We start from the raw sequence: 57,347 nt of genomic DNA, 5'->3' as shown, positions 1-57,347 counted from the left end.
GTCGACAGCGAGATGCCGGTGATTTCGGTAGCGCCCAACGACGAGCTGCTCGACAAGCTCAAGTCCAACCTCCAGGAGGTCAAGGCGCGGGGGGGAGTGCTCTATGTCTTCGCCGACGAGAATGTCGGTCTGAGCGAGGCAGACGGCATTACCGTACTGCACCTGCCGCACATCCACGAGGCGCTGGCACCGATCCTCTATACCCTGCCGTTGCAACTGCTCTCCTATCACGTCGCCGTGCTCAAGGGCACCGACGTCGATCAGCCACGTAACCTCGCCAAATCGGTGACCGTGGAATAGGCTGCCGCTCGCTTTCTTCCGTAACGGACTGCCTTGTGGTGCGTTGCGGGAGAAGCTTCTGCTCTCTGTTGTCTTTCTAGTTCCCTTCCTGTGGCTGATTTCTACGCTATTTCCCGCTGTACCTGGTCCTTTCTCTTGCATCACTGAGTGGATCTGACCACCTGGTAATGGGTAGATCATTTGCGCCAGTCTAATCGGTAGTATTGTTTTTTCTATCATCGATGCTGGTTTTTATGATCCGGGTTGATTTAATTCCTGGTGGTTTATTCTTTATTGCTCGAATGGGCATAGCCCATATATTGCTGCCGATATATCTCGAAAGGGGATGGTGGTGATGCCTGAGATCGTCTATTTTCATCCGGCTGGGTTTATGGTCGATAAATGCATGTTTGGTTGTCGTTATTTTATCAATGGTTTGCATTGGTTTAATGAGTTTGAATGTATTGTGTAACTGCCGTCCATTTGTTGTTTGTCAATATCTTTGATGAGGTTGTTTCGTTAGTTGCCAAATGGTTTGTCACGGGTAATATGTCGCTCCAGGCAACATCGCTTCCACTTTACTTGTGTCGGAAGTTGGATGCTTCCTGTCCCGATAAACTTCCTTTAATAGGTAGATCAAGGCAATGAAAAAAGCACTGACAGTGACGGCTTTTATTGCGGCAAGCCTGGCCACATCCATGGGGGCGCTTGCCTCCGATGGCACTATCATCATCACCGGTCAGGTAACGGATTCTGCGTGTCAGATTGCCGTCAATGGCGGCGATGCCGATGCTTCCGTGGTCCTGCCCACTGTTTCCACCAGTTCACTGGCTGCCGATGGTGATGTCGCTGGCACCACGCCGATAGTGATGTCGCTGAGCGGTTGCCCTTCGACAGGCCATGTGCGCGCATATTTCGAGCCCCAGAATGTCGATGTGGCCACGGGATATCTGATCAACAACGCCAAGACCGGTGCTGCAGCCAATGTCCAGGTTCAGGTCCTCAATGCCATTGACGGTTCAGCGATCGACCTGCGTAACAATGAGGGTAACAACTCCGTTGACTTCGTCGACGACGGTGACGGCACCACTGGATCCGCCACCCTGAACTATGCGGCGCAATATATCGCCGTCAATGGTGCGGCATCTGCAGGCGATGTCGAAACCGCGCTGGTCTATACCCTGGATTACCTGTAAGGCATCTGGCCCGTTGCAGAGGGGCTTGTCCCCTCTGTGCGATGTCGGCAGGAGAGACAAGACGATGACGCTGATCAACAAGTTGGTTGCTGGGGTGCTGCTGGCGGCACTGGCCGTACCGCAAGGGGCGGTGGCGGGGATCCAGTTACAGGGCACACGCTTTATCTATCTGAGTGATGCTCGAGAGATCACGGTGGATCTACAGAATGACGCGGATCGTGCCGCCCTGGTCCAGTCCTGGTTGGATAGCGGCGATGCCTCGGCGGAGCCGGGTGTTGAGCAGTTACCCTTTGTGGTTCTGCCGCCGCTGGTTCGCGTCGAGCCGCGTACCGGGCAGACCCTGCGGATTGCCTATACCGGCCAGGGGCTGCCCGAGGATCAGGAGTCGGTGTTCTGGCTCAATGTGCTGGATGTGCCGCCCCGGGTCGAGAACAGCGAGGATCGCAACGTCATGCGTCTCGCCTATCGCACCCGTGTGAAGTTGTTCTTCCGCCCTGATGGCCTTCCGGGAACGCTGCAGGATGCCGCAGAAAACATCTCCTGGACGCTTGAGTCCGTGGGGGAGGGTTATGCCCTGCGCGCCCACAATGATGGCGCTTTTCATGTCAGCTTCCGGGATATCACCCTGAGGGCGGATGGCCATGATTACCACAGTACCGACAGCGGCATGGTCGGGCCTCATGACACGGCCGACTTCGTGATGGAAGGGCTGAGCATACCGGTCGCATCCGGTGAGGTCACGGGCTATTGGCTCAATGATTATGGCGCCAGCATGGAGCAGCACTACCCGCTGTGAGCCGCGGCCAGCGCCAGCGCCATCGGCAGAAGGATGTCGCGGCCTGAAATGCCCGCCGAGCGGGTGTTGTTGGAACCAATCCAGTCCTCCGTTGTGGCGGAGGTAGAGGGTTCGGGGTTGGTTCTCGTTGAAGCCGTAACCCCCGAACAATACTCAGGTTTCCACTATGCGTCCTGTAGATTCCATCCGCCCTGCGGAAGGGTGGCTTATGGGTGACCGAAAGCGACCCTTCGATTTCACCCTCAAGGCGCTGTGTCTGGCCATTGGTCTGGCCTCCAGTGGCTTGAGCGGTGCGGCAACCAGCGACAGCGAGTTCGACAGCCAGTTCCTGCGTGGGCTGGGCCAGAATGTCGATCTGTCACGTTATGCCCAACCCGGCACTGTGATTGCTGGAGACTATGAGCTGGATGTGCTGGTAAACCGTCGGGATATGCTGCGCCAGACGGTACATGTGATGGATGGTGACGGTCCCGGCGAGCAGCACCTCTGTTTCTCCGCTGCCGATGTGCAACGCTGGGGAGTGCGAGTCGATCAACTTCCCGATCAACCGCAGGCCCAGCGTGTCCTCGCCAGCGACTGCATCGAGGCTGAGACGCTGATTCCCGGCGCTTCGTTCCATCTGGACATGGCCAGTCTACGCGGTGATCTGAGTATCCCTCAGGCCTATGCCGGCACGGTCAAGCGGGGTTATGTCGATCCGGCGGAATGGGATGACGGCGTCAATGCGGTGATCCTCGGTTATCACGCCAATGCCTTCCACAGCAAGCCGGACAGCGGTGAGGACTCCACCGACTACAACGTCAATCTCAATGTCGGCGTCAACCTAGCCGGTTGGCGGTTACGCCACAATGGCAATTACCACTACAACGACACTGATGAAGTGTCGGAGTACGCCGCCCAGAATACCTACGCCCGGACGGACGTGGACCGCTGGCGCGCACAACTGACTCTTGGGGAGTACTTCACCCCCGGCAGCGAGTTCGAGAGCATTCCTTTCACGGGGGTGCAACTGGGCAGCGATGACAGCATGCTGCCGGAAAGCGAGCGCGGGTACGCTCCGGTCATCCGTGGCACGGCGAACACCAATGCCAGAGTCACGGTGAGCCAGGATGGTCATGTGGTCTATGAGACCAGCGTGTCCGCAGGGGCCTTCGCCATAGATGATCTCTACGCTACCGGCTATGCCGGGGATCTGGAGGTTACGGTCAGCGAGGCAGATGGCAGCGAAAGATCCTTTACCGTGCCCTATGCCTCGGTGGTGCAGATGCTGCGGCCCGGTTCATCACGTTTCAATGTCGCCGTCGGTCGTTACCGCGATGACGAGATGCACGACGAGCCGAGTTTCGCTCAGGCAACCTGGCGTCGCGGCATCAACAATCGATTGACCCTCTATGCTGGTGGATTGGTTGCCGAGGACTACGATGCTCTGCTGGTCGGATCCGCCGTCGGTACGCCATTGGGAGCGGTGGCCATTGATGCCACTTTGACCCGCGCCGAAGGGATACCCTACGAGCACAGTGAGCTCAATGGGCAGAGCTACCGGCTCAGCTACAGCAAGATGCTCAATGCCACCGGCACCAACTTCTCGCTGGCAGCCTACCGGTTTTCCAGCGAGGAATACGTTACCTTCGCGGATTTTGCGCACTTGAAGGAAGGCGATGCCTCGTCAGACAGCCTGCGAGAGCGCAATCGCTTTCAATTGAGTATCAGTCAGTCTCTGGGCGAGTTCGGCAATCTCAATCTCACGGGACTGACCCATGATTACTGGAATGGACGACCGGACCAGACCACTTATCAGCTGGATTACAGCAAGGGCTTCCATTGGGGCAGCCTGAGCCTGTCGGCGACCCGCGATCTCGAGGAAGACGACGAGAGCAACACCTACATGCTGACCGCCAGCATTCCGCTGGGAGATGGGAATGACCATCCGATGCTGAGTGCGACGGCGACTTTCGATGATGATCACAGCAGTACCGTGCGCACCAACCTGTCGGGCACGGCGGGAGATGAGCGTCAGTTGAGCTACAACGCCTATGTATCGCGTGCCGATAACGATATCGATACCAGTACCTCCTTCGGAGGTGATCTCAACTACCGGACGTCAGCCACTCAGTTGGGCACGACCTACAGTCATGGCGATGGCTACGAGCAGTATTCGGCCTCGGCGACCGGCATCGCCGTGATGCATTCCGGTGGTGTGGTGTTCAGCCCTGATCGTGCCGAGACCATGGCGTTGATTCACGCTGATGGGGCCGCCGGCGCTTCGCTGAGCAATGGTATGGGCAATCGTCTGGATCGCGATGGTGAAGCACTCGATGCAGGACTCACGCCGTACCGCCATAACAGCATTGCAATCAGCCCCAGAGGACTACCGGTGGATGTGGAGTTGAAATCCACCTCTCAGACCGTGACGCCGCGCCGTGGTGCCGTGGTTCGCGTCGATTATCAGACTCGAGTAGGTCACCCAATGCTGGTGCATGTGGATAACGATGCCGTGCCATTCGCCGCTGAAGTGGTTGATGGCAACGGGCAGCATGTGTCACTGGTGGGGCAGGGCCGAATGATCTTCCTGCGCGGGGAATACCCTGAACTGCAACTGAAGTGGGGTGAGGGCTCCGGTCAGTCCTGTCGACTGCAGCTCCCGGCTCCCCAACAGAGCGATGACATCAGCACAACAGGTTATCAACAGGTAGAGGCCTCGTGCGTCCCTCTATAGATATCAGGTCTGGATGACATCAAAGATCGACAGCAGAAAATCCTGAGGAAGCGATGATATGAGCCGGATAATTCATGAGATAACGCGCGCAGGATGGGGCGCGATGGGAATGCTGCTGTTATTGTTCTGTGCGCAGTTGGCCCTGTCACTACCTGCTCAAGCCCAAGCTACGGCGAACAATTGCTCTACTTATCAATTGCCTGCATCCCTTAATCTAATTAGCCATATAAATAGCAATTCACAGAATGGTGAGGTGATAAACGGGTCGAGGCAGTTTGCCACTCTGGTGGTGAACTGCAGCGCAAAATTTGATGATGGTGGTGATGGAAATGTATGTAATGGGACGACAGGATGGGCATTCATTTCTGATGAGGGGGCGGTTTATGATACTGCAATCCCCTATACCTACCGCTTTCCCGGATTTCCCCCTGGAATAGGCTACCAGGCACTTGATCAGCATGGTAACCCTATCCCGATTGTCCAAAGCTCTCATGATCGTCATGATACCGGGGTCAGGATTCGACAGGGGTATCAAGAGATTCCGCTAGCCTTTCAACTAGTGAAACTGGACGACTCTATCCCGTCAGAGAGTGATTTCCAGTTCAGGTTCAAGGTGGTATGTAATGGCAATGAATATGCCAATAGAGACGTGAATCACAGTCGTATCTATGTCAATGCTCATGTTACTTCCGTTGCTCAGACCTGTAGGCTGGAAAACCCGGATATCCAGATCACTCTACCGACCATCAGTAGCAGCCAACTTGGTTCAGCCGGTGATACTGGTGGCGGCACTCATTTCGCCATGAAATTGGATTGTATGAAGAATGTTACCGCGAAGGTATTCTTCTCGGATGTCAATTATCTTCCCAATGGCGGTTCCATTTTGATGCCAAGTATAAGCACTACTGCTGGTGGAGTCGCCGTTCAAATGCGTCATGCGGGTGAACCTGTCATGCTGGTTCCGGGCGGTGCCGCGACGTCGAGCGGAACCTTTATCGATGTGAAGACAACGGATAGTAGTGAGCATATCTCGGTTCCACTGGAAGCCGAGTATATCCAGAGTGGCAGTACCGTCACGGCGGGTCTGGTGGAGGCGCAGGCCATGGTCACCATCAGCTATGAATAGGGGCAGCAACGGCAGGCAGCGCTACGGCATGGGCTCAAGGCGCACTGGTAGGCCCTCTGGGTTGTGGAGTATCCACCACCGGGGTTGATGGCGGTGGTTCGCTGTTCAGCAGATTGCGCTGCTTCCAGCGCCCGCTGCGAAACCAGTACCAGGCCACCAGGGCAGTGATGACATTCTGGATCGGGTAGGCCAGCCAGATACCAACCTCATCAAGGCTGGTGCGTTCGGCAAGCAACCAGGCCAGCGGGAATTGCAGCACCCACAGGGATACCAGGGCAATGACCATGGCCACCACGGTATCACCGGCACCGCGAAAGGCGCCGGTGATTACCAGTTGTGCCCCCATCAGCCCGAAAGTCAGCGCCATCAAGCGCAGGAAGTGTGCGCCCTCACTGATGACTTGCTGACCATCGGGCACAAACACTGCCACCAGTGGTTCGGCGAAGATGGCCACCAGTACACCGACCAGAGTCAGTGAAACAAAGGCAATCAGGCTACTTAGCAGGGCGGTCTTCTCGGCTCTATCCAGCTTGCCGGCACCGACGTTCTGCCCGACCAGTGCCGAGGTTGCTTGAGAGAGCCCCAGTGCCGGGATGATCACGAAACTGAGGATGCGGGTACCGATGCCGTAGGCTGCCAGGGTCACGGTGCCGAAGCCCGCTACCAGTGTGGTCATCAGCATCATGCCGAGGGCTCGGGTGCTCTGCTCGATGGCAGTGGGGCCGCCCAGCGAGAACAGACGCCACAACAGCGGAAAATCCGGGCGCATCTGTGGCCACTTGAGCTGAATACCGTAACGACCCGAAAACAATATCTTCAGCCCGATGATCGCCGACAGTGCCTGAGTGATGACGGTGGCCACCGCCGCGCCCGCTACCCCCATGGCAGGGATGGGTCCCAACCCGAGAATCAGCAGAGGGTCGAGTATGAAGTTGAGGACCACAGTGCCGAGTACGATCCACAATGGTGTCCGTGCATCACCGACGCCGCGCATCAATGACTGGAAGGCGGCGTAGACGAACATGAACGGCAGGCCGACGAAGGAGATCTGCAGATAGCCCGTGGCCAGCGGTGCTACAGCAGTATCGGCACCTAGAAACAGTACCGCTTCGGGGCTGATGATATAGCCCGTTCCCGCCAGCAGCAGAGACAACAGGGCCATGCCCAGAATGGCCTGGGCCGTCACCTGATTGACCATCTCGCTCTGACGACGACCCTGATACTGGGCCACCAGAATGGTGCCGGCCACCGCCAGTCCGATACCCACCGAGGTCAGCAGGAACAATACCGGAAAACTCAGCGAGACTGCTGCGACAGCATTGGCTCCCAGGCGGCCGACCCAGAAGGCATCAATCAGCTGGTAGGCTGATTGCAGCATATTGGCGAATACGATGGGCAATGCCAGCCGGATCAGTGTGGATAATGTCGAACCAACGGTCAGGTCACGGTGGGCGCGGGGCATGAACATTCCCTTGTGTAAGTGTACTCGGCAACAAGCGCTGACTTGATGATATGTGTAGCATAGGACGGTTGCATGCCGTGCTTGTTCAAGCTTCACTGCCTGAAGGTGGACGAACTGGCCTCCGTCAATCACAGGGACCCGGTGCTGGATGTCGTTACCGACTTCAACTCATTCACGACCAACGTCAGTCATGCCATCGCTCTATCTGGGACTGGCGATGTGGGCCAATCCGGACTGGCGAGGTAGTTTCTACGCTCCCCACAGTGGGCGTGAGCATTGGCTGGAGGACTACTCGGGAGTGTTTCCGGCGGTGGAGGGCAACACCACTTTCTACAGCGGTACTCCACGGCCCGAGACTGTTGCCGGTTGGGCCATGCAGATACCCGAACACTTCCGTTTCTGCTTCAAGTTGCCGCAACAGTTGACCCATGTGCAGCGTCTACAGGATATCGAAGCTGGGCTCGATGACTTCCTGACGGCGCTGGCGCCACTTCATGGCCGGCTGGGGCCGCTGATGATCCAGTTGCCGAGAGACTTCGGACACGCCGAACTTCCGGCGTTGCGGCGAGTATTGGAGCGTTGGCCGTCAGAAATTCCTTGTGCCGTTGAGGTTCGACACAGTGAATTTTTCCACAAGGGGGAGGCGGAAAGGGATTTCAACAGGTTGTTGATAACTTATGGTGCCAACCGGGTGATGCTGGATGTCCGTCCGTTGTTCTCCACGGGGCCTGGCACGCTACCAGGCTTGCTCAAGGCCCAGGCCGAAAAGCCAAAACTCCCGTTACACGTGATCTCCACGGGAGATTTTCCTCTGGTTAGATTCATTGGTCATCTTGACAAAAGCGTCAATGGGCGCTACTTCGCCGATTGGCGAGAACGCCTCGGCCTGTGGATAAAACAGGGGAAAACCCCTTTCCTGTTTGTGCATACTGCCGATAACCGTGGGGCGCCGGAGCTGGCCAGACAGCTCTACGATCCATTGATCAAGTCGGCAGGCCTGGCAGAACTCGGCACATTCGCTGGAGAACGGCAGAATCGTCTATTGTGACCAATGGGCTCTGGTGTTTCCGGGCGTCATCAGCTAGTTTGTCCGGTCGTTCGTCACTTGCCATGGGCCAGTTCAGCGTTTGCACCTACCCGGTGCTGCGCGTTGTTCAGGCTCGCCGGTCCACGCCGACACCCGATAGGGTGCGGTTCGAGTGGTGTAGCGGCAGTGATCCTGCTGGCATCCGTCAGACCCCTTGTAGAACGATGTGCCTGTGAACCGGGCCATCGAGGACGTGGCGACTACAAACACAATGCGTCATCGCATCTGATCGATCGATGATGACACGTACCCAAAGGGTGATATATGTCGAAAACGAATCATGCGCAGTGGTCATCGCGCTTCTCGTTCATTCTTGCCGCCACAGGCTCCGCAGTGGGCCTGGGTAATATCTGGAAGTTCCCCTATATGGTCGGGCAGAGCGGTGGCGCCGCTTTCGTGCTCGTCTATCTGTTGTGTATCTTTCTGATTGGCCTGCCTATTCTGGTGACCGAGTGGATGCTTGGTCGGCGTGGTCAGAGCAACCCGGTCACCACCATGAGCAAAGTCGCCCACAGCGCCGGGCGCACCCGAGCATGGGCATTGGTTGGTGTTTCCGGGGTATTGGGTGCCTTCCTGATCCTGTCGTTCTACAGCGTGATCGGCGGCTGGTCTCTCTACTATACGCTGGGTAGCGTCAGCGGAGACTTTGCGGGTCAGAGCGCCGACGGTATCGGCGAACTGTTCTCTGGCATGTTGGCCAGCCCCGGACTGCTGCTGATGTGGCACTCTATCTTCATGCTGCTGGTCATCGGTATCGTCGCCCGAGGTGTCACCAAGGGCCTTGAAGGCGCGGTCAATATCATGATGCCGGCGTTGGCGCTGCTGCTGGTGGTATTGATCGGTTATGGCATGACCACTGGCCACTTCGGTGAAGCTGTCGCCTATCTGTTCAATCCGGACTGGAGCAAGCTCTCCGGCGAGACCGTACTTGCCGCCCTGGGCCACGCCTTCTTCACCCTGTCGCTGGGCATGGGCATCATGCTGGCCTACGGCTCCTACCTTGGTCAGGAGGTCAACCTGATCAAGACCGCGCGGACGGTAGTGATCATGGATACCGTGATTGCGCTGGGTGCGGGCCTGGCGATCTTCCCGATCGTCTTCGCCAATAACCTTGACCTGGCATCGGGCCCGAGTCTGATCTTCGTTACCCTGCCGGTGGCTTTCGGCAACATTGGTGGCGGTACTATCCTGGGACTGCTGTTCTTTGTGCTGTTGACCTTTGCTGCGCTGACGTCAGCCATCTCGCTGCTCGAGCCGGTCACCGAGTTCCTTGAAGAGCGTACTCCGCTGTCTCGCGCACCGGCTGCCATCGTCGCAGGCCTGGCTGCCTGGGCGCTGGGTATTGCTGCGTTGCTGTCGTTCAATCTGTGGAGCGACTTCACCGTGGTAGGACTCGGTGTCTTTGACCTGCTCGACAAGCTGACCAGCAAGTTCATGTTGCCGCTGACAGGGCTTGGGGCAGTAGTCTTCGCCGCCTGGTTCCTGAACCGGGATGAAGTGCGCAAGGACCTGGAACTGAGCGACTCTGGCTTCACACTGTGGACGCTGCTGACTCGGTTCGTGGCCCCGATCGGTGTACTGGTGGTGTTTATCGCCAGCCTGTAAGCGCTGTGGACTGCGGTCCCGGTAAAAGCAGGTCTGTCAGAAGCCCGGCATATTGCCGGGCTTCTGCGTATGCGAATGCCCTGATCGGCAGTGGAAGCACTGCCAATTGGCACCGAACTGGTGTGTGCCCGGAGGCAATGCGTGGAGGCAATGCGTGGAGGCAAATATTGGCGTGAAAGGATCCCTGACGCCGAGAGGGGAAGTTGGCGTCACTTCTGGCGGTGACGAGGCCCTACGAGATACCTGAAAGGATCCCGCTGGGTGATGTCGATGGGCGCTGCATTTGCCTGATACCTTCTTTCTTTGCTGATGCTTTCCCGATGGTATTCAGGGCCGATGGCAGCGCCACAGGTTCACGCCTGTAGAGGCTTCAAGCCTGTCGTCTACTCGAACATTGAGTAGGCTGATCAGTGCATTTCGTCTTCTACCGCGTCTTCGGGAAGGTCGGCGATGTCCTCGGACAGGCGCTTGAATTCCCGGTGAAGTTCGATTCCGCGGCGGGCACGCAGATTGCGTTGGGCCGCGGTGCGGGAGCGCCGTTCGTGTTCGGCGACTTCCATGCTCATGAAGATGTCGAGGAGTTCACTCTTGACGGAGGTTAACCGTTCGACATTGCGCATGATCGACTCTCCTTTGCAGTGAATGTGCCGGCATCATGGACGCTGCGCGACACTGCATCTTTTACTATACCGTACTTGACAAAAAGATGACGACAGGGGGCCCAATTCGGCAAGGTCACGCTAAGTTGGCTTGGTTCAGGCCTGTCGGGGCCTGCTCAGAGCGGGGTTGAGCGGTTGGAAACAATCCAGGGGATCGAGCAAGCATTCCCATGCTGCTTGGGGCATACTGCAGACAGGAATGGCGATACATGCCGTGTACACAGTCGTGAAGTCGAGTGATAGGAGTTCAGTGTGAGTCGGGCGCTGTTTGATGAAATGCGACGTCGCATGGAGCACTTCCGGCGCTCCGAGCAGAAGGTGGCACGTTTCGTGTTGCGCAATCCGGAAGAAGTTATCCACATGCGGATCGTCGACCTGGCCACCGAGGCCAAGGTCAGTGAGCCCACGGTGGTGCGTTTCTGTCGTGCCCTGGGCTGCGACGGCTTCCAGGACTTCAAGCTCAAGATGGCGCAGATGCTGGCCGCGGGTAGCCAATTTGCCCAATTCTCGATGAACGACAGCGACTCTGTCGCCGAGTTTTCCCACAGCATTTTCGATTCCACTGTGGGTACACTGCTGTCGATCCGTGATCGGCTCGACAATGAAGGCCTGAACAAGGCGATCAATGCACTGGCCATGGCCAATCGCGTCGAGTTCTATGGTTTTGGCGCCTCGGGAGCCGTGGCTTTCGATGCTCAGCACAAGTTCTTTCGTCTGCAGATTTCCACTGCTGCCTACGCCGATCCGCACATGCAGAATATGTCGGCCGTGACCCTCAAGGAAGGCGATGTGGTGGTGGCCATTTCCCAGACCGGGCGCACCCGTGCCCTGGTGGCCAGCGTCAAGCTGGCACGTGAAGCCGGCGCCACGGTGATTGGCCTGTGTCCCAGTGGCTCGCCGTTGGCTGGGGAGGTCAATCTACCGCTGTATATCGATGTTCATGAAGACACCGAGATCTACACCCCGATGAGCTCACGCATCGCCCACCTGGTGCTGGTTGACGTTCTGGCGGTGGGGGTGGCCAAGACACGCGGCCCGAGACTCGCTGAACAACTCAAATCCGTCAAACGCAGCCTCAACCCACTGCGCTATCCCGAACCGAATGAATAGCTACGAGCTACGAGCACGCTTCGCTCGAGCTTGCCCCCCTACCCCGGCTCTTGTCTGGGATCCATGGGGCGGCACTGATCAGCTCGTGACTCGCGGCTTACGGCCGTAGGCCTCCTCCACTGTCTATCCATCCAGCATCGCTGTGATAGACTGGGCGTCCATTTGCGACCATAGCGATATCTGTCCATGGATGATGTCACGCCGATCATCGACGGCCTCAATTCGGCTCAGCACGAGGCGGTATGCGCCCCGCAAGGCAACATGCTGGTGCTGGCCGGGGCCGGCTCCGGCAAGACACGGGTGCTGGTACACCGCATTGCATGGCTGATGCAGGTCGAAGGCCTGTCGCCCTATGCGGTACTGGCCGTGACCTTTACCAACAAGGCCGCGCGCGAGATGCGTACCCGCCTCGAGGCGGTGCTGAAGATGTCGTTGCGGCATGTCTGGGTCGGTACTTTCCACTCCATCGCCCACCGTCTATTGCGCACTCACTGGCAGGATGCGCGTCTCCCGCAGCATTTCCAGATCATCGATTCCGATGATCAGCTGCGTTTGGTCAAGCGTCTGCTGAAGGATGCCCGGGTCGATGACGAGCGTTTTCCGCCTCGTCAGGTGCAATCGTTCATTTCCGGCTGCAAGGAAGAAGGGTTGCGACCGCATCAGGTAAGAATCAACAGCGATGCCTACGTCGAGCAGATGGTGGCGTTGTACGATACCTATCAGTTGACCTGTGAACGTGGTGGACTGGTCGATTTCGGTGAACTGCTGTTACGCAGCCTCGAGCTGTTGCGCGACAATCCAGCGTTGCTGGCACACTATCAGGAGCGCTTCGGCCATGTGCTGGTCGATGAGTTCCAGGATACCAACACCCTGCAGTATGCCTGGCTCAAGCTGCTGACCGGCCAGCGCACCCCGATGACGGTGGTGGGTGATGACGACCAGTCGATCTATGGCTGGCGTGGTGCACGGGTCGAGAACATTCGCCGTTTCGAGGAGGAGTTTTCCGATACCCGCACCGTACGCCTTGAGCAGAACTATCGCTCGACCAGCGCCATCCTCGAGGCAGCCAATACCCTGATTCGTCAGAACTCCGACCGCATGGGCAAGGAGCTGTGGACAGCAGGGGAGCGTGGCGAGCCGATCTCGGTGTATGCCGGCTTCAACGATATGGATGAGGCACGCTTCATCGTCGATACCATCAAGGAGAAGGTCGATGAGGGCTTCAACCGCCGTGATATCGCCATTCTCTACCGCTCCAATGCCCAGTCGCGGATCCTCGAGGAAACCCTGATTCGTCAGGGCATGCCCTATCGCATCTACGGTGGTCACCGCTTCTATGAGCGTCTCGAGATCAAGAATTCGCTGGCCTATCTGCGTCTATTGCTCAATCGTGATGATGACGCCTCGCTGGAGAGGGTCATCAATGTGCCGGCGCGAGGGATCGGCACCCGCACGGTCGAGATCCTGCGTGAGCGCGCGCGCCACGCGGAAGCCTCACTGTGGCAGGCCCTGCATGACTCACTCGCTGATGGCTCGCTGAAAGGCCGGGCAGCAACGGCACTCAAGGCTTTTGCCGACTTGATCGATGGCCTCGATGACGAGGTGTCCAGCCTCGAGCTGCACCAGATCATCGAGGTGATCAATGAACGCTCGGGATTGATCGAACACCATCGCAACGAAAAGGGCGAGAAGGGCCAGGCGAGGGTAGAGAACCTGGAGGAACTGATCAATGCAGCGCGGGCCTTCGTCCACGGGGAAACGGCGCAGGACGATGTCGAGATCGGTGAAGGCATGGCGGCGCTCGAGGCCTTTCTTGCCGAGGCTGCACTCAACGCCGGTGAGCACGAAGCTGATGAGTTCGAGGACAGTGTGCAGTTGATGACGCTGCACTCGGCCAAGGGGCTGGAGTTTCCGGTGGTGTTCATCGCTGGGGTGGAAGAAGGACTCTTTCCCCATCGCATGTCGCTGGAAGAGCCGGGTCGACTCGAGGAAGAGCGACGCCTGTGTTACGTGGGCGTGACGCGCGCCATGCGCAAGCTCTACCTGACCCATGCCGAGATACGCCGTATGCATGGCAAGGAAACCTTCCAGCGACCGTCGCGCTTCCTGCGCGAATTGCCGGAGTCGCTGCTCGAGGAAATCCGCCTGCGTGGCCAGGTATCACGGCCGGTCACAGCCAGGCCCACGCCGTCGCGCTGGCAGCAGGCTGGTATCGAGGCCAGCGACGGTCTCCCGGCGCTGGCGCTGGGTCAACGTGTCTCCCATCCAGTATTCGGCGATGGGGTCATTCTCAATGCCGAAGGCCAGGGGGAGCGGGCTCGTGTGCATGTCAGCTTCGAGGACGAAGGTGACAAGTGGCTGGTGCTGGGCTTTGCCAAACTGACTCCGCTGTAACGCCACACCAGGGTGTCGTCGTCGGCGGCGCTCGCTTGCAGGCTGATTTCAGTTTCCCGCATACTGCCTGGCGGACATTGCGCCGCTGGAGCGATGCGGCGCTGATGTTCTAGTGTGGTGTCCCGCAAGTTCATCGTGTTTCAGAACCATCAGGTGCCGTTGGGGCACGTGGTCCAGCACCCTGGCGTGTTCCGCCGTTCATATCGACTATATGGACCAGGGACACAACACAGCACCAGCGGCACCTGATGGCTCCCACGGGGCGCGCCATACCGGGCCGCTGGCGGTGTTGCCGCTTTTGGAAAGGGTAGTAGCCATTCCCTGCAAGCGGCGTCTGGCCATCGACCCGGTATGACGCGCTGAAATCATGCCAACTTGTGGAACGCCACACTAGGTCAACAATAACCTCAGGAGCACGCCCCATGGAACGCCGTTCCTTTCTCAAGACCGCCGGCATTGGCGCTGCCGGTGTTGCCGCCGCCCCCTTCGTCAACACCGCCAGCGCCCAGGAAACCATTACCTGGAACATGGTGACGTCCTGGCCGAAGAACTTCCCCGGGCTGGGAACTGGAGCCAACGATCTCGCTGACCGTATCGAGCGTATGTCCGGTGGACGTATGCGCATCAAGGTACACGGCGCCGGTGAGATGGTACCGGCACTGGAAGTGTTCGATGCCGTCTCTCAGGGGACCGCGGAGATGGGCCATTCCGCCTCCTATTACTGGCGTGGCAAGGTCGCGGCATCACAGTTCTTCACCGCGGTGCCGTTCGGCATGACCACCACCGAGACCAATGCCTGGCTGTACCATGGTGATGGCCAGAAATTGTGGGATGAGCTCTACGCTCAGCACAACCTCAAGCCCTTCCCGGTGGGCAACACCGGAACCCAGATGGCTGGTTGGTTCAAGAAGGAAATCAACTCCCTCGACGATATGCAGGGGCTCAAGCTGCGCCTGCCGGGCCTGGCCGGGGAAGCGATGAGTGACATCGGTGTCTCGACCCTGACTATCCCCGGCAGTGAGATATTTACCTCGCTGCAGACCGGCGTGCTCGATGCAGCGGACTGGGTTGGCCCCTATAATGACCTTGCCTTCGGTCTGCATCAGGTGGCGGACTACTACTACACTTCGGCGTGGAACGAGCCCAGCGCGGTGCTTGAAGGCACGGTCAATCTGGATGCCTGGAATGCACTGCCGGACGACCTCAAGGCTGTGGTGGCAGAAGCAGCCATGGCCTCGAATCTGGCCATGATCAGCGAGTTTGCGTTGCGCAATGCCGAAGCGCTGAAGACCCTGGTCGAAGAGCATGACGTTCAACTGCGGGCCTTCCCCGAGGATGTCGTCAAGGCGTTGTATGAGTCCTCGCAGAAGGTGCTTCAGCAGCAGGTCGATAGTGACCCCGAGTCGGCACGGATCTTCGAGTCCTACCAGGCCTTCCAGACCCAGGTTCGTGGATTTACTGATGTTGGTGAGTTCGCCTATCTCAAGGTGCGCGAGAGCGTCATCCAGAGCTGACGAGTCGACAGGCAGGGCTCCGTCAGCGGAGTCCTGCCATTCCTTCCCTGCATCCAGTACGGTCATCACCCGCTGATGCTGATCACCTGGTATCGCGCCCTTTCTTCGCTGTCGTGAGATGTCATCGGCCATAGCCATCGTCATGATGATGCTTGTTGTCATGGCCGTGGCTATTGTTGTAACCAATGGTTGCAATCAGGTGTGACGACCATGCTTGTTGTCACCGCCTTGTGGTCATCACCTTGTGGTCATGACAGGGTGTTGTGATGATTCGTCCCTGAGTTATCCGCCTGGTCGTCATGGCCATCCGCTGTTCTGCTGTGGAGGAAGCATGTTGCGATTGCGACGTATCCTGCGTCTTGTGTGTCTGTGCTGCTTCAGCCTGGTCCCTGCCTGGGGCTCGGCAGATGATATCGTTGGCAGCCTGGATACTGTGGGTTCCGACACCATGGCGGAATTGATGCTGCGCTGGGGCGAACTGCTGGGGCAGGAGCATCCCGGCCTGCGCGTGCAGATGCAGGCCAGTGGTTCGGCAAGTGCGCCTACTGCCTTGACGGCGGGTACTGCCCTGATCGGACCGATGTCTCGACCGATGTTCGACGAGGAACGTGCCGACTTCGTCGAGCGCCATGGCTATGAGCCGACGCGTGTTGCAGTGGGACGCGATGCTTTGGTGGTTGTGGTGAATCGTCACAATCCCCTCCGGCAGCTCACGGAGCAGCAGTTGGACGCGATCTTTTCCGATACCCGGCGCTGTGGTGCCGAAGCGGAAATCACGCACTGGCAGCAGTTGGGGCTGGAGTTTCCCGCCGGCCGCATTCACCTGTACGGGCGCAACGCAGTGTCCGGTACCCATGGGTTATTTCGTCGCAAGGCACTGTGCAATGGTAATTTTCGGGTAACGGTCAGTGCGGCTCCAGGGTCGGCAGCAGTGGTCGCAGCGGTGGGAGCGGACCCTGGGGCCATTGGCTATGCTGGTCTCAACCACCTGACGGCTGATGTACATACCCTGGCCATCGGGCCGCAGGGGGCCGCAGTCAGTCCTGGTCCTCAAACCCTGCGCAATGAGCGTTATCCACTGGCGAGGGAGTTGCTGCTCTACGTCAATAGTCCCCCGAATCGCCCTCTGCCACCACCGGAACAGGCGTTGCTGGATCTGATTCTGTCGCCGCGAGGACAACAGGTGGTGGCCGAATTGGGATTTGTTGCTCTACCGGTCCCCGAACTGGAGGTACAGCGACAGCTTCTCGGCCTGGCCCCCTTCGGGGCTGTGGAGAGTTCGCCAGGCAGTTCCTGACGACCCGGCGGTTTCGTGGGCCATGGGCTGTCATGTGTCTGTCATGAAATTGCCTTAACTTTGCTATATGAACCCGGTCGCTGACTTCCATGCCTGATACGCCTACGTCCGACTTTTCGGCGCAGAGCCCACTGCATTCTCACCGCTATCGCCAGCGGCGTGATCGGCTGGCCAGAGCCCTGATCACCGCTGGCGGCATTGGGGTGCTGTTGGCGGTATTGGCCATCGGCGTGTTTCTGGCCGTGGAAGTCCTGCCTCTGTTTCTGCCGTTCTCCAGTACGGCCCCTGAGCTGGAACTATCCGCACTGTGGCAGGCTCAACCCTACGCTGATGGCCTCGAGTATCGCTGGCTGCCCTATCGTCTGGACGAAGGGGAAGCGGCCTATGTCAGCCTGGTCCCGCTGGCCTGGGGGACGCTGGAAGCCGCTGCCTGGGCGCTGGTGTTGGCGGTGCCGCTGGCGCTGGGGGCTGCCATCCACTCCAGCCTGTATATGTCACGGCCACTGCGCGCGCGGATCAAGCCCACCCTCGAGCTGATGGAAGCGATGCCTGGCGTGGTACTGGGCTTCATTGCTGGATTGGTTCTTGGCCCCTGGGTCGAACAGCATCTGGCGATCGCCCTGACGACGGTGCTGTTGCTGCCGTTGGGAGTGATTGTGCTGGCCGGCGTTCGCCGCTGCCTGCCGAGTAGCTGGCGGCTGGTATTGTCATTGCGCTGGGCCTCGATGTGGTTGATTCCCTGGTTGATCGTACTGGTATGGCTGGCCCATTGGCTGGCACCACTGCTGGAAGGCTGGTGGTTCGGCGGTGATCTGCGCTTGTGGGTCGAGACGCAATTGGGGTGGGATGTCGAGGCTCGCAATGCACTGATCCTCGGGCTGGCCATGGGCTTTGCGGTGATGCCGGGTATCTATGCGCTGGCCGAAGAAGCGCTGGTGGATGTGCCGCGTGATCTTTCCGATGGCGCTCAGGCAATGGGGGCGACGCGTTGGCAGACGCTGACACGGGTTGTGTTGCCGGTGGCCTGGCCGGGTATCTTCTCGGCGGTGATGATCGGAGCAGGACGCGCCGTAGGGGAAACCATGATCGTATTGATGGCCAGTGGCAATACCGCGTTGATGAATGGCAACCCTCTGGATGGTCTGCGCTCGCTGGCGGCGAGTATTGCCATTGAGCTGCCCGAGGCTGGTCCTGGTGGCACCCACTATCGTCTGCTGCTCCTCGCTGCCCTGGCATTGTTCCTGTTCACTTTCCTCGTCAATACCCTGGCTGAGCTGGTACGTACTCGGCTGAGACGGCGTTTTCGGATGCTGCGGAGTGACTCATGAATATTCCCGGACATACCGCAGTGCCGCCGGCTCGGTCTGGCCGCTGGCGCGGTGGTGAGGGCCCCTGGGCCTGGTGGTGCGCCATGGCCGTGGCGCTGTCGCTGTTGATGTTGGGAGCTCTGCTGGTGCTGTTGATGAGCCGTGGTCTGGCCAACTTCTGGCCGGCCAGTGTGCATCAACTGACACTGGCAGATGGTAGCCAGGTCATTGGGGTGCCGGTGGAGACTCGCCAGCGACCGGAAGACGCCGGCAGTGAACGTCGTTATTTCACCGCCAACCGTGACGCTTCCGGAGGCATCTGGCGCTGGGTGAACGTCGAGGACATCCGCCAGGACTCCGCACCGGAAGACCTTGTCCATATCAAGCGTATGCGCTGGAGCGACTTCCTGGGCCGACTGGTGGCGGTCAATATTGATGGCAGGCGTTTCGATGGTGAGCTGGCCTGGCAGCGCCTTGAGGAGCGTTTGGACGAGATTCGCCAACAGAGACAGCTGCGCCGTGAACTGGAGGCGACACAAATCATTCCGCTGATTCGCCGCCTGGAAAGCAGCAATGGTCCGGAAAGCAACCATGATCCGGGAAGCAACAGCGATGATGTCCGAATTCACCAGCAGCTCGCTGAACTCCAGCAGCAGGCCCGTGATCTGCAGTCCGGGATGACCGGTGCGGTGCTGATCCTCGAGACCGCCGAGGGACGACGACTTGAGCAGCCTCTCGAGGAAGTCGACACTGTCCTGCGACCCAATGCCATGAGTGCGTGGCAGAAGGTCGGGCGCTGGTCCAGTGGCGTCTGGCAGTATCTGTCCGAGGGGCCGCGTGCAGCGAATACCGCCGGGGGCGTATGGCCGGCCATCTTCGGCACGGTACTGATGGTCATCCTGATGTCGATCCTGGTCACACCCTTTGGTGTGCTGGCGGCGGTCTATCTCAACGAAGTGGCTCATCAGGGGCGACTGACGCGGCTGGTGCGAATCGGTGTCCGCAATCTCGCTGGGGTGCCGTCGATTGTCTATGGCGTCTTCGGACTGGGTGTTTTCGTTTATGGGATAGGGGGCCAGCTGGATGAGTGGTTCTTCGCCGAGACCCTGCCATCGCCGACCTTCGGTACCGGTGGTCTGCTGTGGGCATCGCTGACGCTGGCGCTGTTGACCCTGCCGGTGGTGATTGTAGCCACCGAGGAAGGCCTGGCGAGGATTCCCATGCATCAGCGTGAAGGTGCCCTGGCGCTGGGAGCCACCCACCTGGAGATGCTGACTCGTGTGGTGCTGCCGATGGCGATGCCGGCGATGTTGACCGGCGTGATTCTGGCGGTGGCACGTGCCGCCGGTGAGGTTGCCCCCCTGATGCTGGTGGGCGTGGCCAAATTGGCCCCCCAGGTGCCGCTGGATGGCGAGTTTCCCTGGTTGCACCTGGAGCGCAAGTTCATGCACCTCGGCTATCACATCTACGATGCCGCCTTTCACTCCAGCGATGTGCAGGCGGCGCTGCCGCTGATCTATGCCACAGCGCTACTTCTGGTACTGGTGATCCTGGTGCTTAACCTTACTGCAATATTCTTGCGTCACTATCTGCGCACGCGTCATGGCGCGTTCGCGCGTCAATGAGGCTGGGGAGTTGATGTCCGCCAATCGTAACTCGCAGGATGCCGATATTCAGAGAACTCGGAATGGGGCCATCATGGATTTTCCCACTACCGAGACCAGCCTTGATATCAAGGGGCTGACGCTCGCCTATGATGGCAAGCAGGCGCTCAGGGATCTGACCCTGCGTATTCCTCGCCATCGTGTGACGGCTTTCATCGGTCCCTCGGGTTGCGGCAAGTCCACGCTGTTGCGTGCTCTCAATCGCCTGCATGATCTGAACGAGAGCGTGACCCGGCAGGGCTCTATCCACCTGGAAGGGCACGACATTCATGATCCTCGAGTGGCGGTGGCGGAACTCAGACGACGGGTCGGCATGGTATTTCAGGCGCCCAATCCTTTCCCCATGTCGATCTACGACAATGTGGCCTTTGGTCTGCGTCTGCAGGGAGGTTTGAGCAAGCGACGTATCGATGATGTGGTCGAATGGGCACTGAAGTCGGCTGCCCTGTGGGATGAAGTAAAGGGACGCCTGAGGGCGTCGGCCTGGTCGCTGTCAGGTGGTCAGCAACAGCGCCTGGTGATTGCCCGCACCCTGGCTGTCGAGCCGGAGGTGCTGTTGCTGGATGAACCGGCGTCGGCACTCGACCCCATTTCAACACTGAAGATTGAGGAACTGATCGGCAACCTGAAGCCGCATCTCACCCTGGTGCTGGTGACTCACAATATGCAACAGGCGGCACGGGTGTCGGATTACACAGCGTTTCTGCATGACGGTGAGCTGGTCGAGTATGGATCAACGGATACTCTGTTCACCCACCCTCGGCTGAGGCGCACCGAGAATTACATTACCGGGCGAATGGTCGGTTGACCCCGCTCGACAGGAGAGACCCATGGATATCACCAGCGATACCCACAGCCAGCATATTTCCCGCCAGTTCAACAATGAACTCGAGGAACTCAAGACCCACCTGATGGCCATGGGTGGGCTGGTCGAGAAGCAGGTTCAGGACGCGGTCAGTGCGCTACTCGACAGTGACTCGTCACTGGCCGAGCGAGTGGTCGACAACGACCGAGCCGTCAATGACATGCAGATCAAGATTGATGACGAGTGCACTCGTGTGCTGGCTCGGCGTCAGCCGGCGGCTTCGGACCTGCGCCTGGTGCTGGCGGTGATCCGTGCTGCTTCCGATCTCGAGCGAATCGGCGACGAAGCCAGCAAGATCGCCCGCAATGCCCTCGAACTCATCGACAGCAACAACGGTACCAGAGGCTTCGTGGAAGTCCGCAATATCAGCGAGCATGTACGTCACATGGTTCGTGATGCACTGACCTCCTTCGCACGTTTCGACACCGAGCTGGCCATGGAAGTGGTACAGGAAGACGAGCGCGTCGATAGCGAGTATCAGAGTGCCATGCGTGCGCTGATGACCTTCATGATGGAGGATGCGCGCTCGATTTCCTCGGTACTGGGTGTAATGTGGATCCTGCGAGCTCTGGAGCGTATCGGTGACCATGCCAACAACCTGGCCGAGTATGTCATCTATCTGGTCAAGGGACTGGATATCCGCCATACCGATCCGGAAGACCTCGACCATGACGCCATTACAGGACCCCGTAATGGCAACAAGGCGTAGGCGACTCTTGACCTCTGAGGCATAAGCGGCGTCAATAGGCCCGCCCCCATGGGACGGTGCCATGCCAGTGTCCCTGCGGGCCATCGTCACAGACGATGGCCCGTTGTCGTTGTCGTTGTCGTTGTCGTTGTCGATGTTTGTGCTGTCGATGTTGTTGCGCTGTGGGGGTGTGAATGTCTTGCCAAGGATATGTGACATGTTGAACGCTATGGATGCCATGCGACGCGGTACTCGCCTGGTCTACAGTCGCGGATTGCGGCGCTATGTCTTCCTGCCGATCCTCATCAATCTACTGGTCTATGCGGCGATGTTCGGCTATGTGCTGAGTGAGTTCGGTGGTTGGCTGGAAAGCTGGATGGCCATGGTACCGGGCTGGTTGAGCTGGCTGGAATGGCTGATCTGGCCGTTGTTTGTGGTCAGCCTGGTGTTGATCGTGTTCTTTTCCTTCACCCTGGTGACACACCTGATCGCTGCGCCCTTCTATGGCTTTCTGGCAGCACGTGCCGAGGTCGAGTTGACCGGAAGGGAACCGCTCGATGACCGCGGTTGGCTGAAGACCGGTGTTGATGCTCTGGGGCGTGAGATGGTCAAGCTGGCGTATATTCTTCCGCGCATGATCGCGCTGTTCATCTTCAGTTGGATCCCGGTACTGAATCTGGTCGCACCGCTGTTGTGGGCCATGTTCACCGCCTGGGTCATGGCCATCACCTATCTCGATTACCCGATGGACAACAACAAGGTCAGCTTCCGCGACATGCGCCAACGGCTGTCGGCTCGCTGGTGGCCGAGTCTCAGTTTCGGCGGTCTGGTGACACTGGTCACCTGGATCCCGCTGGCCAACCTGTTTCTGCTGCCGGGAGCCGTGGCAGGCGCGGTGCTGATGTGGGATCAGCATTATCGACAACTTCCGGCCGTGACCCATCAGAAGGGCAGGAACTGAGACCTGGCTATAACTTGTGAAACACCACACTATTAACTCGGCATGCTTTTATGTTGGGTTAATGGCGACACAGGGACGTGTCGCCGTCGGCCATCAGGCCGACGCGAGGCCGCACCACACCAGCAGATCCGCGCATCTGCGCCAGTGTGGTGCGGACGACAATCAAATCGATCAGGATGAGCTATTTGATTGCCATGTTAATAGGCTTCGCGGCGCAGGTGCTCGTCATTGGCGGCGGCATCAACCAGTCTCTGGGGCGGGAAGACGCAGCGGAAGATAGCTCCCTCACCGGGTCTCGAGCTGATGTCCAGGTGAGCGTTGTGGCGAAGCAGTACATGCTTGACGATCGCCAGCCCCAGGCCAGTGCCGCCGGTGGCCGTACTGCGGCCCTTGTCGACGCGATAGAAGCGCTCGGTGAGGCGTGGGATATGGCGAGGGTCGATGCCCTCACCATCATCCTCGACCTCGAAGCAGGCGCCGCCCTGACAGGAACGCCAGCGTAGCTGGATGGTGGCGCCGTCACCGGCATAGCGCACGGCATTGAAGGCGAGGTTGGACAACGCGCTGTGAACTTCCTTTTCGCTACCCCAGAGGGCGTGCGGATCCTCGACACTGATCTCGATCTGCTGACGGTCGCTGGATAGCGCCAGGGCATCGCGTTGTACGGCCTGCAACAGGCTGTGTGGGTCGAGACGCACATGGTCACTGCCGCCCTGATCATTCTCCAGTCGCGACAGCAGCAGCAGGTCATTGACCAGGTTCTGCATGCGTTGCGTCTGGCCCTGCATCTGGTCGATACCGCGTGCCAGCCGTTCCGGCAGCATCGTCGACAGATCGCTGTAGGTCTCCAGATAGCCGGTAAGGACCGTCAATGGCGTGCGCAGCTCGTGGGAGACGTTGGCCACGAAGTCCCTGCGCATCTGTTCGAGGCGGTGCAGGCGGGTGATATCTCGGGCCATCAGCAGTCGTTCGTCGTCACCGTAGAGAGTGATCTGAAACTGCAGCATCATGTTTTCGTCGATGGGCGAGGCCAGGGTCAGCGGTTCACGGTAGTCACGGCCGTTGAAGTAGCCCACAAAGCGGGGGTCGCGCATCAGGTTGGTGATGTGCTGGCCACGATCCAGCGCCGGTTTGAGTCCGAGCATGCGCTCGGCGGCACTGTTCCACCATTCCAGATCACCATGGCGGTCGAGCATCACCACGCTGTCGCGCATGGCCTCGGACGACTCCTGAATGCGTTGCAGCGTCGAGCGCAGGCGTCGCTGGGTGATGCGTTGCCCTTTCTGGTAGCGGTACAGGCGATCGAACAGCTCGCCCCAGATGCCGCTGGAAGTCGGTGGTTCCTGCTGCGGGCGATACCTCAGCCAGTCATGCAGAGCATGCAGCTGACGTAGATGATGAGCGAGCATCAATGCAAGGCCGACGATGATGCCCCAGGCGGTCAGTGAAAACGGCCAGCCGAGCAGAGCACCGGTCGTTACCAGTGCCGTCAGTCGCCATAATTCGCGTCGCCAGAGAAGTCCCACTAGTACCCCTTCAAGGTGATTCGGCCCCTACACCTTGGCGGAGAAGCGGTAGCCGGTGCCGCGGACCGTCTGAATCAGTTGCTGATGCGGCTCTCCGAGTGCCTTGCGCAGACGTCGGATATGAACATCCACGGTGCGCTCCTCGACATAGACATTACCCCCCCACACCTGATCGAGCAGTTGGCCTCGGGTGTAGGCGCGTTCCTGATGGGTCATGAAGAACTGTAGCAGGCGATACTCGGTTGGGCCCATGTCCAGTGACTTGCCATCGACGCTGACACGATGGCTGACCGGATCCAGCATCAGGCCTTCCACCTCGACCGGGTCTTCAATACCACGTGGTGTCGCTCGGCGCAGAACCGCCTTGAGGCGGGCCACCAGCTCACGGGGCGAGAACGGTTTGGTGATGTAATCGTCGGCGCCGGCGTCGAGTCCCTGGATCTTGTTGTCTTCCTCACCCTTGGCGGTGAGCATGATGATCGGCAGTTCCGCTGTGGTTTCCTCGCGCTTGAGGCGACGGGCCAATTCGATGCCGCTGGTACCGGGCATCATCCAGTCAAGCAGCACCAGGTCGGGCTGGTGGTCGACGATGATGGCATGCGCGGATTGGGCATTATCGGCCTCGAGCACGCGATAATCAGCCATTTCCAACGCCACAGCGATCATCTCGCGGATAGGCGCTTCATCATCGACGATAAGAACGGTCTTGGCGGTCATCCCGGGGCCTCATGAGTCAGGGGCGTCAAAAACTCGTTGACGATGACAGCATTTAATTATGACATTCCAGTTACAGTATATGCAGAAACGGGGCTCTGGTTGACCGTCATCTGCTCTCCAGAGCCGAATCCACGCGGCTTTCTCGATATGGTCTCGATTGAGGTGGCCCGGGCTCATATCGGGCGCAGCCGCGATAATCTCAGGGCGTGAGGTCGGGATACAGGCTCAGCGCCAGCCCTGCAAACACCAACATGCCGGACCAGTGATTGTTGAGAAAGGCCTGGAAACAGCGGTCGCGATCACGGTCACGAATCAGCCGCTGCTGGTGCAGAAAAGTGGCCGCCATGGCGGCAAGGCCCAACCAGTAGAAGCCCCCGAGCTGAAGCAGCACTCCCGCCCAGATCAGCAGTGCCAGGGTGGCCAGTTGCAGCAGACCGATGATCAGGCAGTCGTAACGCCCGAACAGCACTGCCGTTGATTTGATTCCTACCTTGAGATCGTCATCGCGATCGACCATGGCGTACTGGGTGTCGTAGGCCACCGTCCACAACACATTGGCGGCAAACAGCAGCCAGGCGACCGGAGGCACTTCGCCGAGTACCGCCCCGAAGGCCATGGGAATCGCCCAGGAGAAGGCCGCGCCCAGCACCACCTGCGGGAAGTGGGTATAGCGCTTCATGAAGGGATAGCTGGCGGCCAGGGCTGCACCGACAAGTGACAACCAGACGGTGAAGCCGTTGGTGAACCACACCAGTACGAAGGCAGCAATCAGCAGAGTAGCAAACAGCGCCCTTGCCTCACCTTCAGAGATGCGCCCAGTGGCCAGAGGGCGATTCCGGGTGCGCTTGACGTGGCCATCGAAGTGGCGATCCGCGTAGTCGTTGACCACACAGCCGGCCGCACGCATCAGATAGACCCCTACGACGAAGATCAACAGCGTGTTGCGCGCCGGAATGCCTTCGGAGGCGACCCATAGCGCCCATAGCGTCGGCCACATCAACAGCCAGGTGCCGATGGGGCGGTCAAGACGCATCAAGGCAAGGAAGTCGGGGAAACGTGTCAACAGCCCCGTCGGGCGCAGCAGGGATCGATCCATCTGGCTATCTCATGGTTGGCTGCCTGGTTGATCGATAAGTTGATGATCAACAGGGCTTGAACGGAACTTGCATCACACTATCGCGGCAGGTCCGACTTGGCCAGTATCGCCGGAACCCTGGTGTGACGTCCCGGACGCCACACCAGGGTCAGGGGGCCAGGCACAGCTCTTCGCACATCCGGGGCAGAAAGGCCTCCTGGACCAATACGGCCCAGCCGCCATGGTGAAATACCGAGCGGCGCTGCCAGATACCTGTTTCGCCCTGGATCGGGCGGGGGGACTGGCAGACTTCGATGGGACTGCGCTGCAGGTCCGGCTGGCGAAACAGCCAACTGCCCAGTGACGTCTCGCCGAGACCGGCGAAGGGAGCCGAGCGCCTGGGTATCAAGGGCGCCACCGAGCGAGCCACTACCCAGGGTTGACCACCGACACACAATGCCACCTCTCGCAGCCAGGTGCGGCGCCCGTCCACCAGACCGAGCGCGGCTGCTTCGTCGTAGTACGGCTGACCGCTGCGTTCATCGAGCAGGCGGACTTCGAAATGACGCTCTCCAGCAGCCTGAATCAGTCGCTGGGTCAGAGAATCTCGTGAGGCTACCCAGTGCCACCAGCCTTCGCTCATCCTGGGGCGAGCGGCCGCCAATGGCTGCCATCGAGGGTCCTGTGTCATTGCGCTGTCCAAACCTCATGTCACTCGCACCACACGTATTCACATATGGCGCCGGTTCACTTTCTGATCAGGTGTTTCCTCGGCCAATACGCCGATACCGCCACATGCAGCGAGGCGGAGGGGGCGTTAGTGTACCATGTGGCACACACAGGAATGGCCCAGGCGGGCTACTGCCAGCCTGCAAGGATCCGAGGAAGCAAGATGCAAGCACCCCTGACGATTATCGGCACTGGTATGGCGGGTATTGGACTGGCCCGTCAACTGCGTGCGCTGGGAAATGAGCGGCCAATCACTCTGATTACTGCCGATAGTGGCGATGATTATTCCAAGCCGCTGCTGTCCACTGGGTTTGCCAAGCGCCTGCCGCCACAGCGTCTGGCCATGCGATCAGCGCTGGAGGTGGCGGACCAGCTCAATGCCGTCGTGCGTACTCGGACCCGTGTCGACGCCATCGATACCGATGCCCGGCAATTGTTGATCGGTGAGGAACGTCTGGCCTGGTCAGACCTGGTGCTGGCCACAGGGGCCGTACCCTGCCCGCCCTTTGAAGTGCCGACGGCTCTGGCTGGCCGGATATTCTCGATCAATGACCTTGATGACTATCGTGCCTTTCATGCCGCACTTGAGGCGCTGGGGCGCCCGGCGCGGGTGGCCATTATCGGCCTGGGCCTGGTGGGCTGTGAATTCGCCAATGATCTGCACGCCGGAGGGCATCAGGTGACGTTGGTGGGGCCCGAACAGGCTCTGTTGCCGCGTTTGCTGCCTGAACCGCTGGGGCAGGCACTGGGGCGTGCTTTTGCTGCGTCGGACATCGAGGTGCGTTACCAGCGGCTGGTGACGAGGGTCGACGAGGAAGGGGGACAAGCGGTATTGGTGCTGGATGATGGACAGCGCCTGGAGGCCGATCTGGTGCTGGTGGCAACGGGCTTGAAACCTCGCACCGAGCTGGCTGTTGAAGCAGGACTCCAGGTGGGCAGCGATGGCATCCAGGTTGATCGACGGCTGTCCACCAGTGTGCGTCATGTGCATGCGCTGGGCGATGTGGCTTGTGTGCAGGGCATCAATGCCATGTATATTCAGCCCTTGCAGGCTGCCGTGAAGGCGCTGGCTGCGACGCTCAATGGTACACCGACAGCGGTCTCCTACGGCGCCTGGCCGGTGCTGGTCAAGACGCCGCTGTTGCCGGTGGTATCGCTGCCTCCCGTGCATGGTCGGGTGCACTGGCGAATCGAGGCCGATGGTGAGGACATGACGGCGTTGGCGGAAGATGATCAGGGGCAATTGCAGGGGTTTGCATTGACGGGAAGCTGCGTTCGTCGGAAAGTCGAACTGGCGCGGGCGGCCCAGCCGTTGCTAGGCTAGATTCGTCAACGGTGCGGATTGGTATGGATTCTGATGCCCCGTTGAGAGCGTCTATCTTCTATCGTACTTGTCGTCTCTGCTCGCCGAGAGTCGATTGGGCACGATAGAAAGTGGATCTACTTAAGTACTCGAAGGTATAACAATGACACCGGTGTCATCACACCGGTGGCAAGCCAAACTCAGGAGGGCTGTATGCGCAAGCCAGAACTCGCCGCGGCGATTGCCGAGCGTGCCGATCTTTCCAAGGACAAGGCCAGCCAGGTGCTCAACGTCATTCTCGACGAGATCACCGGCAGTGTTTCTCAGGGAAATGATGTCGCGCTGATCGGTTTCGGTACCTTCACTGTGCGCGAGCGTGCTGCCCGCACCGGCAAGAACCCCCAGACCGGCAAGCCGCTGAAGATTCCAGCGAGCAAGACGGTCGCTTTCCGTCCCGGCAAGGGGCTCAAGGACGCTGTCGCCAAGTAGTGAGAGCTGAAGGTAGTCTCAGCTTTACCCCAATGCTCGCCGCCCCTGCCCCCGGGACCGGCGATGCACGCGGCCCGGGTCACCGGGCCGTGTATTTCTCTTTCCGGCCTGACATCTCGAGGCCCTGATATCCCGAGGTACCATGACGCTGAAATTCATGCTGTGGTTATTGGCGGTAATGCTCAAGCGAGCACGACGGCGCAAGGCACGCTTTCGTGAGCAGCTTGAACAGATCGATGGGCTCGATTGGGGAATCGCCACCGAGGACCTGAGCATCGCGCGTTACTACCGCATGAATCACCGTGCTATCGATTCCGCGGCGGGCCTGCCGGTGGATCTCGACCTCGAACTGCGTTTCCAGGATGCCGACAGCGCCGTCAAGGTATTACGCCGCCCGAGTCCGACCACCTTCCGCAATGCATTGATGGAAGGCAGGTTACGCGTGGTGGGCGACTCTCGGGATCTGGATAGGCTGCAGCGTCTGCTGAAGCATCTCTGAGCTACGAGCTACGAGCTACGAGCTACGAGCTACGAGCTACGAGCTACGAGCTACGAGCTACGAGCTGGCACATGTTCGTTCCCGACGAACATGCACACTTCCCACATCCATGTGGGTCGCGAGCTACAAGCTACGAGTACTATGCCCCCGATTTTGTGGACACCTCATTCCCCACATCCATGCAGGTCGGCTATTCGTGTTCCCGACACGAACACGCACTTCCCACATCCATGTGGGTCGCGAGCTACGAGCACGCTGCGCTCGAGCTTGAGCCCGAGCCCCGAAGAAATGCACGGAATTTCCGGTTTGGCACTGATCTGCTCGTAGCTCGAAGCTAGTGCCTCGGAGCTGGAGCGGCACTGGACAGCTCGGGACTCGACGCTCGCCAGCTTATAGCTTATGCCCCCTACACCTGCCCATAGCGTCCGGCTTCCTCTCCCAACCATCGTCGAATCAATAGCTTGCTGGCATCTGGCTGGGATTCCAGCAGGGCATCGGCCAGTGGTGTGATTCGTGGCAGCAGGTCTGCGTCGCGTTCCAGGTCGGCGATCTTCATCTGGGCCAGTCCTGTCTGGCGGGTGCCGAGCACTTCACCCGGGCCGCGGATCTCGAGGTCACGTTCAGCAATACGGAATCCATCGGTGGTCTCGCGCATTACTGCCAGACGTTGTTTCGAGCTGAGCGACAATGGTGGGTGATAGAGCAGCACGCAGAAACTCTCGGTACTGCCCCGCCCGACGCGACCACGGAGCTGGTGAAGTTGCGAGAGGCCAAGGCGCTCGGGGTTCTCGATGATCATCAGACTGGCATTGGGAACATCGACGCCGACCTCGATGACCGTGGTAGCGACCAATAGATCCAGTTCCCCTGACTTGAAGGCAGCCATTACCTCGCCCTTCTCACTGGCTTTCATGCGCCCGTGAACTAGGCCGATGGCCAGTTCCGGCAAGGCCTCGGCCAGCTCCTCATGGGTCACTTCGGCGGCCTGGCAGGTCATAGCCTCGGACTCCTCGATCAGCGTGCACACCCAGTAGGCTTGACGGCCCTCCGCACAGGCGGTGCGAATACGCTGTATCACCTCTGGACGACGCTCATCCGGGACCACGGCCGTGGTCACCGGGGTACGCCCGGGTGGCAGCTCATCAATGACCGAGACGTCCAGGTCGGCATAGGCACTCATTGCCAGGGTGCGCGGAATGGGGGTGGCGGTCATGACCAACTGGTGCGGAGTCAACCCACCGGCCTCTCCCTTCTCGCGCAAGGCGAGGCGCTGGTGGACGCCGAACCGATGCTGCTCGTCGATGATCGCCAGTCCCAGACGCTGGAAGTGAACATCGTCCTGGAAGATGGCGTGGGTACCGACGATCATTCGTGCCCGTCCATCGGCGATTGCCGCCTTGGTATCGAGCCGAGCCTTGCCCTTGAGCTTGCCCGACAACCAGACCACGTCGATATCGAGTGGTGCAAACCAGTCATGAAAGGCGCGGTAGTGCTGCTCGGCCAGCAGCTCCGTGGGGGCCATGATGGCTGCCTGACAGTCGCCAGCGATGGCTGTCAGGGCTGACATGGCCGCCACCACCGTTTTGCCTGAGCCGACATCACCCTGCACCAGACGCAGCATGGGCGCGGGTCTTGCCAGATCATGGCTGATCTCGTCGAGAACCCGGCGTTGCGCGGCGGTCAGCGAAAACGGTAGCTGAGCGAGAAAACGCGCCTTCAGCCCGCGTCCACTGGGCAGGGCCGGAGCCCCGTCGGTCTGGATACGCAGGCGCACCTCGCGCAGGCTCAATTGGTGAGCGAGCAGCTCTTCCGTGGCGAGTCGTCGAGTGGCCGGGTGTCGGCCCTCACTGAGGGCTTCGGCGTCACTGTCTGGCGGGGGGTGGTGCAGAGTGGTCAGGCAATCGTGCAGGGGAGGCAGATCAAAGCGCTGACGCAGCGTTTCGGGAATGCCATCGGGCAGTGACTCGGGGGCCGCCTCCAACAGCTCCATGGCTTGATCGATCAGGGCTCGCAGGCGCGCCTGGTGCAACCCTTCCGTGGTGGGGTAGATGGGCGTCAGATGGTCTTCCACCGGTGGTTCATTGACGCCGATCAGACGGTATTCCGGATGATATATCTCCAGGCCCGTGGCTCCGGCCCGAGCTTCACCGAAGGCGCGAACCCGCACCCCAGTACGAAACTGCTGTTGTTGGGCTGGAGAGAAATGGAAGAAACGCAGGCTGAGAATGCCGCTGCCATCGCGCATACGTACCAGCAGGCTGCGTCGTCGGCCGCGTACCACATCGGCTGCGGCAACATCACCTTCCACCACCGCTTCGTGGCCGCTGCGCAGTGTCGCGATCGGGGTGATTCGAGTGCGATCCTGGTAACGCAACGGTAGATGAAACAGCAGGTCTGCCACCGTCTCGATCTTCAAGCGTGCCAGCTTCAGGGCCAGCGCTTCGCCGGCTCCCTTGAGTGCCGTGACCGGGCTCTTCAGCTCGATCACGGCGTTTCCGCGTCCTGTTCCGCCGTTCGGCAGCGGGCGATAGCGTCGGTCACCGCATCGATGGCCCTGGGCCGCGGGAAACTGGCACGCCAGGCAATAGCGACGGTGCGTCCGGGGGGATCGTCAAAGGGGCGGCTGGTCAGCAGACCATTTTCGTAGTGGCTGGTACCGATGGCGGATTTCGGCAGCACGGTCACGCCCAGGCCTGAGGCAACCATGTGGCGAATGGTCTCCAACGAACCGCCTTCTGCGGTGAGAGTGTTGCTGGGGTTGTTCAGCTTCTGACTGATGGCCGGGCAGGCTTCGAGGATCTGGTCGCGGAAGCAGTGGCCTTCGCCCAGCAGCAGCAGACGTTCGTCGAGCAGTCGCTCCTTGGCGATTGACTTGCGATTGGACCAGGGGTGATCCGCGGGCATCAGGATCTCGAAGTCCTCGTCGTAGAGGCGCTTGGTGACCACGTCGGTTTCGGTGAATGGCAGTGCCACGATGATGGCATCCAGCTCGCCATTGCGCAGCTTGCGGCGCAGGTTTCCGGTGAAGCCTTCCTCGATGTACAGCGGCATCTGCGGTGCTGCACGCAGCAGCTCCGGAACCAGGTGGGGGAACAGATAGGGGCCGATGGTGTAGATGGCTCCGATCCGCAGCGGGCTGGCAAGTTGGTCGCGTCCAGCAGTGGCCAGTTCCTTGATGGCACTGCTCTGCTCCAGCACTCGCTGTGCCTGCTCGACGATCTTCTCGCCCAGTGGCGTGACCTGCACGGTCGACTTGGAGCGTTCGAAGAGCGCTACCTCGAGTTCTTCCTCGAGTTTCTTCACCGCCACGGACAGAGTCGGCTGTGAAACGAAGCAGCGCTCGGCGGCACGCCCGAAGTGGCGCTCCTGAGCCAAGGTTACGATGTATCTGAGTTCTGTTAGAGTCATGGTGGCGCCTGGCGGCATCCTCGAGTCTGGGGATTGTGCTGCGCGGCGGCATGAATCCGGAGGCACGAGGCTCCGGCTCAGCCCGGTCCTGGTCACGTCACCTACCTTGGCGACCGTTTCACAGGACTCGATAGGGATTTTATATCAGGGGGACGAGGTAAAGGTGAAGACAACGACACTGATTCTCGGCTGCGGTGATATTGGAACAACGCTGGGACGCGAATTGATCGAGCTGGGCCATAAGGTGATCGGCGTGCGGCGTCAGGCTCAACGCCTGGCTGGTACCGGTATCGAAGGTATCAGTGCGGATCTGGGCGATGCCGAGGCCGTTGCCGCTCTGCCCAATGCAGATATTGTAGTGTATGTAGTCAGTGCTGACCGCTTTGAGGAACCGGCCTATCGCGCCGCTTATCCCGATGGGCTTCAGCAGGTTCTGACGACGATGGCTGCGCGCAAGACGCCGCCCAGACACGTCTTCTTTGTCTCCTCCACCAGTGTTTATGCCCAGCGCGATGGTGAGACGGTGGATGAGCAGAGTGCCACGGAGCCCACCGGTTTCTCCGGCGTGCTGATGCGCGAGGCAGAACAGACGCTCATCGAACATGAGCTGCCCGGCACAGTGGTGCGTTTCTCGGGGATCTATGGCCCGGGGCGTGATCGTCTGATTCGTCAGGTCAGCGAGGGCCGCATTGCCCCGGCAACACCTCCGATGTACAGCAATCGCATCCATCGCGACGACTGTGCAGGCGCCATTGCCCACCTGATCGGCAAGGTGATGCAGGGCGAGGAGATCGCGCCGATCTATCTGGGCAGTGATGCCGAGCCGGCGCCGCTCAATGAAGTGATGACCTGGCTGGCTCGCCAGCTCAAGGTGGAGTCCACCGAGATCATCCAGTCACCGCTGCGTCGTCGTGCCAGCAAGCGCTGTGACTGCAGCCTACTGGTCGAAAGCGGCTATCGCTTCCGTTATCCCACCTACCGCGAGGGTTATGCTCACGTGCTCAAGGAAGGCGGCTTCCTCAGCACCGAAAAGGCATGACGTAATGTCTGACTGCCGTGCCTGGCGCGGCAGCATGCTTCACCCGGAAGCGTTCGAGGGCGTCGAAGCCAGTCTGCGGTAGTGGCTGCCATCGGCACTCAACGTCGACTGAATCAGCTCAACTCTTGCGTATGACCAGTGTCGGACCTTGTCCGGGGGAGAGCCTGCCGGGCCACGGCTGGCCTTTCGCAGTAGTGTGATATGGGGGCGGAAGTGGCGGGGCTGATGGTTGATGCCCATGTCATTCAGCCCCTGTGATATCTCCGCCTGCAGCCATTGGAGTGATTCGGGCGTCTGTTGTGGACCGATCCAGATGATGCCGGGGCCGCGGAAATGGCCGAGATGGTCCAGGCTGATGTTTCCCGGGGCAACCTGCATTCTGCCTAGCCACGCGGATAGTGCCCGGGCCTGTTCCTCGCTCTGCTCTCCCAGAAACGCCAGCGTCAGATGCAGGTTGGCCTCCGGGATACGCCGGCCGCCATACACTCGGTGCAGGCGATCCGCCTGAGCACCGAGCTGTCGACGCAGATCGTTGGGTGGCGAGAGAGCGAGAAACAGGCGCATGGCTATACTCTCGGCTACGAGTCTGGCTCAGCTGTGAGCCTGATCAGTCGCCGATGATCATCACTGCTTCGGCTTCGACTTGAACACCCTTCGGCAGAGCACGCACGCCTACGGCAGCACGGGCGGGATAGGGCTTGTGGAAGTACTCCTCCATCACCTTGTTGACGATGGCGAACTGGTCGAGATCGACGAGGTACAGGTTGAGCTTGACGATATCCTGAAGGGAGCCGGCGGCTTCCTCGCAGACGGCCTTGAGGTTGCTGAAGACCTGACGTGCCTGAGCCTCGAAATCCTCGGAGACGACTTCCATGGTCGCCGGATCCAGCGGGATCTGACCTGACAGATAGACAGTGTTGCCAGCCTTGATGGCCTGGGAATACGGGCCGATGGCGGCGGGCGCCTTATCGGTGTTGATGACGGCTTTATTGCTCATTGTGGCCTCCATTGGGTGCTGCCATTTCAGGAATGGCAAAAAAACAGTCACCGGGCCGTCGCCTCTGCGGCGGCCTGCGGTGGGGTTCCAACTGTCACTGCATGGGGCTGGCCTCGATAGCCTGAATACCCCGGTTTTCCGTTGCGCTCTACAGTCTTCTAGTTGCCCAGTCGCGAAATCCGACCGACGTGAGACAGGTTGCGCATACGCTTGATGATACGTGCGAGATGCGTTCGGTCACGCACAACCAGGGTCAGATTAACGATCGACAGGCGTGCATCACGATCCTCGATGCCAATGCGTTCGATATTGGCACCAGCATCGGTGGTCAGCGCTGCCAGCTCGGCGACCAGGCCACGACGGCTTTCGACCTCGAGACGCAGGGCGACCGGGAAATCCTCATTGATATCATCGGACCAGCGCAGCACGATGAGCTTTTCCGGGTCACTCTTGAGTTCCTGAAGGTTACGGCATTCCGAACGGTGGACCACAATACCCTTGCCGATCGACAGGTGACCAATCACGGTATCGCCGGGGAGTGGGTGACAGCAGCGGGCGAACTTGATCACCATACCCTCGGCGCCGCTGATCGTCACCGGGCCATGGGAGCTGCTGCCGCTGGCATCGATGGCTTCACCACGTGCCAGTTCCACCAGTCGGCGGGCAATCAGATGGGCAACGCAGTTGCCGAGGCCAATCGCCTCCAGCAGTGCCGCCTCGTCCTTGAATTCGAGTTCCTTGAGGAGCTGCTGTCGAACAGGGTCGGTCAGCTCCTCGAAGTTGATCTCGAACTCGGCCAGGGACTTGGTCAGCAGGCGACGTCCCAACTGCACGGCCTCGGTATGCTGCTGATGTTTGAGGGCATGCCTGATAGCGGAGCGTGCCTTGGCGGTGATGACGAAATTGAGCCAGGCAAGATTGGGTTTGCCGCCGGGGGAGGTAATGATCTCCAGTGTCTGACCGCTTTCCAGGCGGCTCGACAGCGGTGCCAAGTGGCGGTCGATGCGACAGGCGATACAACTGTTGCCGATCTCGGTATGCACGGCATAGGCGAAGTCGACCACGGTAGCTCCTTGAGGAAGCTCCATGATGTCGCCTTTGGGAGTGAACACGTAGATATCGTCCGGGAACAGGTCATTCTTTACGTGTTCGATGAACTCCAGCGAATCTCCGGCATGACGCTGCATCTCGAGCAGGCCCTTGACCCACTGGCGCGCGCGAGCGTGACTGCCCTCGGCAATGGGATGTGAGGTCTGACCGGCCTTGTACAACCAGTGGGCGGCGATACCGTTGTTGGCCATGGCTTCCATCTCGCGAGTGCGGATCTGCACTTCGATGGGCATGCCGCCTGCGCCGAACAGCGTAGTATGCAGGCTCTGGTAGCCATTGGCCTTGGGAATCGCGATGTAATCCTTGAAGCGTCCGGGCACCGGCTTGTACAGGTTGTGCACCATGCCGAGAATGCGATAGCAGCTGTCGACATCGTCAGCGATGATGCGAAAGCCGAACACATCCATGATCTCGTTGAACGACTTGCGCTGGTCGCGCATCTTGCGATAGATCGACAGCAGGTGTTTCTGGCGACCAATCACCGTGCCCTTGAGTCCATGCTCATCAAGACGGGTCTGCAAGGCGTTCTGGACCTGACGAATCGCCGAGCGGCGATTGCCGCGGGCGCTGGATACCGCACGCTTGATACGCTCGGCACGCATCGGGTGGATGGCCTGGAAGGACAGGTCCTCGAGCTCGACGCGGATGGTGTTGATGCCCAGGCGACTGGCGACGCGGGCGTAGATTTCCAGTGTTTCGCGGGCGATGCGGCGTTTCTTGTCCGGCCGTAGAGCGCCGAGGGTGCGCATGTTGTGCAGGCGGTCGGCGAGCTTGACGATGATCACGCGAATATCGCGAGACATCGCCAGTACCATCTTCTGGAAGTTCTCCGCCTGAGCGACGGCCTTGTCCTCGAAGGTGATCTGGGTCAGCTTGGAAACGCCATCCACCAGTTCGGCGACAGGTTCACCGAACTGCACGGCCAGAGCTTCCTTGGAAACCCCGGTATCCTCGATGACATCATGCAGCATTGCGGCCATCAGGCTCTGATGGTCCATGTGCATATTGGCGAGGATATTGGCCACAGCCAGCGGGTGGGTCACATAGGGCTCACCCGAGCGACGACGCTGGCCATCATGTGCCTGTTCGGCATAGTAGAAGGCACGCCTGACCTGCTGGATTTCTTCGGCAGGCAGGTAGCCTCCGAGTCGGTCGGACAGATCATCAATCGTGAACATGTGGCGTGCCCCGAGTGCTGGATGAGAGCTCCGTGAGTGGCGTCAGGCCGACTCGGCGGAGGTGATCACTCCTCGGAGGGCGAGGCCTGGTATTCCGGACGGAAGCGGGTCGGTGCTTCCAGCGGCTCATCAAGGACACTCGAGTCGATCAGGCCATCGGCGATCTCGCGCAGTGCCATGACGGTAGGCTTGTCGTTTTCCCACGGCAGCAGGGCATCACGGGAGCCGCGGGCCAGCTGACGAGCGCGCTGGGTGGAAATCATCACCAGCTTGAAGCGATTCTCGACGTTTTCCAGACAATCTTCGACGGTAACTCGTGCCATAGGGCCCTTCCTGAAATGACAAACTGTGTGTCTGACAGGTGCTGGCCTAACGGGCTATACCCCCGCCGACGTCTGTTCTGTACAGACCGGGCCCGGGGGAGCACCTGCAAATAGACAGGCTAGATTACTTGATGCTGGTTGCTTCTGACAAGACGAAGGTCTTGGTTCAGGATGCCAGTAGAGCATCCAGCAGCCGTGCATGGTGCTGCTTCTGGCGGCGGGTATCGAGACGATGAGCGATCACCAGGGCGCGAAGCTCGTCCAGCGCGGTGGTGAAGTCGTCGTTGATCACCATGAAATCGTATTCGCCGTAGTGGGACATCTCGCTGACGGCTTCGCGCATCCGTCCACTGATCACCTGATGGTCATCGGTGCCACGGCTGGACAGACGGCGCTCCAGTTCGTCACGGGACGGCGGCAGGATGAAAATCGATACCGCACTGTCCATCTGCTCACGAACCTGGCGAGCCCCTTGCCAGTCGATCTCGAGGATCACATCCTGGCCGGCGGCCAGCAGGGCTTCCACGGCACTGCGAGAAGTACCGTAATGGTTGTCGAAGACCTGGGCATGCTCGAAGAAATCCCCTCTGGCGACCATGTCCTCGAAGGTTGCCACGTCCACGAAGTGGTAGTTCACCGCGTCGACTTCACCAGGACGCATGGCGCGTGTGGTGTGCGAGACGGACACCTGAATGCCATCGACACTCTCGATCAGTTCACGCACCAGACTGGTCTTGCCGGCGCCGGAGGGGGCGGAAACAATGAACAATGTGCCTTGAGACATGATCGGCGCCTATTATCGCGGTCGAAGGATGGAACAGTTATTAACATGGCAATCAAATCGCTCATCCTGATCGATTTGATTGTCGTCCGCACCACACTAGCGCAGATGCGCGGATCTGCTGGTGTGGTGCGGTCTCGCGTCGGCCTGATGGCCGACGGCGGCACGTCCCTGTGCCGCCATTAACCCAACATGAAAGCATGCCGGGTTAATATCCGGGGGAGCATGCCGTGCCGATGATGGAGTCGGCATCAAGGTCTGGCCCAGCGGAAGGGGGCGAAGTATCGCATAAGTTGGCGGGCTTCTGAACTCCGCTATGATGGAACTCCTGGCCACAGCGGGAGGCAGCATCGTGATTCGGCAATGGATGGCATCACTCACCGCGGTAGCGGTACGCATGGTGGCGCGTCTGATAACGACGGCACGGCCGGTGTGGCAAGGGCTGGAACCTCTGCCGGGTCAGCGCATCTACTTCGCCAATCATGCCAGTCACGGCGATTTCGTATTGATATGGATGACGCTGCCACCACGTCTGCGCCGCAGGGCCCGGCCGGTAGCGGGGGCGGATTACTGGCGGTCCTCGGGACTCAAGCGCTTTCTGATTCATGATGTCTTTCACGGCGTGCTGATCGAGCGTGTCCCTGACCCAAATGGAGAGAACCCGTTGGATGTGATGAATGCGGCACTCGATGCCGGAGACTCGCTGATCCTGTTTCCGGAGGGCACGCGCAATACCACGGACCAGCCGCTGCAGGCATTTCGCTCAGGTATCTACCGGTTGGCACGAGCTCACCCCGAGGTGGAGCTCGTGCCGGTATGGATCGATAATCTCAACCGTGTATTGCCCAAAGGTGAGGTGGTCCCCATTCCGCTGCTGTGCAGTGTGATCTATGGTGAGCCTCTGGTTCTGCAGCACCAGGAGAGCCGGGAGGCCTTCCTTGAGCGCGCTCGAGCATCACTGCTGGCACTGTCGTCGGCCCATGGAGGGGAAAAGGATGATTAGCACCATTCCCGCGGGACTCTGGACCCTACTCAGTGCAGTAACCGGCCTGCTGACGGTGGCCAGTGTGATTGGCCATATGCTCAGGCGGCGCTACTCACCTCAGGGCGACAACGAGGTGGTCGAGAACCTCAATCAGCGGATTCGATCCTGGTGGATCATGGCCGTTCTGCTGGGTATCGCGTTGCTGGGTGGGCGTACCGCGGTGGTGCTGCTGTTTGCCTTCGCGTCCTTTTCGGCATTGCGTGAGTTCATCAGCCTGGTGCAGGCACGTCAGTCCGATCACTGGGCGCTGGCACTGGTGTTCTTTGTGGTGCTACCGGTGCAGTATCTGTTCGTCTGGCAGCAGTACTACGGAATGTTCTCGATCTTCATCCCGGTCTATGCCTTTCTGCTGTTGCCGGTGGTTTCCGCATTGCGTGGCGACAGCCATGGCTATCTGGTGCGTATCAGTGAAGTGCAGTGGGCATTGATGATCTGCGTGTTCTGCGTTTCCCACGTGCCGGCGTTGTTGAGCCTCGAGATTCCCGGCTTTGAAGGGCGTAATGTACTGTTGATTGCCTTCCTGATCGTGGTCGTCCAGCTCAGCGATGTGCTGCAGTATGTATGGGGAAAGCTGTTGGGCAGCCACCCGATCGCGCCCAACCTGTCACCATCGAAAACGGTGGAGGGCTTCATCGGAGGGGTGGCCAGCGCCACGTTGATTGGTGGTGGCCTGGCCTGGATGACGCCGTTCAGCTTCCTGCAGGCGGCGGCTCTGGCCTTGATGATTGCCTTGCTGGGCTTTGCCGGAGGGCTGGTGATGTCAGCGATCAAGCGCGACCGCGGCATCAAGGACTGGGGGCATTTGATCGAAGGGCATGGTGGCTTTATCGATCGTCTCGATTCCGTGGTGTTCTCGGCACCGATCTTCTTTCATGTGGTGCGTTACTTCTGGTCGGTGGTGTAGCGGAGACGACTCTGTGGCCTGAGGGCACACTCCCCGTGTCCTTGAGCCGGACAGCTGTGGGGAGGCGTGCCCTCCATAAGCGACGCCGTCAGTGGGTCTCGGACTGTGCAGCATCAGCACGACGCTGATCACTGCGCTTTTCCATACGCAGGCCGATGTAGAACACCAGCATGCCGCCCAGAGCCAGCCCGGCACCGACCAGACCGCTGGATGACCAGGTTGCCCCGGACTTGATGGTGACGCCAGCCAGCCAGGCGCCCAACGCATTGGCGCAGTTGAAGGCGGCGTGGTTCATCGAAGCCGCCATGGTCTGGGCATCGCCTGCCACATCCATCAACCGGGTCTGCAGCGCCGGCCCCAGTGCCATGCTGGTGCCCACCAGGCCGACAAACAGAATCCCGGTGTAGAGGTTATTGGCTGCGAAGTAGAAGCCTGCCTGTACCACCAGACACCAGAGCAGGATGCGTGGAACCGCCTTCATCAGGTTTCGGTCGGCAGCGCGGGCCCCCACCAGATTGCCGAGAATGCCGCCGATACCGAAGATCGCCAGCACCCAGGGGCCTACCACTTCCGGCATATCGGCCTGAGTGCGCAGCGTCGGCACTACATAGCTGAATACCGAGAACATGCCACCGAAGCCGATGCTGGCAACCCCCAGGGTAAACAGCACGCGTTGTTTGACCAGAGCAGTCAGCTCGCGTTTTGGACTGGCCTGAACATCATGTGGTTGGCGCGGCACAAACAACCGGATCATGGCCATGGTAATGAAGGCGATCACGCCGACGGCGTAGAAAGCGAACTGCCAGCCCATCCACTGGCCTGCCCAGGTGGCCAATGGCGCACCAATAACAATGGCGCTGGTCAGCCCCAGCATGACGCGACTGACGGCCTGGGCTCGCTCCTCGATGGGTACCGCAGCAGCAGCCACCAGCGCCGCGACACCAAAGTAGGCACCGTGGGGAAGACCAGCGACGAAGCGTAACGCAACAAAGGACCAGAAATCCGGAGCCATGGCGCTGGCGATATTGCCGAGGGCAAACACCAGCATCAGCGCAATCAGCAGAGTGCGTCGCGGTACCCGAGCGGCGAGTGCCGAGATCAGGGGCGCACCAACCACGACGCCGAGTGCGTAGGCGGAAATGGCATAGCCGACGTCCGCTGGAGTCACGGCGAGGTCACCGGCGACACGCTCCATCAGACCCATGATCACGAACTCGCTGGTCCCGATACCGAAGCCGCCAAGGGCCAGGGCGAGCTCGGCCAGACGCGGGTAACGTGCCCGGATGGCGGTAATCTTGAACGACATTAAGACCTCCCGGCGACGGATGGTGGCCAGAGACAAGAGTGAAGGTGTGGTTAATTTACGACCAAAGTATAAGGCATGGTAGATGCCTTTGCGAGAGATGGAGGCGGAATTCAGCGGTGTTTTGACTGGAAAATGGCGTTAATTTGCGTTCATGGGCGGTAAAACAGGTTGTTTCTGCACCCATCGCAGAAGGGTGAGAATCTGACGAAATGCATGAAATATTCCGTAATGGACGTTCGGGCGGTGACCAGCCAGCATGATGGTAGAACGAAGCTCGCCTGAAGGGGAGTTTTTCAGGCACTTTTCTGTTGATTCGCATGTCTGCATAAATGAAGACTCGACAATCGAGGCAGCTGATGTGCTCAAGCAGTGTTCGACCAGAGATGCTGGCGAGGCAGTGGGCCGAGATCCACGAGGAGAAGCGACCGGGTTATCTGGTCTGGCGGGAGGTATCGGTACCCATGCCGCCGACCCGAAAACCTCGGCGGCGCCTGTGTCTCCACGCCGATGGCCATGCCGAGCTGCTGGTCGGCAGTCCTACCGATAGCCTTCAACGTGAAGCCGAAGGCAGCTGGAGTTGTGGCGGTCGAGTGTTGCACCTGACCCTTCCGGGATGGGAAGGGGATTACGAGATCGAGACCCTGGCGCTTGATACGCTGGTGCTGTGTCGGCGCTGAAGAGAGGTTGTGCAGGGATACTGGAAACAGGTGCCTCCTGGCAGTGACGGAGGCCGGAATGGAATCAATGGAGGATCATCATGGCTGACAAGCATGCTCGTTCGGCGTCCTGTCGTGGTTGCGGCACCATGCAGGTGCATCATCGACTGCTCGATAGCGACCCGGATTATGCCGCACGCCAGGCACAGATCGAGGAGCTGGCATTTCGTGCCCGGCGAGCGGGAAGCCCCCTGCGCGAAGGCTGTACCAGGATTCCGGTCGTGGTGCATGTCGTTCATCATACCGCTGAGCAGAACATCTCTCGGGAGCAGGTCGAGAGCCAGATTGCTGTACTGAATCAGGATTTTCGCGCCCAGAACCCCGATCGCCAACAGATCCCCGAGCCCTTCATCGAACTGGCCGGAGATGCACGGGTCCAGTTTGTCCTGGCCAGCGTCGACCCGGATGGCAACCCCACCGAAGGTATCACCCGCGCCCAGACCCCCCGTGACAGCTTCGATGTCGATGACAGCGTCAAGTCCACGGCCAGTGGTGGTCATGATGCCTGGCCCGCGGATCGCTATCTCAATATCTGGGTCTGCCAATTGCGCGCTGGTCTGCTGGGTTATGCCCAGTTTCCCGGCGGCCCGGCGGCCACCGATGGCGTTGTGGTTACCTATACCGCATTCGGTACCACGGGAACCGCAACGGCGCCCTCCAACCTTGGCCGCACCACCACGCACGAAGTCGGCCACTGGCTGAACCTGCGTCATATCTGGGGGGATGATGGTGATGGCTGCTCAGGCAGCGACTTTGTCGATGACACGCCCAATCAGGCCGGTCCCAATACAGGAAAGCCAACGTTCCCCACTGTCTCCTGCGAGAACGGGCCTCATGGCGATATGTTCATGAACTTCATGGACTATGTCGATGATGACACCATGAGTATGTTCAGCCGAGGGCAGGTCGCTCGGATGCATGCTTGCCTTGATGGACCGCGTAGTCATGTCGGCGAGAGAGTGCCCTGTGCTGCAGCGGACGCAGTGGCATCCGGCAACGGGCCTTGAGTCGTTGCCAGTGGATGCCGTTGCAACTCTGATCGATCGTCGGTTCGCCCCTGCCAACCAGGGGCGAGTCTGACGAGGGGCAGAAAGACGCTCTCGGGGGGTAGAGGTCGAGCTGAAGTGTTCAGCGATGAAGATCAAGGGACTGTTTTTATTAACATGGCAATCAAATAGCTCATCCTGATCGATTTGATTGTCGTCCGCACCGCACCGCACTGGCGCAGATGCGCGGATCTGCTGGTGTGGTGCGGTCTCGCGTCGGCCTGATGGCCGACGGCGGCACGTCCCTGTGCCGCCATTAACCCAACATGAAGGCATGTCGGGTCAATAAATAAGCAGCACTTATGCTTTTCGGTGTTTTGTTTAATTGAAACGTCAAGTATTCAGGCATAGCTTGAAGGGGTCCTTCCAACAAATATCATCAGGGACTTCCACCATGACCTATCGCTTGACTCGACTATCACTCCACACTCGACTGCCGCTGGCGCTGATGGCTGCGACTCTGGCCGCTCCACTGTATGCCGCAGATTATCCTTCGCAGAACATCGACTATATTGTGCCATTCGATGCGGGAGGCGCCGTGGACTTCACGGGGCGTCTGATCGCCGAGGCCGCACCGGATGTATTCGATGGTCATCAGTTTATCGTCAAGAACATGCCGGGAGGCGGTGCGGTCATCGGCCAGACCTACGTCAGCAAGGCTCCTGCCGACGGTTATACACTGCTGGCCATGACTTCGTCCGTGATCAACAACGCCCTGACCAAGGAAGTCAGTTACGATCTGGACAGTTTTACCCCTCTGGCCCTGTATAACCTTGACCCTGGAGTGGTCGTGACCGCGGCCGACAGCGAGTTGACGGATCTGCAGAGCTTCCTTGATGCCGCGAGCAACGGGGACGTCAGCATCGCCACTCCCGGTAATTCGACGTCGCATCATATCACCGCCGTCTCGCTGGCCCAGCAGAACGATCTTGGTTTCCGCTATGTGCACAACGCCAGTGCCGCCATGCAACTGCAGCAATTGATGGGTGGGCATGTGCAGGCCGGTTTCATGTCTCTGGGTGAGGCGGTAGGGCCCGCCGAGGACGGCAGTATCCGTATTCTGGCGGTGATGGATAGCCAGCGCAGCGACCTCGCACCCGATGTGCCCACCTGGCAGGAACTAACCGGCGAAGAAGTGCAATGGGGAACCTTCCGTGGCATTGCGGCGCCAGCCGACCTTCCTGAAGACGTCAAGGTGGCCCTGGAAGAGCGCCTCGGTCAATTGCTGACATCGCCGGCATTTATCGAGCGCATGAACGAGGCGGGGTATCAGGTCAACTATCGGGATGGCGACGCCTTCCGTGAGTATCTCGACAGCACTGCCGACAAGATGGAGCAGGTGCTGCCGACGCTGGATACCGCATCATGATACGGCATCGCCTTTCACCTCTGTCCGGCCATTGGCTGGACAGAGTGCTGGCGGCCATGTGCCTCGCACTGGCAATGGCGGTACTGGTTGCGGCAAGTGGCTATCCGGGTTCCGCAGCCGACTTTCCGAAGATCATCGGCATATTGCTGGCACTGTGCGGTATCGGCCTGTGGCTGTTTCCGGGCAAGCAATCTGATCTGAGCGGAGTGCGTCTGGTCGGTGTTGGCTGGGCCATAGTCGGAGGCATTGCGGTACTGCTGGCCTTTGCCTATGTCGGAGCGGATCTGGCGCTGTGCTTTCTGTTCATCGGCTGTGCCCTGTTGATGGGGCATGCGCCTGGCCTGCGTCTGGTGGTCATCGCCGTGCTCTACACCCTGGTGTTGGGTCTGGTGTTCGGCGCATTGCTTGGGGTACCGCTGCCTGGCGTGCTGTTTGCACTGGTCGTCAAATAATAAGGTCGCCAAGTCGTCATGCAGGGCTGGCTGTGGGCACGAGTTCGATAACCCTGGCCGCCTTGAGAGGATCTATCGATGGATTATTCTGCCTTGCTGGCCGCCGGAGAGCATGCGCTCAGCCTGTGGCCACTGTTGAGCCTGCTGGCCGGTGTCACCCTGGGCCTGGTGGTGGGGTCGATTCCCGGTCTCAACGACACCATTACCCTGGCCGTGTTGGTGCCGATTACTTTCGCCATGCCCTCTGATGTTGCCTTTCCGTTGCTGGTCGGCGTGTACTGTGCGGCCTGTTTCGGAGGGGCATTCCCGGCCATTCTGCTGAAGATTCCGGGGACCGCGTCCTCGGTACTGACCGCGGTGGATGGACATGCCATGGTCAAGCAGGGACTGGCCGGTCGTGCACTGGGCATTGCCACCTACAGTTCATGTTTTGCCGGCACCCTGTCGGCGCTGGTGCTGGTGTTCTTTGCACCCCTGTTGGCCCAGTACGCCCTCAAGTTCGGGCCGGCGGAGTACTTCTCGTTATGTGTGCTCGGCTTGTCCACTGTGGTCGGCATGGGCTCCGGCAATGTCATGAAATGCGCGTTCTCCTGCCTGCTTGGCCTGTTGGTCGCCATGGTGGGGCTCAGCCCCGAGAGCGGCTATCCCCGTTTTACCTTCGACAACTTCTGGTTGCTGGAAGGGTTGCCGTTGACGCCGATCCTCATAGGTCTGTTTGGACTCAGCGTGGTGATCGAGATGCTGTGCCGTGATGCAGGGGCGACCGCAGAGGCGGAGGTCGAGCACCGCACTCCCATTCGTTTCAGGGATATGTTGCTGCCATGGTCGTTGGTACGTCGCCTGATGCCCACCTGGTTGAGTGCATCGGCATTGGGCAATGTGATCGGCATTCTGCCGGGGGCCGGCATGTTGGTGGCTATCTATATGGCCTATGAGCGGGTTCGCAGGCGGTTTGGCGAGCGCTGTGGACAGGGACTACCTGAAGGTATTGCGGCGCCGGAGGCGGCCAACAATTCAGTGGTGGCCAGTTCCATGGTGCCATTGTTGTCGCTGGGAATTCCCGGCAACTCTACGTCGGCGTTGTTTCTGGGTGCGCTGCTGATCCAGGGGCTACGTCCCGGCCCTTCGCTGTTCAATGACAGCCCGGATGTCGCCTGGCTGATCGTGATCTGTTTCGTGTTTGCCAATCTGGTGATGTTCCCATTGGGACTGTTGTTGGCACGTTTCGTACCCAATCTCATCCGAGCCATTCCACAACCGCTGCTGGCGGCGGCCATTGCAGGGCTCTGCTTCACCGGGGCTTTTGCCATCGGTAACAGCGTATTCGGCATTGTGGTGGCGCTGGTATTCGGTGTCGTCGGTTTCGTCTTCAACCGCATGCAGGTGCCATTGTCTCCCTTCATTCTTGCTCTGGTGCTGGCACCGGTGGTCGAACGCGCCTTTTTCCAGAGCATGGCGTTGTCGGGAGGCTCACCGCTGTACTTCGTTACCCAACCGTTGAGTGCGGCGATGCTGACCTTTACCGCGCTGTTTCTGCTCTGGCCGTTGTTCAAGCGCCACTTCTTCAAGTCACGTCGGTCCCTTGCCGCTGATTAACCCAGCAACCGACCCAACACAATCGATCAGGATGGTCTAACTGGTTGCCCTATCACCAGGAAAGCTGGCCTCCTACCTGACTGGCCAGCAACTGGTAGAGCCGGGCCGCGGCATCACTGGGGTTGTCGTCGCGCAGGTAGAGATGGAAATTGACGTCAGGCAGGGGCGGCAGGCCTTGCCGCTCGCCGAGCACGCGATACTCGGATGTCACCATCTCGATACTGCGTGCAGTGATACCAAGTCCGGCACGCACGGCGGCCTTGATACCCGCCAGGTTGGGCGCGATGTAGCTTTCCTTGTAGGCCACCCCATGGCGCTGGAGTGCATCCAGCGCCAGACCGCGAAAGATACTGGGCTCATCGGCCAGCACCAGAGGTAGCGGAGTGCTGGTGATCTGGAAGTCGTTGGCCGCTATCCACACCACCGGGGAACTGCGCAGCAGTACATGGGGATAGTCCTCGGCCAGTCGAGTGGAAATGGTGAGGTCCAGCTGCCCCGCAGAGAGCATATCCATCAGGTCAGGGCTGCGGCCGACATGGATGGCCATCGACAGATTGGGGTTGGCTCGGGCGAAGTGCTGCAGAATTCCCGGTAGAACCGTGTCGGCAATATCCGCGGGCGCACCGATGCGGACCGGACCACTGAGCTCCTGGTCGTGCAGCGCCGACCACATTTCATCATGCAGTGCCAACAGGCGGCGTGCGTATTCTTCCAGACGCAGTCCTGCCGGCGTCAGTTGCTTCTGGCGTCCCTGCTTGACGAAAAGGGTGACCTGCAGCTCATCTTCCAGACGTCGCATCTGCTGGCTGATCGCAGGCTGTGACTTGTGCACCTTGAGCGCGGCACGGGCAAAGCTCTCTTCCGTGCAGATGGCGACGAAGGTTCTCAATAGTGACAGGTCCAGGTTTCGCATATAGTTAAGCTTCAGTTATGTTTTTTGTGGAATTACTTATTATAAATAGAAAGTGTAGTGCAGTATCCTGGAGAACAACAATACGCAACATACGCTGCAGAACATTCTCCACAGCAGGTTCTCCACAGAAACGGGATATCACATGGACGCTACACACCAGGTTCGCCAGACATCCGTCGATGCCATGCTGGAAGGTGTTCGTGAGACGCTCTTTGATCAGGGCCTTTCACGATCCACGCTTGCCAGTGTCCTTGAACAGTTGAAGGAGCTGGCTGCTCGCAGTGAGCTGTGGGGAGCCGAGGATTTTCCTCCGCCGGAGGAGGGCGAGCACCAGGCGCGCTACTTGATTGCACAGCAGCCGGACAAGACATTTGCCCTCTATCTCAATGTGATGAGACCCGGCAAGCGGATTCCGCCTCATGATCACACCACCTGGGCCTGCATTGCCGGGGTCGAGGGGGAAGAGTGCAATACCCTGTATCGGCGGCTCGATGACGGCTCCGTTGACGGACGCGCTGAACTGGAAGTGAGTGCGGAACGGCTCATTGGCGCAGGTGACGGTATTGCCTTGATGCCGGACGACATCCATTCGGTGGTGATCGATGGGGATGCGCCGATTCGCCATCTGCATCTCTATGGTCGAGCCCTGGAAACCCTGGATGCGCGCACGGTCTTCGATCTCGAGGCGGGTACCTGTCGGCCCATGGATATTGGCGTCAAGACCCGTCAGGCAGGCAAGACCCTTCAGGCAGGAGAGTAACGATGCAGACCATCGCTCCTGTCGAGCTCAAGGCATTGCTGGCAGATCGTGAACAGGAAGTGGCCTTTCTCGATATCCGTGAGTTCGGCGAATACGGCATGGCGCATCCGTTCCTGTCGGTCAATCTGCCCTTCAGTCTGCTCGAGGCGCGTATTCATCAGTTGGTGCCCCGTACCAGCACCCCGGTGGTGTTGATGGATGAACATGATGAAGGGCGTGCGCGCCGTGCCCAGCAGCGTCTGGGCCAGCTGGGCTATTCTCGGGTGCGGGTGCTCCGTGATGGCATCAGTGGCTGGAAGGCGGCGGGCTATGGCGTCTTTGCCGGGGTCAACGTGGTCAGCAAGACCTTCGGCGAGCTGGCCCATGAAACCTTCCATACGCCCTCCATCCCCCCCGAGACGCTGGCTCAGTGGCAGCGTGAGGCGCGCAAGGTGCATATCGTCGATGGGCGACCACTGAACGAGTATCACAAGATGAATATCCCCGGGGCCAGTTGTTGCCCCAACGGCGAGCTGGCGCGTCGCTTGCCCAGTCTGTTGGCAGGCGATGCTACCTCACCGGTCGTGGTCAACTGCGCCGGGCGGACGCGCAGCATCATCGGCGCCCAGACCCTGGTCTGGCTGGGCATCGACAATCCTGTCTATGCGCTGGAAAACGGCACCCAGGGCTGGCGATTGGCCGGTCTGGCGCTGGAGCATGGCAGTGTCGCCGACTACCCGGGGAAAACGGCACGGGATAGCGGCCTTGCCCAGGCGGCGCGGCGCATCGCCGTTGAGCACGGCGTGGCGGAGATTGATGCCGCGACCCTGGCTGACTGGTATGCCGACCCGCAGCGCACGACCTACCTCTTCGATGTGCGTACCGAGGAGGAATATCGTCAGGCCACGGCGCCAGGCGCATGCCATGCTCCCGGCGGACAGCTGATTCAGGCCACTGATCATTGGGTCGGGGTTCAGCGGGCGCGTGTGGTACTGGTGGACGACGATGAATGCCGCGCACCGCTGGTGGCTGTCTGGTTGAAGCTGATGGGGCTCGAGGTGGCGTGGCTCAAGGGTGGCAACGCCGAATGGTCGCAGTTGCCTTCTGCGTCGTCCTCAACCGTACTGGAGCATGGATTGGTGCCGGTGACACTGGACGAGGCCATGGCTGACCGCTACCAGCGTCTGGATGCGCGCCCGGGAATGCAGTATCGCGCCGGCCATCTGCCGGGGGCGAAGTGGGTGAATCGCTCACTGTTGGACCATCAACTGGCGGGTATCGATGCCTCGTGTGACATTGTCCTGATCGGGGAGGCGGCCCAGGTGGCCTGTCTGGCGCCCGATCTCGAGGCACGCGGGCTACCTCGGCCACTGTGGCTGGAGGCAGACGAGTCGCAATGGCAGGCTGCCGGATACCCATTGGAATCCACGCCGGACGAGCCCGATGATGCCCGTTGCATCGACTATCTGTTCTTCGTGCATGATCGGCATGACGGCAATCTCGAGGCGTCGCGCCGTTATCTGGCGTGGGAGACGGGATTGCTGGCCCAGTTGGATGAACAGGAGCGGCGTACCTTCGCCATCTGAAGCCCTCGAGTCAGGAGCCCCATCATGACACTGCAGACTGATCTGCTTCACCTGGCCAGGCCGCAGTCTATGCCGGCTTCGGTCAACCCCGCAGTAGTACGTACCAGCACCGTGACCTTCGAGACCATCGAGCAGATGCGTGAGGAAAAGCAGCGCATGGCCAGTGGTGAGCGCGCCTTTACCTATGGCCGCCGGGGCACACCGACCACCCATTCCCTTGAGGATGCGATTTCTCGACTGGAAAGCAGCGAGTACACGCAACTGCTGCCTTCCGGTGTTGCTGCCATCAACCTCGTCTTCCTGACCCTGGCGCGCCCCGGCGCCCATGTGGTGATTGCGGATAGTGTCTACCAGCCGGTGCGGCGCTCGGTCGAGGCCTGGCTCAAGCCCTGGGGCGTGCGCGTGGATTATTTCGATGGCAGTGTCGAACAGCTCGGTACCCTGCTGAGTGACGATACCTGCATGATCTACACCGAAGTGCCGGGCTCTCTGGTCTACGAGATGCAGGACCTGCCGGCACTGGCGCAGCTGGCCCGGCAACGTGATATTCCGCTGGTGGTCGACAACACCTGGGCCAGTGGCATCCTGATGCAGCCGCTGGCGCTGGGCGCCAGTGTGTCGCTGATGGCCGGGACCAAGTATGTGGTCGGGCACTCTGATGTGATGCTGGGAACGGTGTCGGCCAACGCTGAGCTCGGCTTGCGCCTACGCGAGATGTCGATGGTGCTGGGACAATGCGTCGGTGGCGATGATGCTTATCTGGCCTTGCGGGGCCTGCGCACCCTGGCATGCCGCATGGCAACCCACGCACATAATGCGGAAGGCCTTGGTGACTGGCTGGCCAGGCAGCCGCATGTGGCACGAGTCCACCAGCCCTCGCGACCGGAGCATCCCGGTCACGAACTGTGGCGGCGTGACTTCAGCGGCAGCAATGGGTTGCTGACCATAGAATTCGACGCCGCGGTTGAGCGCCAGCGAGTCGATGCCATGGTCAATCACTTGACGCTGTTCGGTATCGGCTCCTCCTGGGGAGGCTATGAGAGCCTTGCCCTACCCTGTGATGTGGCGGCAGCCCGCAGTCTGCCCAATCCCTGGGCAGAGCGCGGGCCCTGTCTGCGCCTGCATGTGGGCCTGGAAGACCTGTCCGATCTACAGGCCGATCTATCACAGGCCTGGCGTATGCTTGCTCCCTGAGTGGATGTCAGCAATCAAGCGCTCCACAACTCGCAGGAGTCTTCAGTAAGGCCCTCTTGAAGTGCTGATCGGAGAGTGGAGGTCGAAGTCGGCGGCTCGTTGCCGGATCGTTTGTGCAAACAGGGCGACATCAAGCCCAACAGCGACAAACTGTGCGCCGAGCGCCAGGTAGTGTCGTGCTTGATTGTTATCACCAGTGAGTGTGCCGGCGGCCTTGCCGCTGGCAACAATGGTGGTGATGGCGGTGTCGATGGCGGCCTGTACGTCAGGATGTTCGGCGTTTCCCAGGTGTTCCATGGACGCCGCTAGATCTGCCGGACCAATGAAGACCCCATCGACACCTTCCACGGCGCAGATCGCCTCAAGGTTGCTCAGTGCAGTGACGCTTTCGGCCTGCACCAGCAGGCAGACTTCATCATTGGCTTGTTGGACGTAGTTCGAGCGAGCATTCCATTGCGATGCACGTACGATGGGAGCCGCTACGCCGCGAATACCGGCTGGAGGATAGCGGGTAGCGGCCACCGTTGCGGCGGCCTGCTCTGGTGTGTCGATCATCGGTACCAATAGTGTCTGGGCGCCGATATCCAGAAGTTGCTTGATGGCTGCTGCATCGCTCTGAACAGCTCGGACCACGGGATGACTCGGCCAGGCGGCGATGGCCTGTAGATTGGCCAATGTGGACCGCAGGTCATTGGGACCATGCTCACCGTCGATCAATAGCCAGTCGAAACCTGCTGTGGCACATATCTCGGCACTGTAGGAGTCAGCCAGCGATAGCCACAGGCCAATACATTGCCGACCCTCGCGAAGTGCCTGTTTGAATGTGTTGCCGCTGGTTGTGCTGGTATTCATCTACGGTGCTCCACCAATGCTCGGTTGCTGATCATGAACGACTGAAGTATGGACCCTTTTCCTTCACTATCTTTTCCTTCATTAACTTCTGCGACCGAGCCCCGGGCCTGTTGACGCTTTCGCGTGAGCTGCGTTACTGGCCTTCGAGCATCGTCAATAGCCTGTTGAACACACCGGCATCCTGACGCAGGCCGTCATGTTCGTACTCGTTGGTGATCCAGTAGCGCAGGTTGCCGATCGCTTCGGCACTGGCCACCGACAGGCTTGCATCCACGTACATGTCATCGAAATAGATCAGGGCTGCCACCGGGATCCGGTTATTCGCCAGTCGCTCGGGGTCGTAGAAGGGCCGGGACAGGCGCTTCTGGGCGAGGCAATGCACTGCGTCACGGAATGGCTTGAGGACCTGGATCTCATCGAACATCCATGGGTAGATCATCTCGCCGGTCAACTGTAGGGGCCGGTGCGACTCCGCGAACTCGGGGTGCTGCTCCCGTTGGCGTTGTGCCGCCCAGTCGCAGGATGCACCAGGAGTCGCGTAGATATGCTCGTGGATGGCGGCATAGAGCGGATTCTCATCAAATCCGGTGTGGTTCATTACCTCCACCAGGAAGTGATGATTGAGCTCCTGCTGGCTGTCATCGGTGAAGGCTTCTTCCAACAGCCAGTGAAGGCGTTCGGCACCATCGCCCATGCCCAGCAGCATTCCCAGTGTCTGGAAGCGCCTGATGGTTAGAAGGTCGCCATTGGGTAAACGTGGCTGATGCTGCTGGATGAAATCGGCAATGGCATCCAGCTTGTGGCCGTCCTCCGGGAAGCGGGCGCGAAATGCCGACATCTTGCGCAGCACTCGCTGGTAGGTGAGGCGATAGACCTCATCGGCATCCGGTGTCAGGCTCGGAATACCCCCGGTGACAAGACACTTCTTCAGGCCTTGCGGTGCCCAGGACAGGTAGCTGAGCGTGAGAAAGCCACCATAGCTCTGCCCCAGCGTTTGCCAGCTCACGCCACCATAGACCTCGTTCCGAATGTGTTCGAGGTCGGCGATGATGGCATGGGTATCGAAGCAGGCCAGGTAGTCGGCCCCGGCCTCGGGGCTGTCGAAGGCTGCCATGGAGGCAGCCGTGATCCGGGAGCTGCGACCGGTGCCGCGCTGATCAGGCAGTATCACCCGGAAGTGCTTGACCGCTTCCAGCAGCCAGCCGGGTCCGTTCTCGGAGGGGCGGGGTGACTTGCCTCCAGGACCGCCCTGGAGGTAGACCAGCAACGGAAGGTCCGCGTCACGCTGATTGATGTGGCAGACCTCGCGGAAGAACACCTCGATGGTCTCGCCACTCTCCGGCCGTGACCAATCCAGAGGGACCTCGATGCGGTGATCAACGAGATGCAGGCCGGGGAGGCGGTGATCCTGGAGTCGCATGATGTGTCCTTATTCCGTACCGCGAGAGGCCCGTTTGATGAACGGCAGGCAGAGCATCAGCAATACCGCCGTGACGATACCGAGTCCAGCCATGGCGATGAAGTAGTTCACTTCATTGGCTTCAGTGTAGAAGGCGCCCAGTGAGCCTCCAGCGGCGAAACCCAACGCCAGAGACATGAAGAACAGCGCCATCATCTGGGTCTGGAAGGCAGCTGGCGCCAGGCGAGTGGTCACCGACAGCCCGATGGGAGACAGGCACAGCTCGGAGGCAGTGAAACCCAGCAACAGCAATACCAGCATGAACAGCGGCATGGCAGCACCTTCGGCGCCCAGGTAGGGCAGGTAGCCGAGGAACGTCAGGCCGATGACGAACATGGCGATGACGAACTTGCTGGCTGAGCTGGGTTGGCGTTTGCCGAGAATGGTCCACAGCCAGGCGAAGACACCGGAGAGGACGATCACGGTCAACGCCTGGGCGGAGACCAACCAGCCGACAGGCACTTCCCAGCCGAACACGTTGCGGTCCACACGCTGGTCGAAGAAAGCGGTGATGACGGTATAGGACTGACTGTACAGGGCCCAGTAGGCGCCGCTGGTCAGAAACAGCGGAATGAATGCCAGCACGCGACGACGCTCCTCGGTATTGATGCGAGGCGAGCTGAGGATGATGGCGAAATAGGCGACGGCGGCGATGGCGATGACCACCAGCAGTACGTCAGACAGGTTGTCGGCGCGAACCCAGCCCAGCGCAACGGCTCCCAACAGCGCACCGACCAGGGCGATGACGGCCAGGCCATAATACTTGAGCCTTCCGGCTTCCAGCGGGTTGGGAGCAGTCTTCTGCGAGGCTGGGAGCTTCTTGCGCCCGAAAGCATACTGGGCCAGACCAAGCGCCATGCCGATGGCAGCGATGCCGAAGCCATAGTGGAACCCGGCGTTCTGTTGTAGCAGTCCTGTCAGCAGCGGGCCGACAAAGCCCCCGACGTTGATACCCAGATAGAAGATCGAGAACCCGGCGTCGCGGCGATCGCTGCCGGGTTCGTACAATGAACCCACCAGTGAGGAGCAGGTGGCCTTGACCCCACCGCTGCCCAACGCCACGCAGATCAAACCAGCGGTAACGCCATGTACGCCAGGCAGAACCGCCAGCGCAATGTGGCCCACCATGACCACAAGGCCGGAATAGAACAGGGTGCGTTCCGCACCGAAGATCCGATCGGCGAACCAGCCGCCGAGAATCGAGGCCAGGTAGACACCACTGCCGTAGGCACCGACGATGCCGATGGCGACCGGCTGGCTGATGCCCAGGCCCCCACGACTGACCTCGTAGTAGAGATAGATCAGCAGGATGGCCTGCATACCGTAGAAAGAGAAGCGCTCCCAGACTTCCATGCCGAACAGCGTGGCAAGGGATCGTGGGTGGCCGAAGAACTGCTTCTCCGGGGCGGATCGTGAGACGTTCTCGGTCGTCATCGTTTTTGCCTCAATACTGCGCCGAATAGGGCTGGGTCGAATAGGGACGCCGCAGTCCGTCGCGGCGAGTGGCAGAACCCTACCAGCTTCAAATGTGCAGGCAAAATGATTGTCCGCCAATTCAAAGTGCGCGCCTCGAATGTGGAACTGCGATCATCCTTGTGACCGGCACATTCGAGGCGGATGCACTCGAGCAGTATTGATGGACCCTCAGAACTTCTGGGTCTTCTCCTCAGTCTTGGTGCCCTGGCTGGGCAGGCCAGTGTCGTAGTCTCTTACGACGGGAGCATAGCCATCTTCGGGGCGTGGGCGGAAGGCCCCCATCCAGCGCGCCTCTGCCCTCTCGCGCCATGGACGACAGGCCCACTGATAACTGCGGAAGGGATCGCGAATCTGGTCCATATAGGCGAGCAGGCGATCATGCATGGCATTACGGGTTGTTGCGTGGTCTGGATCATGGATCAGGTTGTGCAGTTCGTCGGGATCCTTGCGACGATCATAGAGCTCATCCGAGGTGAGCAGATTAAGAACAAGCTTGTAATCATTCTCGACCCAGCCGCGTACCGGAATGAAGCCGCCAAAGCTGTCGTGCTCGATCTCATAGCGATTGAACTCGACCATGACACCTCGCTCGACATCAGCACCGTCAGCCACTGCCAGCAAGTCACCCCCCGGCAGCATCGGAGGAGCTACAGTGCCGGCAAGTCGCAACAGGGTTGGCAGCAGATCGATGTGGCTGACGGGGGTCGTGACCTTGCGATGTGCGCGCTGCCCCACCGGTGGTCGCAGAATCAACGGAATCTGGGCGATGTCGTCGTACACGGCTGCGCCTTTGCTGACCAGGCGATGTGCCCCCATCATTTCGCCGTGATCCGAGGTGTATACCAGCCAGGTATTGTCCAGCGTTGAGGCATCCAGCGCCTTGATGACCCGACCGATCTCATCATCGACGAAGTCATTGCAGGCGAAGTACAGCGGGTGACGATACTGCCCATCCGTGCCGACAGGGCTGGGCATTGCTTCAGACCATACCCGGTGATGCTCCGGTTTGTTACTCAGGTCATCGAATGCCCGCGCTCCGAGATCGTAGGCAAAGTCTTCGTAGCGCTCGAGGTATTCCGGAGGGCAGGTGAAAGGGTGGTGGGGTTCATCGTAGGACAGCACCAGCAGGAAGGGTTGCTCATTGGTCTGGTGTTCCTGTTCGCCGAGAAACCGCAGCGCCCGATCACTGATACGGTGAGCCCAGGTGAACTCGGCGGTGATGCTGTTGGCTATCAGATCTTCCTTGCTGTTGAGACCATTGCGCCACAGTGAGATTTCCTCGTTGGTCAGCTCCTCGAGATAGTTGGCGCCATCGAACCAGTAGTCCGGATCCCACTCTTCGGGGCAACGTCCGGTGCCGAAGTAGTCGTGGCCATCAAGGTGCCACTTGCCGATGTAACAGGTCCGGTAGCCTGCATCTCGGAAATGGCGGCCCATGGAAACGATATTACTGCCCGGAGCGAGGTTATTGGTCCAGGGACCCGACTGGTTCGAGTAGATGCCGGTGAACAGTCCGGCGCGTGCCGGCGTGCAGAGTGGCGCGCAGGTGTAGGCTGACATGAACTGATAGCCTTCAGCGGCCAGCGCATCGATATGTCGGGTGTTGAGATCCTTGCCGCTGTAGCAGCCGACCATGTTGGTGGCCTGGGTATCGGTCATGATCATGATGATGTTGGGGGCGGACATGGAGGCTCCTGGTGCGTGCAGCAGGCCGTGATGGACCTGCCGAGAGTCAAGTGAGGGCGGGGTTCAGCGTGTCTGGCTGGCCGCCTCGGCATTGTCGAGAGAGATGGCGGTGTGGTGGCGAGAGCGCACCCAGCGATACAGTGCATAGATCAGCGCCAGACTGGTGCCACTGACGGCAAGGACCTTGAGCAGTGAGCCACTGGTCGAGGTGACCCCCAACGGGGAGAGCGTTACATACAGCACTGTGAATAGGGCAATCAGTGTCCAGCTGGCATGGGGGGCGTAGCGCCAGGGAGTCACATCAACCTCTCTGGTGTAGCGCAGCACAAAGGGTTCCGGCATGGGTTTGAGATAGCGCACGATGCCCATCACCGTGAGCATCAGCACGAAGTTGATGCCGACCAGCGCCAGCCAGTGCACCTGAATGAATCCCAGGTCATCATCGAGTACGAAGTGAGTGGTGTAGAAGAACGTCATGCCGACGACCAGCCCGATGTAACCCGCCAGTGCCGGGGCGCGCCTGGATAATACTCCGAGCAGAATCACCGTGAAGATCGGTACGTTGATCACCGCCATGATGGTGCGCATCAGAGTGTAGAGGCTGTCCGAGGTGGCAATGGATGGGGCAATGGCGATGCAGGTCACGATGGTGATGATGCCGAAGGTGCGTCCCACAGTGACAGTTTCCCTGTCACTGGCGCCGGGCTTGACCAGTTGTTTGTAGAGATCAAGGCTGACCAGTGTCGATAGGCTATTCACGCCACTGTTGAACGAACTGAGAATGGCGCCGAACATCGCCGCGCAGAAGAACCCGGTCAACCAGGGAGGAAGTACTGCACGCACCAGTGTCGGATAGGAAATATCGGCATTGAGCACATCGGTGGGCTGGCCATCAACGATCTTGAAAGGGATGTCCAGCATGCCGCGCTGATGCAGGTGCCAGGCGATGATACCCGGCAAGACCAGCATCAGGATGCCGACGATCTTCAGCAGAGCTGCCGCGAGCACACCCTTTTGACTCTCGGCCAGGCTTCTTGCCCCCAGTGCGCGCTGCACAATGGCCTGGTTGGTGCACCAGTAGAACAGGTTGATGATGACCACCCCGGAA

Annotated in this window: 52 protein-coding genes (2 of these 52 running past the window's edge); 30 read left to right on the top strand and 22 right to left on the bottom strand. The window is 59.8% G+C overall.

Annotated elements, in window-relative coordinates:
- The 5 genes from glmS to BUE38_RS22215 all read left to right on the top strand — a co-directional run.
- Positions 1-300, top strand: the 3' portion of a protein-coding gene (gene glmS / locus BUE38_RS11505) for a glutamine--fructose-6-phosphate transaminase (isomerizing) (RefSeq protein WP_073435344.1). It extends 1,539 nt beyond the left edge of the window; only the last 300 of its 1,839 coding nucleotides appear in the window; its start codon lies off the left edge, out of view; it ends in the stop codon at positions 298-300.
- Positions 301-923: 623 nt separating this feature from the next.
- The gene (locus tag BUE38_RS11500; protein WP_073435343.1) at positions 924-1,475 is read left to right on the top strand and encodes a fimbrial protein; all 552 of its coding nucleotides are present in this window, start codon (positions 924-926) and stop codon (positions 1,473-1,475) included.
- Between the two features lie 64 nt (positions 1,476-1,539).
- The gene (locus tag BUE38_RS11495; protein WP_073435342.1) at positions 1,540-2,271 is read left to right on the top strand and encodes a fimbrial biogenesis chaperone; all 732 of its coding nucleotides are present in this window, start codon (positions 1,540-1,542) and stop codon (positions 2,269-2,271) included.
- 208 nt (positions 2,272-2,479) lie between these two features.
- A complete protein-coding gene (locus BUE38_RS11490; protein WP_084541895.1) occupies positions 2,480-4,987 on the top strand; it encodes a fimbria/pilus outer membrane usher protein in 2,508 nt (835 codons plus the stop codon).
- Positions 4,988-5,045: 58 nt separating this feature from the next.
- Positions 5,046-6,113: a fimbrial protein gene (locus BUE38_RS22215; protein WP_084541894.1), complete on the top strand. Its 1,068-nt coding sequence runs from the start codon at positions 5,046-5,048 to the stop codon at positions 6,111-6,113.
- Positions 6,114-6,147: 34 nt separating this feature from the next.
- Here BUE38_RS22215 and BUE38_RS11480 read toward each other — a convergent pair whose 3' ends face one another.
- On the bottom strand, positions 6,148-7,575 hold the full coding sequence (locus BUE38_RS11480; protein ID WP_073435340.1) for an MATE family efflux transporter: 1,428 nt from the start codon (positions 7,573-7,575) through the stop codon (positions 6,148-6,150).
- Between the two features lie 190 nt (positions 7,576-7,765).
- On the opposite strand from BUE38_RS11480, the gene BUE38_RS11475 reads away from it, so the two are divergent.
- Together BUE38_RS11475 and BUE38_RS11470 are read left to right on the top strand one after the other, a co-directional pair.
- Complete coding sequence (locus tag BUE38_RS11475; RefSeq protein WP_073435339.1) at positions 7,766-8,623, top strand: DUF72 domain-containing protein; 858 nt, start codon at positions 7,766-7,768, stop codon at positions 8,621-8,623.
- Positions 8,624-8,926: 303 nt separating this feature from the next.
- Positions 8,927-10,267, top strand: coding sequence for a sodium-dependent transporter (locus tag BUE38_RS11470; protein WP_073435338.1), 1,341 nt, complete (start codon positions 8,927-8,929; stop codon positions 10,265-10,267).
- A gap of 407 nt (positions 10,268-10,674) precedes the next feature.
- Here BUE38_RS11470 and BUE38_RS11465 read toward each other — a convergent pair whose 3' ends face one another.
- A complete protein-coding gene (locus BUE38_RS11465) occupies positions 10,675-10,887 on the bottom strand; it encodes a PA3496 family putative envelope integrity protein (protein WP_073435337.1) in 213 nt (70 codons plus the stop codon).
- 291 nt (positions 10,888-11,178) lie between these two features.
- Here BUE38_RS11465 and hexR point away from each other — a divergent pair, with 291 nt between their 5' ends.
- The 9 genes from hexR to cysZ all read left to right on the top strand — a co-directional run bounded on the left by hexR (position 11,179) and on the right by cysZ (position 22,726).
- Positions 11,179-12,036, top strand: coding sequence for a transcriptional regulator HexR (hexR, locus tag BUE38_RS11460; protein WP_073435336.1), 858 nt, complete (start codon positions 11,179-11,181; stop codon positions 12,034-12,036).
- Positions 12,037-12,222: 186 nt separating this feature from the next.
- Positions 12,223-14,430, top strand: coding sequence for a DNA helicase II (gene uvrD / locus BUE38_RS11455; RefSeq protein ID WP_073435335.1), 2,208 nt, complete (start codon positions 12,223-12,225; stop codon positions 14,428-14,430).
- 422 nt (positions 14,431-14,852) lie between these two features.
- Entirely contained in the window at positions 14,853-15,944 is a 1,092-nt protein-coding gene (locus BUE38_RS11450; protein ID WP_073435334.1) for a TRAP transporter substrate-binding protein, read from the top strand.
- A gap of 331 nt (positions 15,945-16,275) precedes the next feature.
- On the top strand, positions 16,276-17,241 hold the full coding sequence (locus BUE38_RS11445; protein WP_073435333.1) for a phosphate ABC transporter substrate-binding protein: 966 nt from the start codon (positions 16,276-16,278) through the stop codon (positions 17,239-17,241).
- Between the two features lie 89 nt (positions 17,242-17,330).
- Positions 17,331-18,569: an ABC transporter permease subunit gene (locus tag BUE38_RS11440; protein ID WP_073435332.1), complete on the top strand. Its 1,239-nt coding sequence runs from the start codon at positions 17,331-17,333 to the stop codon at positions 18,567-18,569.
- Positions 18,566-20,173, top strand: a complete 1,608-nt coding sequence (gene pstA, locus BUE38_RS11435; protein ID WP_073435331.1) for a phosphate ABC transporter permease PstA — start codon at positions 18,566-18,568, stop codon at positions 20,171-20,173. Before BUE38_RS11440 ends, pstA begins: the two co-directional genes overlap by 4 nt.
- 73 nt (positions 20,174-20,246) lie before the next feature.
- Positions 20,247-21,020, top strand: coding sequence for a phosphate ABC transporter ATP-binding protein PstB (gene pstB / locus BUE38_RS11430; protein WP_234986919.1), 774 nt, complete (start codon positions 20,247-20,249; stop codon positions 21,018-21,020).
- Positions 21,021-21,042: 22 nt separating this feature from the next.
- Positions 21,043-21,786, top strand: coding sequence for a phosphate signaling complex protein PhoU (gene phoU, locus BUE38_RS11425; RefSeq protein ID WP_073435329.1), 744 nt, complete (start codon positions 21,043-21,045; stop codon positions 21,784-21,786).
- A 196-nt stretch (positions 21,787-21,982) separates the two neighbouring features.
- Complete coding sequence (gene cysZ / locus BUE38_RS11420) at positions 21,983-22,726, top strand: sulfate transporter CysZ (protein WP_073435328.1); 744 nt, start codon at positions 21,983-21,985, stop codon at positions 22,724-22,726.
- A 197-nt stretch (positions 22,727-22,923) separates the two neighbouring features.
- Here cysZ and phoR read toward each other — a convergent pair whose 3' ends face one another.
- From phoR to BUE38_RS11400, 4 genes are all read right to left on the bottom strand, one after another.
- A complete protein-coding gene (phoR, locus tag BUE38_RS11415; RefSeq protein ID WP_073435327.1) occupies positions 22,924-24,252 on the bottom strand; it encodes a phosphate regulon sensor histidine kinase PhoR in 1,329 nt (442 codons plus the stop codon).
- A 27-nt stretch (positions 24,253-24,279) separates the two neighbouring features.
- Entirely contained in the window at positions 24,280-24,969 is a 690-nt protein-coding gene (phoB, locus tag BUE38_RS11410; RefSeq protein WP_073435326.1) for a phosphate regulon transcriptional regulator PhoB, read from the bottom strand.
- Positions 24,970-25,168: 199 nt separating this feature from the next.
- Positions 25,169-26,065, bottom strand: coding sequence for a 4-hydroxybenzoate octaprenyltransferase (gene ubiA / locus BUE38_RS11405; RefSeq protein ID WP_073435325.1), 897 nt, complete (start codon positions 26,063-26,065; stop codon positions 25,169-25,171).
- A 148-nt stretch (positions 26,066-26,213) separates the two neighbouring features.
- Complete coding sequence (locus BUE38_RS11400) at positions 26,214-26,735, bottom strand: chorismate--pyruvate lyase family protein (RefSeq protein WP_073435324.1); 522 nt, start codon at positions 26,733-26,735, stop codon at positions 26,214-26,216.
- 201 nt (positions 26,736-26,936) lie between these two features.
- On the opposite strand from BUE38_RS11400, the gene BUE38_RS11395 reads away from it, so the two are divergent.
- The 3 genes from BUE38_RS11395 (at position 26,937) to BUE38_RS11385 (ending at position 29,064) form a co-directional block, all read left to right on the top strand.
- On the top strand, positions 26,937-28,097 hold the full coding sequence (locus tag BUE38_RS11395; protein WP_084541893.1) for an NAD(P)/FAD-dependent oxidoreductase: 1,161 nt from the start codon (positions 26,937-26,939) through the stop codon (positions 28,095-28,097).
- 165 nt (positions 28,098-28,262) lie between these two features.
- A complete protein-coding gene (locus BUE38_RS11390) occupies positions 28,263-28,565 on the top strand; it encodes an HU family DNA-binding protein (RefSeq protein WP_255320754.1) in 303 nt (100 codons plus the stop codon).
- A gap of 142 nt (positions 28,566-28,707) precedes the next feature.
- Complete coding sequence (locus BUE38_RS11385) at positions 28,708-29,064, top strand: hypothetical protein (RefSeq protein WP_073435321.1); 357 nt, start codon at positions 28,708-28,710, stop codon at positions 29,062-29,064.
- A gap of 406 nt (positions 29,065-29,470) precedes the next feature.
- Here the strand turns inward: BUE38_RS11385 and recG are convergent, their stop codons facing one another.
- Both recG and BUE38_RS11375 read right to left on the bottom strand, forming a co-directional pair.
- A complete protein-coding gene (recG, locus tag BUE38_RS11380) occupies positions 29,471-31,552 on the bottom strand; it encodes an ATP-dependent DNA helicase RecG (protein ID WP_073435320.1) in 2,082 nt (693 codons plus the stop codon).
- On the bottom strand, positions 31,549-32,472 hold the full coding sequence (locus BUE38_RS11375; protein ID WP_073435319.1) for a hydrogen peroxide-inducible genes activator: 924 nt from the start codon (positions 32,470-32,472) through the stop codon (positions 31,549-31,551). Before BUE38_RS11375 ends, recG begins: the two co-directional genes overlap by 4 nt.
- 163 nt (positions 32,473-32,635) lie before the next feature.
- On the opposite strand from BUE38_RS11375, the gene BUE38_RS11370 reads away from it, so the two are divergent.
- Positions 32,636-33,511: an NAD-dependent epimerase/dehydratase family protein gene (locus BUE38_RS11370; RefSeq protein ID WP_073435318.1), complete on the top strand. Its 876-nt coding sequence runs from the start codon at positions 32,636-32,638 to the stop codon at positions 33,509-33,511.
- Positions 33,512-33,550: 39 nt separating this feature from the next.
- Here the strand turns inward: BUE38_RS11370 and thpR are convergent, their stop codons facing one another.
- The 6 genes from thpR to BUE38_RS22950 all read right to left on the bottom strand — a co-directional run bounded on the left by thpR (position 33,551) and on the right by BUE38_RS22950 (position 38,152).
- Positions 33,551-34,075, bottom strand: coding sequence for an RNA 2',3'-cyclic phosphodiesterase (gene thpR / locus BUE38_RS11365; RefSeq protein ID WP_073435317.1), 525 nt, complete (start codon positions 34,073-34,075; stop codon positions 33,551-33,553).
- Positions 34,076-34,118: 43 nt separating this feature from the next.
- A complete protein-coding gene (locus tag BUE38_RS11360; protein WP_073435316.1) occupies positions 34,119-34,508 on the bottom strand; it encodes a RidA family protein in 390 nt (129 codons plus the stop codon).
- A gap of 158 nt (positions 34,509-34,666) precedes the next feature.
- On the bottom strand, positions 34,667-36,796 hold the full coding sequence (locus tag BUE38_RS11355; protein WP_073435315.1) for a RelA/SpoT family protein: 2,130 nt from the start codon (positions 36,794-36,796) through the stop codon (positions 34,667-34,669).
- Positions 36,797-36,861: 65 nt separating this feature from the next.
- Positions 36,862-37,119, bottom strand: a complete 258-nt coding sequence (rpoZ, locus tag BUE38_RS11350) for a DNA-directed RNA polymerase subunit omega (protein ID WP_073435314.1) — start codon at positions 37,117-37,119, stop codon at positions 36,862-36,864.
- 166 nt (positions 37,120-37,285) lie between these two features.
- Positions 37,286-37,903, bottom strand: a complete 618-nt coding sequence (gene gmk, locus BUE38_RS11345; RefSeq protein WP_073435313.1) for a guanylate kinase — start codon at positions 37,901-37,903, stop codon at positions 37,286-37,288.
- 96 nt (positions 37,904-37,999) lie between these two features.
- Positions 38,000-38,152: a hypothetical protein gene (locus BUE38_RS22950; RefSeq protein ID WP_159438879.1), complete on the bottom strand. Its 153-nt coding sequence runs from the start codon at positions 38,150-38,152 to the stop codon at positions 38,000-38,002.
- Between the two features lie 64 nt (positions 38,153-38,216).
- Here BUE38_RS22950 and BUE38_RS11340 point away from each other — a divergent pair, with 64 nt between their 5' ends.
- Both BUE38_RS11340 and BUE38_RS11335 read left to right on the top strand, forming a co-directional pair.
- Positions 38,217-38,903: a lysophospholipid acyltransferase family protein gene (locus BUE38_RS11340; protein ID WP_084541892.1), complete on the top strand. Its 687-nt coding sequence runs from the start codon at positions 38,217-38,219 to the stop codon at positions 38,901-38,903.
- Positions 38,896-39,849: a phosphatidate cytidylyltransferase gene (locus BUE38_RS11335; protein ID WP_143166290.1), complete on the top strand. Its 954-nt coding sequence runs from the start codon at positions 38,896-38,898 to the stop codon at positions 39,847-39,849. The genes BUE38_RS11340 and BUE38_RS11335 overlap by 8 nt, the downstream gene beginning before the upstream one ends.
- A gap of 88 nt (positions 39,850-39,937) precedes the next feature.
- Here BUE38_RS11335 and BUE38_RS11330 read toward each other — a convergent pair whose 3' ends face one another.
- Positions 39,938-41,155: an MFS transporter gene (locus BUE38_RS11330; RefSeq protein ID WP_073435312.1), complete on the bottom strand. Its 1,218-nt coding sequence runs from the start codon at positions 41,153-41,155 to the stop codon at positions 39,938-39,940.
- Between the two features lie 356 nt (positions 41,156-41,511).
- On the opposite strand from BUE38_RS11330, the gene BUE38_RS11325 reads away from it, so the two are divergent.
- Both BUE38_RS11325 and BUE38_RS11320 read left to right on the top strand, forming a co-directional pair.
- The gene (locus BUE38_RS11325; protein ID WP_146950962.1) at positions 41,512-41,832 is read left to right on the top strand and encodes a hypothetical protein; all 321 of its coding nucleotides are present in this window, start codon (positions 41,512-41,514) and stop codon (positions 41,830-41,832) included.
- 80 nt (positions 41,833-41,912) lie between these two features.
- Positions 41,913-42,878, top strand: a complete 966-nt coding sequence (locus tag BUE38_RS11320; RefSeq protein ID WP_073435310.1) for a zinc metalloprotease — start codon at positions 41,913-41,915, stop codon at positions 42,876-42,878.
- 134 nt (positions 42,879-43,012) lie between these two features.
- Here the strand turns inward: BUE38_RS11320 and BUE38_RS22945 are convergent, their stop codons facing one another.
- The gene (locus BUE38_RS22945) at positions 43,013-43,174 is read right to left on the bottom strand and encodes a hypothetical protein (RefSeq protein ID WP_159438878.1); all 162 of its coding nucleotides are present in this window, start codon (positions 43,172-43,174) and stop codon (positions 43,013-43,015) included.
- Between the two features lie 137 nt (positions 43,175-43,311).
- Between BUE38_RS22945 and BUE38_RS11315 the strand changes: the two genes are divergently transcribed.
- The 3 genes from BUE38_RS11315 (at position 43,312) to BUE38_RS11305 (ending at position 46,334) form a co-directional block, all read left to right on the top strand.
- A complete protein-coding gene (locus BUE38_RS11315) occupies positions 43,312-44,286 on the top strand; it encodes a Bug family tripartite tricarboxylate transporter substrate binding protein (protein ID WP_073435309.1) in 975 nt (324 codons plus the stop codon).
- Complete coding sequence (locus BUE38_RS11310) at positions 44,283-44,738, top strand: tripartite tricarboxylate transporter TctB family protein (protein WP_073435308.1); 456 nt, start codon at positions 44,283-44,285, stop codon at positions 44,736-44,738. Before BUE38_RS11315 ends, BUE38_RS11310 begins: the two co-directional genes overlap by 4 nt.
- Positions 44,739-44,816: 78 nt before the next feature.
- Positions 44,817-46,334 (top strand): tripartite tricarboxylate transporter permease, encoded by a 1,518-nt coding sequence (locus BUE38_RS11305; protein ID WP_073435307.1) that lies wholly within the window; start codon positions 44,817-44,819, stop codon positions 46,332-46,334.
- Positions 46,335-46,386: 52 nt separating this feature from the next.
- Here BUE38_RS11305 and BUE38_RS11300 read toward each other — a convergent pair whose 3' ends face one another.
- Positions 46,387-47,247, bottom strand: a complete 861-nt coding sequence (locus tag BUE38_RS11300) for a LysR substrate-binding domain-containing protein (RefSeq protein ID WP_073435306.1) — start codon at positions 47,245-47,247, stop codon at positions 46,387-46,389.
- A 142-nt stretch (positions 47,248-47,389) separates the two neighbouring features.
- Between BUE38_RS11300 and BUE38_RS11295 the strand changes: the two genes are divergently transcribed.
- From BUE38_RS11295 to metC, 3 genes are read left to right on the top strand one after another with little or no spacing between them, the layout of a single operon-like run.
- On the top strand, positions 47,390-48,007 hold the full coding sequence (locus tag BUE38_RS11295) for a cysteine dioxygenase family protein (RefSeq protein ID WP_073435305.1): 618 nt from the start codon (positions 47,390-47,392) through the stop codon (positions 48,005-48,007).
- Positions 48,008-48,009: 2 nt separating this feature from the next.
- Complete coding sequence (locus BUE38_RS11290) at positions 48,010-49,572, top strand: rhodanese-like domain-containing protein (protein WP_073435304.1); 1,563 nt, start codon at positions 48,010-48,012, stop codon at positions 49,570-49,572.
- Positions 49,573-49,596: 24 nt separating this feature from the next.
- Entirely contained in the window at positions 49,597-50,766 is a 1,170-nt protein-coding gene (metC, locus tag BUE38_RS11285; RefSeq protein WP_073435303.1) for a cystathionine beta-lyase, read from the top strand.
- Positions 50,767-50,808: 42 nt separating this feature from the next.
- Here the strand turns inward: metC and hpaI are convergent, their stop codons facing one another.
- From hpaI to BUE38_RS11260, 5 genes are all read right to left on the bottom strand, one after another.
- Complete coding sequence (hpaI, locus tag BUE38_RS11280) at positions 50,809-51,618, bottom strand: 4-hydroxy-2-oxoheptanedioate aldolase (RefSeq protein WP_073435302.1); 810 nt, start codon at positions 51,616-51,618, stop codon at positions 50,809-50,811.
- Positions 51,619-51,751: 133 nt separating this feature from the next.
- Positions 51,752-53,038 (bottom strand): alpha/beta fold hydrolase, encoded by a 1,287-nt coding sequence (locus BUE38_RS11275; RefSeq protein WP_073435301.1) that lies wholly within the window; start codon positions 53,036-53,038, stop codon positions 51,752-51,754.
- A 9-nt stretch (positions 53,039-53,047) separates the two neighbouring features.
- On the bottom strand, positions 53,048-54,511 hold the full coding sequence (locus BUE38_RS11270) for a peptide MFS transporter (RefSeq protein ID WP_073435300.1): 1,464 nt from the start codon (positions 54,509-54,511) through the stop codon (positions 53,048-53,050).
- Between the two features lie 210 nt (positions 54,512-54,721).
- Positions 54,722-56,239 (bottom strand): sulfatase-like hydrolase/transferase, encoded by a 1,518-nt coding sequence (locus BUE38_RS11265; protein WP_073435299.1) that lies wholly within the window; start codon positions 56,237-56,239, stop codon positions 54,722-54,724.
- 63 nt (positions 56,240-56,302) lie between these two features.
- Positions 56,303-57,347 carry the 3' portion of a solute:sodium symporter family transporter gene (locus BUE38_RS11260; RefSeq protein WP_073435298.1) on the bottom strand. Its footprint extends 740 nt past the window's final position, so only the last 1,045 of its 1,785 coding nucleotides appear in the window; its start codon lies beyond the right edge, outside the window — the gene reads right to left on this strand; the stop codon is at positions 56,303-56,305.

The organism is Halomonas cupida (assembly GCF_900142755.1).
Lineage (GTDB): Bacteria > Pseudomonadota > Gammaproteobacteria > Pseudomonadales > Halomonadaceae > Halomonas > Halomonas cupida.
Note: the sequence above shows the minus strand (reverse complement) of the source record. Positions and strands in the feature narration are given on the sequence as shown.

Coding starts and splice junctions, on each gene's coding strand:
- BUE38_RS11500 (WP_073435343.1), top strand. CDS start 924: ATGAAAAAAGCACTGACAGTGACGGCTTTTATTGCGGCAAGCCTGGCC.
- BUE38_RS11495 (WP_073435342.1), top strand. CDS start 1,540: ATGACGCTGATCAACAAGTTGGTTGCTGGGGTGCTGCTGGCGGCACTG.
- BUE38_RS11490 (WP_084541895.1), top strand. CDS start 2,480: ATGGGTGACCGAAAGCGACCCTTCGATTTCACCCTCAAGGCGCTGTGT.
- BUE38_RS22215 (WP_084541894.1), top strand. CDS start 5,046: ATGAGCCGGATAATTCATGAGATAACGCGCGCAGGATGGGGCGCGATG.
- BUE38_RS11480 (WP_073435340.1), bottom strand. CDS start 7,575: ATGCCCCGCGCCCACCGTGACCTGACCGTTGGTTCGACATTATCCACA.
- BUE38_RS11475 (WP_073435339.1), top strand. CDS start 7,766: ATGCCATCGCTCTATCTGGGACTGGCGATGTGGGCCAATCCGGACTGG.
- BUE38_RS11470 (WP_073435338.1), top strand. CDS start 8,927: ATGTCGAAAACGAATCATGCGCAGTGGTCATCGCGCTTCTCGTTCATT.
- BUE38_RS11465 (WP_073435337.1), bottom strand. CDS start 10,887: ATGCGCAATGTCGAACGGTTAACCTCCGTCAAGAGTGAACTCCTCGAC.
- uvrD (WP_073435335.1), top strand. CDS start 12,223: ATGGATGATGTCACGCCGATCATCGACGGCCTCAATTCGGCTCAGCAC.
- BUE38_RS11450 (WP_073435334.1), top strand. CDS start 14,853: ATGGAACGCCGTTCCTTTCTCAAGACCGCCGGCATTGGCGCTGCCGGT.
- BUE38_RS11445 (WP_073435333.1), top strand. CDS start 16,276: ATGTTGCGATTGCGACGTATCCTGCGTCTTGTGTGTCTGTGCTGCTTC.
- BUE38_RS11440 (WP_073435332.1), top strand. CDS start 17,331: ATGCCTGATACGCCTACGTCCGACTTTTCGGCGCAGAGCCCACTGCAT.
- pstA (WP_073435331.1), top strand. CDS start 18,566: ATGAATATTCCCGGACATACCGCAGTGCCGCCGGCTCGGTCTGGCCGC.
- pstB (WP_234986919.1), top strand. CDS start 20,247: ATGGATTTTCCCACTACCGAGACCAGCCTTGATATCAAGGGGCTGACG.
- phoU (WP_073435329.1), top strand. CDS start 21,043: ATGGATATCACCAGCGATACCCACAGCCAGCATATTTCCCGCCAGTTC.
- cysZ (WP_073435328.1), top strand. CDS start 21,983: ATGTTGAACGCTATGGATGCCATGCGACGCGGTACTCGCCTGGTCTAC.
- phoB (WP_073435326.1), bottom strand. CDS start 24,969: ATGACCGCCAAGACCGTTCTTATCGTCGATGATGAAGCGCCTATCCGC.
- ubiA (WP_073435325.1), bottom strand. CDS start 26,065: ATGGATCGATCCCTGCTGCGCCCGACGGGGCTGTTGACACGTTTCCCC.
- BUE38_RS11400 (WP_073435324.1), bottom strand. CDS start 26,735: ATGACACAGGACCCTCGATGGCAGCCATTGGCGGCCGCTCGCCCCAGG.
- BUE38_RS11395 (WP_084541893.1), top strand. CDS start 26,937: ATGCAAGCACCCCTGACGATTATCGGCACTGGTATGGCGGGTATTGGA.
- BUE38_RS11385 (WP_073435321.1), top strand. CDS start 28,708: ATGACGCTGAAATTCATGCTGTGGTTATTGGCGGTAATGCTCAAGCGA.
- BUE38_RS11375 (WP_073435319.1), bottom strand. CDS start 32,472: ATGACTCTAACAGAACTCAGATACATCGTAACCTTGGCTCAGGAGCGC.
- thpR (WP_073435317.1), bottom strand. CDS start 34,075: ATGCGCCTGTTTCTCGCTCTCTCGCCACCCAACGATCTGCGTCGACAG.
- BUE38_RS11360 (WP_073435316.1), bottom strand. CDS start 34,508: ATGAGCAATAAAGCCGTCATCAACACCGATAAGGCGCCCGCCGCCATC.
- BUE38_RS11355 (WP_073435315.1), bottom strand. CDS start 36,796: ATGTTCACGATTGATGATCTGTCCGACCGACTCGGAGGCTACCTGCCT.
- rpoZ (WP_073435314.1), bottom strand. CDS start 37,119: ATGGCACGAGTTACCGTCGAAGATTGTCTGGAAAACGTCGAGAATCGC.
- gmk (WP_073435313.1), bottom strand. CDS start 37,903: ATGTCTCAAGGCACATTGTTCATTGTTTCCGCCCCCTCCGGCGCCGGC.
- BUE38_RS22950 (WP_159438879.1), bottom strand. CDS start 38,152: ATGCCGACTCCATCATCGGCACGGCATGCTCCCCCGGATATTAACCCG.
- BUE38_RS11340 (WP_084541892.1), top strand. CDS start 38,217: ATGATGGAACTCCTGGCCACAGCGGGAGGCAGCATCGTGATTCGGCAA.
- BUE38_RS11335 (WP_143166290.1), top strand. CDS start 38,896: ATGATTAGCACCATTCCCGCGGGACTCTGGACCCTACTCAGTGCAGTA.
- BUE38_RS11330 (WP_073435312.1), bottom strand. CDS start 41,155: ATGTCGTTCAAGATTACCGCCATCCGGGCACGTTACCCGCGTCTGGCC.
- BUE38_RS11325 (WP_146950962.1), top strand. CDS start 41,512: ATGTGCTCAAGCAGTGTTCGACCAGAGATGCTGGCGAGGCAGTGGGCC.
- BUE38_RS11320 (WP_073435310.1), top strand. CDS start 41,913: ATGGCTGACAAGCATGCTCGTTCGGCGTCCTGTCGTGGTTGCGGCACC.
- BUE38_RS22945 (WP_159438878.1), bottom strand. CDS start 43,174: ATGGCGGCACAGGGACGTGCCGCCGTCGGCCATCAGGCCGACGCGAGA.
- BUE38_RS11315 (WP_073435309.1), top strand. CDS start 43,312: ATGACCTATCGCTTGACTCGACTATCACTCCACACTCGACTGCCGCTG.
- BUE38_RS11310 (WP_073435308.1), top strand. CDS start 44,283: ATGATACGGCATCGCCTTTCACCTCTGTCCGGCCATTGGCTGGACAGA.
- BUE38_RS11305 (WP_073435307.1), top strand. CDS start 44,817: ATGGATTATTCTGCCTTGCTGGCCGCCGGAGAGCATGCGCTCAGCCTG.
- BUE38_RS11300 (WP_073435306.1), bottom strand. CDS start 47,247: ATGCGAAACCTGGACCTGTCACTATTGAGAACCTTCGTCGCCATCTGC.
- BUE38_RS11295 (WP_073435305.1), top strand. CDS start 47,390: ATGGACGCTACACACCAGGTTCGCCAGACATCCGTCGATGCCATGCTG.
- BUE38_RS11290 (WP_073435304.1), top strand. CDS start 48,010: ATGCAGACCATCGCTCCTGTCGAGCTCAAGGCATTGCTGGCAGATCGT.
- metC (WP_073435303.1), top strand. CDS start 49,597: ATGACACTGCAGACTGATCTGCTTCACCTGGCCAGGCCGCAGTCTATG.
- hpaI (WP_073435302.1), bottom strand. CDS start 51,618: ATGAATACCAGCACAACCAGCGGCAACACATTCAAACAGGCACTTCGC.
- BUE38_RS11275 (WP_073435301.1), bottom strand. CDS start 53,038: ATGCGACTCCAGGATCACCGCCTCCCCGGCCTGCATCTCGTTGATCAC.
- BUE38_RS11270 (WP_073435300.1), bottom strand. CDS start 54,511: ATGACGACCGAGAACGTCTCACGATCCGCCCCGGAGAAGCAGTTCTTC.
- BUE38_RS11265 (WP_073435299.1), bottom strand. CDS start 56,239: ATGTCCGCCCCCAACATCATCATGATCATGACCGATACCCAGGCCACC.